50 protein-coding genes and 1 pseudogene are annotated in these 52,488 nt (G+C 40.2%); 40 read left to right on the forward strand and 11 right to left on the reverse strand.

Annotation, left to right across the window (positions count from 1 at the left end; all coding sequences use genetic code 11):
- The first annotated feature begins 102 nt into the window (after nucleotides 1-102).
- The 4 genes from G6554_RS17645 to G6554_RS17660 all read left to right on the forward strand — a co-directional run bounded on the left by G6554_RS17645 (nucleotide 103) and on the right by G6554_RS17660 (nucleotide 3,093).
- Nucleotides 103-903, forward strand: a complete 801-nt coding sequence (locus G6554_RS17645; protein ID WP_166244242.1) for a basic amino acid ABC transporter substrate-binding protein — start codon at nucleotides 103-105, stop codon at nucleotides 901-903.
- A gap of 110 nt (nucleotides 904-1,013) precedes the next feature.
- A complete protein-coding gene (locus G6554_RS17650; RefSeq protein ID WP_166244244.1) occupies nucleotides 1,014-1,670 on the forward strand; it encodes an amino acid ABC transporter permease in 657 nt (218 codons plus the stop codon).
- Nucleotides 1,667-2,389 (forward strand): amino acid ABC transporter ATP-binding protein, encoded by a 723-nt coding sequence (locus G6554_RS17655; RefSeq protein WP_166244246.1) that lies wholly within the window; start codon nucleotides 1,667-1,669, stop codon nucleotides 2,387-2,389. The genes G6554_RS17650 and G6554_RS17655 overlap by 4 nt, the downstream gene beginning before the upstream one ends.
- Nucleotides 2,390-2,436: 47 nt before the next feature.
- Complete coding sequence (locus tag G6554_RS17660; RefSeq protein WP_166244248.1) at nucleotides 2,437-3,093, forward strand: DUF3267 domain-containing protein; 657 nt, start codon at nucleotides 2,437-2,439, stop codon at nucleotides 3,091-3,093.
- Between the two features lie 31 nt (nucleotides 3,094-3,124).
- On the opposite strand, the gene G6554_RS17665 is transcribed toward G6554_RS17660, so the two are convergent.
- Both G6554_RS17665 and G6554_RS17670 read right to left on the reverse strand, forming a co-directional pair.
- Nucleotides 3,125-3,880, reverse strand: coding sequence for a LysM peptidoglycan-binding domain-containing protein (locus tag G6554_RS17665; protein ID WP_166244250.1), 756 nt, complete (start codon nucleotides 3,878-3,880; stop codon nucleotides 3,125-3,127).
- 134 nt (nucleotides 3,881-4,014) lie between these two features.
- Complete coding sequence (locus tag G6554_RS17670) at nucleotides 4,015-4,524, reverse strand: hypothetical protein (RefSeq protein ID WP_166244252.1); 510 nt, start codon at nucleotides 4,522-4,524, stop codon at nucleotides 4,015-4,017.
- A 293-nt stretch (nucleotides 4,525-4,817) separates the two neighbouring features.
- Here G6554_RS17670 and G6554_RS17675 point away from each other — a divergent pair, with 293 nt between their 5' ends.
- The 4 genes from G6554_RS17675 to G6554_RS17690 all read left to right on the forward strand — a co-directional run bounded on the left by G6554_RS17675 (nucleotide 4,818) and on the right by G6554_RS17690 (nucleotide 9,450).
- Complete coding sequence (locus G6554_RS17675; protein WP_166244254.1) at nucleotides 4,818-7,571, forward strand: dynamin family protein; 2,754 nt, start codon at nucleotides 4,818-4,820, stop codon at nucleotides 7,569-7,571.
- A 311-nt stretch (nucleotides 7,572-7,882) separates the two neighbouring features.
- Nucleotides 7,883-8,401, forward strand: a complete 519-nt coding sequence (locus tag G6554_RS17680) for an RNA polymerase sigma factor (RefSeq protein ID WP_207342976.1) — start codon at nucleotides 7,883-7,885, stop codon at nucleotides 8,399-8,401.
- Nucleotides 8,402-8,628: 227 nt separating this feature from the next.
- On the forward strand, nucleotides 8,629-8,994 hold the full coding sequence (locus G6554_RS17685; protein ID WP_166244256.1) for a VOC family protein: 366 nt from the start codon (nucleotides 8,629-8,631) through the stop codon (nucleotides 8,992-8,994).
- 18 nt (nucleotides 8,995-9,012) lie between these two features.
- Nucleotides 9,013-9,450 (forward strand): SRPBCC family protein, encoded by a 438-nt coding sequence (locus G6554_RS17690; protein ID WP_166244258.1) that lies wholly within the window; start codon nucleotides 9,013-9,015, stop codon nucleotides 9,448-9,450.
- A gap of 38 nt (nucleotides 9,451-9,488) precedes the next feature.
- Here the strand turns inward: G6554_RS17690 and G6554_RS17695 are convergent, their stop codons facing one another.
- Nucleotides 9,489-9,890, reverse strand: a complete 402-nt coding sequence (locus tag G6554_RS17695) for a hypothetical protein (protein WP_166244260.1) — start codon at nucleotides 9,888-9,890, stop codon at nucleotides 9,489-9,491.
- A 515-nt stretch (nucleotides 9,891-10,405) separates the two neighbouring features.
- Here G6554_RS17695 and G6554_RS17700 point away from each other — a divergent pair.
- The 8 genes from G6554_RS17700 (at nucleotide 10,406) to G6554_RS17735 (ending at nucleotide 15,484) form a co-directional block, all read left to right on the forward strand.
- Entirely contained in the window at nucleotides 10,406-10,912 is a 507-nt protein-coding gene (locus G6554_RS17700; protein WP_166244262.1) for a DUF456 domain-containing protein, read from the forward strand.
- 16 nt (nucleotides 10,913-10,928) lie between these two features.
- Entirely contained in the window at nucleotides 10,929-11,228 is a 300-nt protein-coding gene (locus G6554_RS17705; RefSeq protein ID WP_166244264.1) for an antibiotic biosynthesis monooxygenase family protein, read from the forward strand.
- Between the two features lie 179 nt (nucleotides 11,229-11,407).
- Complete coding sequence (locus G6554_RS17710) at nucleotides 11,408-11,695, forward strand: hypothetical protein (protein ID WP_166244266.1); 288 nt, start codon at nucleotides 11,408-11,410, stop codon at nucleotides 11,693-11,695.
- 107 nt (nucleotides 11,696-11,802) lie between these two features.
- Complete coding sequence (locus G6554_RS17715; protein WP_166244268.1) at nucleotides 11,803-12,501, forward strand: response regulator transcription factor; 699 nt, start codon at nucleotides 11,803-11,805, stop codon at nucleotides 12,499-12,501.
- 3 nt (nucleotides 12,502-12,504) lie between these two features.
- Nucleotides 12,505-13,440: a sensor histidine kinase gene (locus G6554_RS17720; RefSeq protein WP_166244269.1), complete on the forward strand. Its 936-nt coding sequence runs from the start codon at nucleotides 12,505-12,507 to the stop codon at nucleotides 13,438-13,440.
- 132 nt (nucleotides 13,441-13,572) lie between these two features.
- Nucleotides 13,573-14,496: an ABC transporter ATP-binding protein gene (locus tag G6554_RS17725; protein WP_166244271.1), complete on the forward strand. Its 924-nt coding sequence runs from the start codon at nucleotides 13,573-13,575 to the stop codon at nucleotides 14,494-14,496.
- Complete coding sequence (locus tag G6554_RS17730; RefSeq protein ID WP_166244273.1) at nucleotides 14,489-15,181, forward strand: ABC transporter permease; 693 nt, start codon at nucleotides 14,489-14,491, stop codon at nucleotides 15,179-15,181. The genes G6554_RS17725 and G6554_RS17730 overlap by 8 nt, the downstream gene beginning before the upstream one ends.
- A gap of 84 nt (nucleotides 15,182-15,265) precedes the next feature.
- A complete protein-coding gene (locus tag G6554_RS17735; protein ID WP_166244276.1) occupies nucleotides 15,266-15,484 on the forward strand; it encodes a hypothetical protein in 219 nt (72 codons plus the stop codon).
- 43 nt (nucleotides 15,485-15,527) lie between these two features.
- Here G6554_RS17735 and G6554_RS17740 read toward each other — a convergent pair whose 3' ends face one another.
- Together G6554_RS17740 and G6554_RS17745 are read right to left on the reverse strand one after the other, a co-directional pair.
- Entirely contained in the window at nucleotides 15,528-16,484 is a 957-nt protein-coding gene (locus tag G6554_RS17740; RefSeq protein WP_166244278.1) for a D-2-hydroxyacid dehydrogenase, read from the reverse strand.
- Between the two features lie 148 nt (nucleotides 16,485-16,632).
- Nucleotides 16,633-17,934: an SGNH/GDSL hydrolase family protein gene (locus tag G6554_RS17745; protein WP_166244280.1), complete on the reverse strand. Its 1,302-nt coding sequence runs from the start codon at nucleotides 17,932-17,934 to the stop codon at nucleotides 16,633-16,635.
- A gap of 383 nt (nucleotides 17,935-18,317) precedes the next feature.
- Here G6554_RS17745 and G6554_RS17750 point away from each other — a divergent pair, with 383 nt between their 5' ends.
- From G6554_RS17750 to melA, 6 genes are all read left to right on the forward strand, one after another.
- Complete coding sequence (locus G6554_RS17750; RefSeq protein WP_166244282.1) at nucleotides 18,318-19,085, forward strand: 3-hydroxyacyl-CoA dehydrogenase; 768 nt, start codon at nucleotides 18,318-18,320, stop codon at nucleotides 19,083-19,085.
- A gap of 338 nt (nucleotides 19,086-19,423) precedes the next feature.
- Nucleotides 19,424-20,443 (forward strand): LacI family DNA-binding transcriptional regulator, encoded by a 1,020-nt coding sequence (locus G6554_RS17755; protein ID WP_166244284.1) that lies wholly within the window; start codon nucleotides 19,424-19,426, stop codon nucleotides 20,441-20,443.
- Nucleotides 20,444-20,721: 278 nt separating this feature from the next.
- On the forward strand, nucleotides 20,722-21,987 hold the full coding sequence (locus tag G6554_RS17760; RefSeq protein ID WP_166244286.1) for an ABC transporter substrate-binding protein: 1,266 nt from the start codon (nucleotides 20,722-20,724) through the stop codon (nucleotides 21,985-21,987).
- A 188-nt stretch (nucleotides 21,988-22,175) separates the two neighbouring features.
- The gene (locus G6554_RS17765; protein ID WP_242637765.1) at nucleotides 22,176-23,015 is read left to right on the forward strand and encodes a carbohydrate ABC transporter permease; all 840 of its coding nucleotides are present in this window, start codon (nucleotides 22,176-22,178) and stop codon (nucleotides 23,013-23,015) included.
- The gene (locus G6554_RS17770) at nucleotides 23,015-23,845 is read left to right on the forward strand and encodes a carbohydrate ABC transporter permease (protein ID WP_166244290.1); all 831 of its coding nucleotides are present in this window, start codon (nucleotides 23,015-23,017) and stop codon (nucleotides 23,843-23,845) included. The genes G6554_RS17765 and G6554_RS17770 overlap by 1 nt, the downstream gene beginning before the upstream one ends.
- Nucleotides 23,846-23,887: 42 nt before the next feature.
- Nucleotides 23,888-25,216: an alpha-glucosidase/alpha-galactosidase gene (gene melA / locus G6554_RS17775; protein WP_166244292.1), complete on the forward strand. Its 1,329-nt coding sequence runs from the start codon at nucleotides 23,888-23,890 to the stop codon at nucleotides 25,214-25,216.
- A 73-nt stretch (nucleotides 25,217-25,289) separates the two neighbouring features.
- On the opposite strand, the gene G6554_RS17780 is transcribed toward melA, so the two are convergent.
- Complete coding sequence (locus G6554_RS17780) at nucleotides 25,290-25,496, reverse strand: zinc ribbon domain-containing protein (protein WP_166244294.1); 207 nt, start codon at nucleotides 25,494-25,496, stop codon at nucleotides 25,290-25,292.
- A 147-nt stretch (nucleotides 25,497-25,643) separates the two neighbouring features.
- Between G6554_RS17780 and G6554_RS17785 the strand changes: the two genes are divergently transcribed.
- The 6 genes from G6554_RS17785 (at nucleotide 25,644) to G6554_RS17810 (ending at nucleotide 34,402) form a co-directional block, all read left to right on the forward strand.
- Nucleotides 25,644-27,389: a sigma-54-dependent Fis family transcriptional regulator gene (locus tag G6554_RS17785; RefSeq protein ID WP_166244296.1), complete on the forward strand. Its 1,746-nt coding sequence runs from the start codon at nucleotides 25,644-25,646 to the stop codon at nucleotides 27,387-27,389.
- Nucleotides 27,390-27,559: 170 nt separating this feature from the next.
- Nucleotides 27,560-29,092 carry an acyl-CoA synthetase gene (locus G6554_RS17790; RefSeq protein ID WP_166244298.1) on the forward strand — a complete coding sequence of 511 codons (1,533 nt, stop codon included), beginning with the start codon at nucleotides 27,560-27,562 and terminating at the stop codon, nucleotides 29,090-29,092.
- A 36-nt stretch (nucleotides 29,093-29,128) separates the two neighbouring features.
- Nucleotides 29,129-30,274 (forward strand): acyl-CoA dehydrogenase family protein, encoded by a 1,146-nt coding sequence (locus tag G6554_RS17795; protein ID WP_166244300.1) that lies wholly within the window; start codon nucleotides 29,129-29,131, stop codon nucleotides 30,272-30,274.
- Nucleotides 30,275-30,473: 199 nt separating this feature from the next.
- Nucleotides 30,474-31,631: a thiolase family protein gene (locus G6554_RS17800; RefSeq protein ID WP_166244337.1), complete on the forward strand. Its 1,158-nt coding sequence runs from the start codon at nucleotides 30,474-30,476 to the stop codon at nucleotides 31,629-31,631.
- Nucleotides 31,632-31,723: 92 nt separating this feature from the next.
- Nucleotides 31,724-33,292, forward strand: coding sequence for a fatty acid--CoA ligase (locus tag G6554_RS17805; RefSeq protein ID WP_166244302.1), 1,569 nt, complete (start codon nucleotides 31,724-31,726; stop codon nucleotides 33,290-33,292).
- A gap of 15 nt (nucleotides 33,293-33,307) precedes the next feature.
- Nucleotides 33,308-34,402: a CaiB/BaiF CoA transferase family protein gene (locus G6554_RS17810; RefSeq protein ID WP_166244304.1), complete on the forward strand. Its 1,095-nt coding sequence runs from the start codon at nucleotides 33,308-33,310 to the stop codon at nucleotides 34,400-34,402.
- Between the two features lie 74 nt (nucleotides 34,403-34,476).
- On the opposite strand, the gene G6554_RS17815 is transcribed toward G6554_RS17810, so the two are convergent.
- Nucleotides 34,477-35,121: an HAD family hydrolase gene (locus G6554_RS17815; RefSeq protein WP_166244306.1), complete on the reverse strand. Its 645-nt coding sequence runs from the start codon at nucleotides 35,119-35,121 to the stop codon at nucleotides 34,477-34,479.
- A gap of 179 nt (nucleotides 35,122-35,300) precedes the next feature.
- Between G6554_RS17815 and G6554_RS17820 the strand changes: the two genes are divergently transcribed.
- Nucleotides 35,301-35,702, forward strand: a complete 402-nt coding sequence (locus tag G6554_RS17820) for a MerR family transcriptional regulator (RefSeq protein ID WP_166244308.1) — start codon at nucleotides 35,301-35,303, stop codon at nucleotides 35,700-35,702.
- Nucleotides 35,692-36,615: a DMT family transporter gene (locus G6554_RS17825; RefSeq protein WP_166244310.1), complete on the forward strand. Its 924-nt coding sequence runs from the start codon at nucleotides 35,692-35,694 to the stop codon at nucleotides 36,613-36,615. Before G6554_RS17820 ends, G6554_RS17825 begins: the two co-directional genes overlap by 11 nt.
- A gap of 27 nt (nucleotides 36,616-36,642) precedes the next feature.
- Here G6554_RS17825 and G6554_RS17830 read toward each other — a convergent pair whose 3' ends face one another.
- The gene (locus G6554_RS17830) at nucleotides 36,643-37,533 is read right to left on the reverse strand and encodes a TraB/GumN family protein (protein WP_166244312.1); all 891 of its coding nucleotides are present in this window, start codon (nucleotides 37,531-37,533) and stop codon (nucleotides 36,643-36,645) included.
- A gap of 150 nt (nucleotides 37,534-37,683) precedes the next feature.
- On the opposite strand from G6554_RS17830, the gene recQ reads away from it, so the two are divergent.
- From recQ to G6554_RS17845, 3 genes are all read left to right on the forward strand, one after another.
- Entirely contained in the window at nucleotides 37,684-39,816 is a 2,133-nt protein-coding gene (gene recQ / locus G6554_RS17835; RefSeq protein ID WP_166244315.1) for a DNA helicase RecQ, read from the forward strand.
- A 184-nt stretch (nucleotides 39,817-40,000) separates the two neighbouring features.
- The gene (locus tag G6554_RS17840; protein ID WP_207342977.1) at nucleotides 40,001-40,786 is read left to right on the forward strand and encodes an ABC transporter ATP-binding protein; all 786 of its coding nucleotides are present in this window, start codon (nucleotides 40,001-40,003) and stop codon (nucleotides 40,784-40,786) included.
- A 3-nt stretch (nucleotides 40,787-40,789) separates the two neighbouring features.
- Nucleotides 40,790-42,427 carry a hypothetical protein gene (locus G6554_RS17845; RefSeq protein WP_166244317.1) on the forward strand — a complete coding sequence of 546 codons (1,638 nt, stop codon included), beginning with the start codon at nucleotides 40,790-40,792 and terminating at the stop codon, nucleotides 42,425-42,427.
- A gap of 151 nt (nucleotides 42,428-42,578) precedes the next feature.
- Here G6554_RS17845 and G6554_RS17850 read toward each other — a convergent pair whose 3' ends face one another.
- Complete coding sequence (locus tag G6554_RS17850) at nucleotides 42,579-43,379, reverse strand: formate/nitrite transporter family protein (protein ID WP_166244319.1); 801 nt, start codon at nucleotides 43,377-43,379, stop codon at nucleotides 42,579-42,581.
- Nucleotides 43,380-43,590: 211 nt separating this feature from the next.
- On the opposite strand from G6554_RS17850, the gene yfkAB reads away from it, so the two are divergent.
- Both yfkAB and G6554_RS17860 read left to right on the forward strand, forming a co-directional pair.
- Nucleotides 43,591-44,709, forward strand: a complete 1,119-nt coding sequence (gene yfkAB, locus G6554_RS17855) for a radical SAM/CxCxxxxC motif protein YfkAB (protein ID WP_166244321.1) — start codon at nucleotides 43,591-43,593, stop codon at nucleotides 44,707-44,709.
- Nucleotides 44,710-44,775: 66 nt separating this feature from the next.
- The gene (locus tag G6554_RS17860; protein ID WP_166244323.1) at nucleotides 44,776-45,693 is read left to right on the forward strand and encodes a ketopantoate reductase family protein; all 918 of its coding nucleotides are present in this window, start codon (nucleotides 44,776-44,778) and stop codon (nucleotides 45,691-45,693) included.
- Between the two features lie 32 nt (nucleotides 45,694-45,725).
- On the opposite strand, the gene G6554_RS17865 is transcribed toward G6554_RS17860, so the two are convergent.
- Together G6554_RS17865 and G6554_RS17870 are read right to left on the reverse strand one after the other, a co-directional pair.
- Nucleotides 45,726-46,940 carry an MFS transporter gene (locus G6554_RS17865; protein WP_166244325.1) on the reverse strand — a complete coding sequence of 405 codons (1,215 nt, stop codon included), beginning with the start codon at nucleotides 46,938-46,940 and terminating at the stop codon, nucleotides 45,726-45,728.
- Between the two features lie 284 nt (nucleotides 46,941-47,224).
- Complete coding sequence (locus tag G6554_RS17870) at nucleotides 47,225-48,070, reverse strand: MurR/RpiR family transcriptional regulator (protein ID WP_166244327.1); 846 nt, start codon at nucleotides 48,068-48,070, stop codon at nucleotides 47,225-47,227.
- Between the two features lie 145 nt (nucleotides 48,071-48,215).
- On the opposite strand from G6554_RS17870, the gene gnd reads away from it, so the two are divergent.
- From gnd to G6554_RS17895, 5 genes and pseudogenes are all read left to right on the forward strand, one after another.
- A complete protein-coding gene (gene gnd / locus G6554_RS17875) occupies nucleotides 48,216-49,112 on the forward strand; it encodes a phosphogluconate dehydrogenase (NAD(+)-dependent, decarboxylating) (protein WP_166244329.1) in 897 nt (298 codons plus the stop codon).
- A gap of 176 nt (nucleotides 49,113-49,288) precedes the next feature.
- On the forward strand, nucleotides 49,289-50,053 hold the full coding sequence (locus G6554_RS17880) for a threonine/serine exporter family protein (RefSeq protein ID WP_166244331.1): 765 nt from the start codon (nucleotides 49,289-49,291) through the stop codon (nucleotides 50,051-50,053).
- Between the two features lie 18 nt (nucleotides 50,054-50,071).
- On the forward strand, nucleotides 50,072-50,533 hold the full coding sequence (locus tag G6554_RS17885; protein WP_166244333.1) for a threonine/serine exporter family protein: 462 nt from the start codon (nucleotides 50,072-50,074) through the stop codon (nucleotides 50,531-50,533).
- 166 nt (nucleotides 50,534-50,699) lie between these two features.
- Nucleotides 50,700-51,509: a C39 family peptidase gene (locus G6554_RS17890; RefSeq protein ID WP_242637763.1), complete on the forward strand. Its 810-nt coding sequence runs from the start codon at nucleotides 50,700-50,702 to the stop codon at nucleotides 51,507-51,509.
- Between the two features lie 744 nt (nucleotides 51,510-52,253).
- Nucleotides 52,254-52,488: pseudogene (locus G6554_RS17895) on the forward strand (ATP-binding protein); the annotation flags it as partial.

Here is a 52,488-nt window from a genome sequence, read left to right on the forward strand (position 1 = left end):
TTGATTGAATAACAAAACAAAAGAGGTTATAATTATCTATATTCAAAATATTATCAATTTTTTAATAAATAACTTTTATAAAAAAGTAATAGGAGGTCTATAATGAAAAAATTTAAGTTTGTATCAACAGTATTAATGGTGGCGTTTCTCTTACTTCTATCAGCCTGTGGAACTAGTAAATCAAGCGGAGAGGAAAAGAAGACGTTAAGAGTTGTAACAGATGCCGCTTATGCCCCATTTGAGTACCAAGATAAAGGGGAGGTTGTCGGGTTTGATGTTGATTTCGTTAAAGCCGTCATTAAGGAAGCAGGTTATGGCGTGAAGGTAGAGCATGTTGGCTGGGATCCAATCTTTGTTGAAATCGAAGGAAAGACAGCCGATGTAGCTGTATCAGCGATTACGATCACACCTGAGCGTCAGGAATCCTATGATTTCACAGTCCCATACTTCTTATCTAAAAATGAAATTCTCGTCCCAAAAGGCAGTACTGTTAAAAGTGCAAAAGATTTAGAAGGCAAAAAGATTGCTGTACAAAATGGAACCACAGCCCAAACCATTGTTGAAAATCTGTATGGTAAAAACAACGATAAACTTAAAAAGTTTGAAAATAACAATCTAGCAATCTTAGAGTTGAAAAATGGCGGTGTTGATGCAGTTGTTGCCGACAATACTGTTGTTGAAACATATGTAAAGAATAACCCGAAAGATAATTTCGAATTCATTGAAGATGATACTGCATTTGACAAGGAATTCTATGGTTTATTGCTGCCAAAGGGAAGCAAGCTTAAAGGAGATTTAGACAAGGCCGTTAAAAAGGTCATTGATAATGGTACTTATGCTAAACTTTATAAAAAATGGTTTGATGTCGAGCCGGATGTACAAATTTTAAAAGATCAGCAATAGAGAATTAAAATTGCGTAACTTCTAATCAATAGGCAGTTACGCAATTTTTGATTAAATGAAAAGATTACTACATAGCACAATACCTACATACATAGTCAGGGGGATCGATAATGGATTTTAGGTGGGATCTTATTGCGGAATACGCCCCTTTTTTTCTAAAGGGGACACTGATAACCATTGGGCTTTCGGTCGCAAGTATTATCATTGGTTCAGTACTTGGTTTATTTATTGGTTTAGGAAAAATGATGCGAAAAAAGCTGTGGGCTATGCCCTTTCATTGGTATATTAACGTCTTTCGGGGCACACCGTTAATGGTGCAAATCTTATTAATTCATTTTGCCGTTGTTCCGGCGTTTTTGGGGACAACCAATGCCATTGTTGCCGCCATTTTAGCTCTATCTTTAAACTCAGCAGCGTATGTGGCGGAAATATTCCGTGCCGGAATTCAATCGATTGATAAAGGGCAGATGGAGGCGGCGCGTTCGCTTGGGATGACACATGTACAAGCAATGAAGAATGTTATTTTACCGCAAGCGTTTAAACGAATGATTCCACCGCTGGGCAATGAATTTATTGTCTTAATTAAGGATTCATCACTTGCAGCCCTCATTGCTGCGCCGGAGCTAATGTACTGGGGCCGTGCAATGCAGGGGCAATATATGCGCCCGTGGGAACCGTATTTAACAGCAGCAGTTATTTATCTCGTATTAACGCTTTCCTTAAACTTCCTGCTTAACCGACTTGAAAGGAGGATGGAAACAGAATGATTGAGGTAAAAAATTTAAAGAAGTCGTTTGGATTGAATGAGGTTCTTAAAGATATCAATGTAACCGTTAAGCCGCAAGAGGTCGTTGTCGTGATTGGCCCCTCCGGCTCGGGAAAATCAACGTTTCTTCGCTGCATCAATATGCTAGAAACTATTACCGGCGGTCATGTCCTAATTGAAGGAATTGACCTAACAGATAAACAAACCGATATCAATAAAATTCGGACTGAAGTAGGGATGGTGTTCCAACAGTTCAATTTATTTCCACATAAAAAGGTTATCGAGAATATTATGCTGGCACCCATGAAGGTAAGGAATATTCCAGGTGATGAGGCGCGGGCAAAAGGGTTGGAGCTTTTGAAGAAGGTAGGATTGGCGGACAAGGCGGAGGCCTATCCTGATTCCTTATCCGGCGGCCAAAAGCAGCGGGTAGCGATTGCGAGAGCCTTAGCGATGGAACCTAAAATCATGCTGTTTGACGAGCCAACCTCTGCCCTTGACCCAGAAATGGTCGGCGAGGTTTTGGAAGTCATGAAACAGCTTGCTAAAGAGGGAATGACAATGGTTGTTGTGACGCACGAAATGGGCTTCGCCAAAGAAGTAGGTGACCGGGTTATTTTTATGGATGGCGGTTTAATTGTCGAAGAAAACGTCCCAAGTGAGTTGTTTGACAATCCGAAAGAAGATAGAACGAGGGCGTTTTTGAGTAAGGTGTTATAAGAACTATACAGGGGGCTGACAGCAGCTCCCTGTTTTTGTTATGATAAATGGAAGGACTTACCACTTCTATTCAAGGAGGTAATTTTATTAAATTTAGTACGAAAATACCGAAGTTCAATGAACAATCACATTCTGTATTAATGAAAGAAGGCTGGAAGCCGCTAAAAGAGCCGAAGAGCCTGACGAACGCTGCGTTACTCTCTGTGCCCTTTATGGTGATTAATGCCCTGCTCTCAATCGGAATCATCTATTGCTATTCCTCCTTTTCAATGCAGCGTTTTTCATTTATTAAGGGAAATTCAATCATACTTACGATTGATTTAGGTGTGGTTTTGGCGATTTTGTTAATGGTCATCATTCATGAACTTTTCCATTTAATCTTTATTCCCAACTTTTTGAAATCCAAGGATACTATTATTGGGCTAACCTGTTTTGGAGCGTTTGTGCATACAGAACAAATAATAACAAAAGCAAGGTTCTTGTTTATATCTGTGGCGCCTTTTTTGTTTCTGTCTATTTTGTTCCCTCTTATTCTAGCTATCTTCGGACTCATAACAGGAAATATCCTCGTTTTTATTTTGTTTAATGCACTCGGTGCATCCGTTGATATTCTTGGCTTTTTTTTGGTATTCATTCAGGTTCCGAAAAACGCAATCATAAGGAGTAATGGCATAAGAACGTACTGGAAAATGGTCGATGAATAAACAAAAAAACAGATAGGATCCTATCCGCTTTTTAAAATTGATTTGGGAATTGCTTGGTGATTCCGTCTGAAAAGGTGTCCGCCATTCCTCGTGCTTGTTTTTCAATCTGATCGTACACGGCGACATCGGCCTCAAAGTTTTTAATAATCATACAAATGGCCTCAAGCTTTGTCAGCTGCAAATGGTGGTTCATCATTTCATTGACGGCATCTCGCGGCCAGTTCAGTGGATTAATTCGGTTCATGAAGACGGCGATGTCTGCGGCATTCTGGAACCAACGTTTTTCCGCATCTGCTGCCGTATTATTGTCTCCCGCGACTGCTGCTTTGACGAGCTCAGCGGCAATCACAAGATGATCCTTAATCAAGGAGGCAAATTCGACACCAACGTGTTCTCCATAATAGGTTTTAAAGGCATTGCCCATATCGGTGGCATTTCGCAAGAGCCGTTTAATGACAAAATCAATATCCGGAAGCTTAAAGTTAAGGCTGATGATGGCCATTCGAGTCCAGGCAACATGCTCTTCCCATAAGACCCTCATAAAGATTCTTAACTCCATCTCTTCTTTACTGACGCAGCCAGTCCCGCATTTAGTACTTTGGGAAGCGGGTGCTTGATTAATAGGCATATGACGATAGGCGTAGGTGGGGATGGAAATTCCTTGGCCAACGAATAAGTTATAAGGGGTGACGCCCGGATTTGCAGCAACAATAGCTTCAACGGACGATTGCATCTGCTGGGCAATTGACCACAGATTATCGCCAGGTTGGATTGTATAGGAACGCATAACGAATCATTGTCTCCTTAAGAAGCCTTTTTTACTAAAAATATGCTTGGGCGAAAATAATGTTACGTGTCCTCCCCATTTTAAAAAATAAAAAAGACGACATGTGTAAATGTCATCTTTCCCATCCCAGAAGATCAATCTTCAAAATCAAATACCTCTACTATTTTGTCCGCTCTAACCCGGTTTTGACAAAGTTTAAACAGTTCCGTGAAAAATACCTCCACTTCATTTGGTGAGGGTGGCAATTTGATGTGAACCATAGTAGAGCCGAACATTTGCTTAAAATAGGCCTTTCGGTGATCATTTTTTCCGTCACGTTTAAACGGTTTATATGACCAAACAAGATGTGGCCCATCGTCAAGGTCTTTAATTTGCCGGATTTCCGCGCAGGTTGTCGACCGATCATGTGCATAGATAACCAAGTAATAATTATCGTTCCGATGCCAATCAATAAATAAGAAGTAGTAGCCCGTATCATTTTCCGGCCGTGAGACTTCATATGCGGCTAACGTTTGCTTGCCGTTCGTCCATTGATGAAACTTCGGAAGGGTGCCACCAATTGTTTCTAGCTTCCTAATCTCATAAGAGGCAGGCTTTGAGTCATTAATCTGATTTGCTAAATAAATAGCTTGTTCCTTTTCCAACGTCATTTATCTCCTTAAGTGGTATGATTTTATTATACTTTTCTGAAAGGGAAAAAAGAAAGCTTGCATGGTAAATGAAAGGCCGCTTAATTTCCTTAAAGGGTGCCATACCAACTGCTTCGTATTGTTTGTCTTCAAATTGAAACAAATCTGACATCTTTTTAAAAAATTCATCTGTTAGAATCGATATAATTGGGACTTAAAATCTGTACATACGGCGAATAGTATATGGAATAATTATGACTCTTTTCCATAAGAATGACATAGAGTGGTTGCAATTGGAGGGAAAGAAAATGACGTTAGAAAAGCAATTAATACAAAAGACGTATTATAAAATGTTCATAAATGAGCATGAAGATATGCATCCGATTCGCGTCCTAGGTGAAGTGTTTCAGGAGGAGGCAAAACAGGATCTACCTGATTTATCGACTATTCGCTTTGCACAGGGTGAAGTCTACTTTCATCACAAAGATTTTGAAACCGCCATATTTAAATGGGAAAACATTATTAATGAACTCGAGCCGTGGGCAAAGAAGAACACGGGTGATGCTTATTATGAGCTTGGGCTGTTATCTGCAGCTGAGGATATCTATTGTGCGATCGCTTCCGAGGATCCAACATTAAAGACAGAAGTGGCCTTACAGTTATTTTCTCTATATATTGAGCGCGGGAAGGTAGAGGCAGCCGTTTCAACGATTAAAAAGACTATCGTAGCCAACCCAGATTATCCGAACGTCACCGAAATCGCCCGCAACTTTTTTGAAGAACGACAGGATTGGGAAAATGCGGTTGAATTGGCAGTCACTGAGGCAAAACGGACAGATTCATTGGAATGGTTTGAAATTCTGAACACGTATATAAAAAAGGGTGTAACCAAACACCATGCGCCAAGCTATTTCTCCCAAGCGTTAATCCTATTATTTACTCTTGATAAAAGAAAGTTTGAGGAGCTTGTTTCGTCACTGTGGGATAGTTACAAAAATGAAGAATCCTATTTTACTTGGTTAAGTGAAATCAACCATCTTTTATTAAATCTTGAACTCAGCCGAAATGAAAACTGGTCGGAGCTTTCAAGGCTTCATAAGGAACATTATTTTAGTTTAATTGAAGGAAGGTACTTTATTAAAGTACTGCAGGATTTTATTCCAGACTTATTAACCAATTGGTTTAGGTTGGCGGATGATTCAAATGTGGTATTAGCATCGGCTGCTGTGCTTTCATGGAATGAGCTATTTCCAGCGAGCATCAGTATGTCAATTGTGAGTGAAGCAGAAAAATTGATTAGTTTAACGGAAACGGATATGGATGAACTTAATGAGTGCCTTTTATTGCTTGATTCCATCATGAGTTGGGCAAAGAAGCATGATATGGGGGAGAATAATCACATCAAGTGGTTTGTCCGCCAATTAGTCGATTTTGACACACAGCATCTTTTTATTACCGGATTAAGTGGTACGGGAAAATCCACTTTTGTGAATACCGTTCTTGGAGAGGATCTGCAGGATAGTCCAACCTCTTCCATGGTGATGTTTAAGCATGCGCCTACGTTAGAAATCACAGAAATCACGGATAGAGAGGTTACTAGCTTACCTGAATTTGCTGATTTTCAAGAACGCATGGATCGCCGCCGGAATGCACTGGAATCCATCATTGAATTTAACCAGCCGAATGGTTTTTTACAGGAGAATAAGGTTGCTTTCATTGATACCCCTGGATTGAAGGGAAATCCCCATTATGATCGCTATGAAGTGTTGAAAAACTTGCATGTTGCTGATTCCGTTCTCTTTGTCCTTGATGCAAATGCACCGTTTACGGAAAAAGAGCAGATGGCGCTTAAGCAGATCCAGGAGTTAGCACCAGATATACCGGTTCATTTTCTATTGAGTAAAATGGATACAATTGTTGGTGAGCGTGAAGCTCTTCGCATTTTTGATGAAACTAGGGTCTCGATTCATTCCTATTTACCTGATGCAAGGGTGTTTGCTTTTTCATCGCAATACGAAGGCGGACAGCAACAGGAATTAACCGCGTTTATTCATTCCATTAAGAAGACAAGAAATATTGAGGATAAGCGTCTAGCAAAACTGTTGTATTTTATTCGCACTACGATTGCGAGCCTGCTGCAAAAACGGATTGATGTAGAAAATCAGCTGGTTGAGTCGATTCGGTGGAACGAAGAAATGCTGATGAAGTTAAATGGAGCAGTAAACCAACTGAAGGATACCGAAGTACAAAAAATACAGACAATCGCGAAATCGTTCCGAGCTATAAAGGAAACGATTGAAAAAGATTTATCAGATAGTGTTCGGAAAATGCTTCAAGAGTGTTCCTCATTAATTAAGGAAGATAGTAACTTCAGTAAAATTCACTTAGAACTCAATGATGAAATGAATCGAAAAATCCAAGCCTATTTGGAACAAACAGTTTTGCCGAAATTTTACCGTTCGCTGCAGGAATGGATTGAACATGGCAAAGAGGAGCTTGAGCAAAGTCAGGAATTTTTGAATGAGATGGGTGACGGTTTTAATCATATGTATGGCGAAGAGCGGCTCAAGCTTGAATGTGATTTTAAGGTGCTTGACGATTGGCGGCGTGATACTGATCGAATGACAAGCCGTTTTCAGCTTGAAAGCATTAATATTCTGCTCCGCCGTACACCAGCACAATTTTTATTAAAAAGCGCCGGGAAACTATTTGGCGCCCTATCGCAAAATAAGGCACTGCTTTTTAATAAATACAAAGCCTTTGTGGAGAATGAAGATTATTCTGAAGCAATTGCTGCGGTTAATAAGCAATTTTTTCAGCCGTTTGAGCTGTTTGAAAAATCATTGGAGCGCGACATCACTTTGTTTTTCAGGAGTCCACTGAATGTATTAAATGATTCTGTCGAAGAGGCACGCGAGGGTATTCAGACAAACCAAGAAATGCTAAACAAAATGAACACCAACCCAGAAATGTTCCGCGATCCCCTGACACTGTTTGATGTTAGACTGCGTCAGTTTGAATGGATGACAATCGCCGGAAAAGGAATGCAAACAATCTACTGAACATGGAAGATGTCCAAAGGGCATCTTCTTTTTTTAGTTAAAGAATATAAAAGTTTCGACTTTGAGAATTGTCTAGCTGTTGCGCCTAGGGTCTCGGGGTCATAAGCCAATCAGTCAAGAAGGTTAAAGTGCAACCTTCTCGCCTGCTCGTCTTATGCCTGTCGCCCCTGAGCAAGGCGCTTCCGCTTTTCTAATCTTAAGAAATTTTTAAGATTGTCTTAAATGAATGTTAAGATTTTTCGATTAGTATTAAGATACTATTTAAATTCACTGGACGAGTGTACATTTTTGAAAGGATGGTAGGAGGGATAATGGTGAATAAGATTGATTTTTCAGAGGTATATAGAATGTACTATAAACGTCTTTTTCATATAAGCTATTCTATCACTAGGGATTTGCATCTAGCAGAGGATGTCGTTCAGGAAACGTTTATTAAAGCGATGAAAAAGGTTGAAACAATCGAAGAAGAAAAGAAGATGGGTGCCTGGTTATCCGTCATTGCTACCAGAACGGCGATTGATTATGTCCGAAGCGAACGGAAAAAGCATGCAACCTTGATGGAAGAGGATATGCTTGAATGCTTGGGAACGGAAATGATGCAAAACGTCGAGGAGGAAGTGGAACTAGCGAGTTTTCAGGAGCAAGTGAATGCCGCTATTGCAACGCTCACCACCGAATACCAAGCGGTGCTTAATCTTAAGCTTTTGCATGGTTTAAAGGAGTATGAAATTGCCAGCGTCCTCGATATCAAGCCAAGCACGGTGAAAACGAGAATCTATCGAGCAAGAAAACAACTAAAATTACTGTTTCTCAAACAGCTAACGGCTTAAATATATGCAGTAGAACCGGAAAGTCCTTCATTGCTTGATGAAGGACTAATCTTGATGGAATTCCCCCTGAAAAGTCCATCATCGTCCTTATGAAGGACAAAACCCGTTAATTCCTCCTTAGAATTGTCCTTCATTTAGGTGATAAAGGGGAATCCACAAAGAGTTTTTTTCCAAAACTTTCTATGGTAGAATTGTGGGAAGTATATTTGAAAATTGGAGGAATAAGGATGAAAAGCGCTAGTCCATACATATTTGTAGATAATTGCGAGAAAGTTATGGAATTTTACCAAAATCTATTTGGCGGGGAAATGACGAATATTCAAAAAAGCGATGACGGTAAGTGTTTGCATGCTGAACTTCATCTTGGTAACAGTATCATTCACTTTTCAGATACCTTCGGCAATACCCATGTCGGAGATAACGTGCGAATCAGCCTGGAATGTGAAAGTGATGAAGAAATTAGAAGAGTATATGATTTGCTTAGCCAATCTGGAAAAGTTACTTTCCCATTGCAAGAAACATTTTGGGGAGCTATGCACGCAAATCTAGTTGACCAGTTTGGTATTGGCTGGCTGTTAAATTTTTCAAAGTGAATGAAAGGAAGTACGTGAATGAACAACCTTACAAAAATGAAAATAAATAAACCAGCGAAGGATGTATTTGAAGCTTTTGTTGATCCAGCAAAAATCGGGAACTTTTGGTTCTCGTCCAGTTCGGAAAGATGGGAAAAGGGCAAGACGATTACGTTGAAATATGAGGAATACCAGGCTCAAGTAAGTATAAATATAATTGAAATCGAAGAAAATAAAAAGGTTGTTTTCCGCTGGGGAGCAAATGGCGAAGGGCATATTGTGACAATAGCGATGAAAGAACTTGATCACTCGGCAACCATAATTGAAATTACCGAAGAAGGATTTAATGAAAATGAGGATGAGCTAATCCTGCAATTGATTGATAATAAAGAAGGCTGGGTTTTTATGTTAACCTGCTTAAAGGGATATTTAGAATTTGGAGTGAACCAATTAAGAGGTGGATTAGTAAAGGATTGACATGAAAAGAGCCAGTTGGCTCTTTTTCAGTCCTCCCCTTAATCCATGTCTACTTTGTCTAATGGAAATTCTTTAACGACATTCACACCATCTAAAATAATCAAAGTCGAATCAAAAGCCAATTCTTTCATCTCTTTTAAGTGAGCACCTTTTTTAATTTTATATTCAACGTGGAATGTGCCCTCATGCCCGGAGTCGATGAGTCCGGTACTCCCAGAACCCCACGGAATCATCTTAATAAACTCGCTCCCTTCAACTAACTCCATTTTTGATGCTAACTCTTTGTTCGGTCGTACTACCACTTCAATTCCATAGTTATGTTGGCCGGGGTAATCAAATTCACTTTTAAATGGAGTGTTACCTGTATTTTTGATTTTAATATCGTAACGTAGAATTCTCTCCGCTTTAATGATGGTAGTATCAATATGGGTAATAACCAACTGATTCGCCCTATGAAATCCAGTGAGTGGAAGCAATGAAATAAGTAAGAACACAAATGCTAACTTTCTGATGATAATACAGCCCTTTCTACTTGATATGATTTCCGTGTTTATTATTTATGATTATTGCCAGGATTATACATATACTGGTGTATGGCTTAGCAATGCATTGGGTACTTCTTAGGAAACTATCCTTTTGCATTCAATGATTTCCGAAGTTCGAGGAAAGTGTGTAAAAATGTGCTTAATTGGAAGGAATTCTACAAAATTTATGAGGAATCCTACAATTGAAAAGATTTTTCTACAAAAATGAAACTTATTCTACAAATTAGAGAAACAATTCTACAAAAACTGGAAACGTCCTTCCAAATAGGACCGCTTTTCCTTCATCTCTTGGCACAAAATTCATGGTGACCTCCAAATACACCTTTTAAGCCACAATTGCACAAAACATGTAACAATCACTACCACAACCCGATTGTTATGAAGTTGATAATGTTGGTATGGACGCTATAATGAACTATGAGGTGATTAATATCCTGGACATCCTATTTTGGGTTATTATTATTGCGTGTTTTATCTTTAGTTTTGTCGGGTTGATTTATCCGATTATCCCCTCAGTGTTGTTGATTTGGGTTGGTGTGGTGTTATATCACTTTGGGGTAAATTCACATGAGCTTTCCTGGATTACATGGACTATGTTAGGGTTATTGACTATTCTCTTATTTTTAGCAGATTATTTAGCAAATCTTCACTTTGTCGATAAAGCTGGAGGATCTAAGTGGGGGACGAGGGCTGCAACAATTGGATTAATTGTTGGCAGCTTTGTGATACCACCTTTTGGCGTGATTGTTGTACCATTTGCTTTAGTCCTACTAGCGGAAATGTTGCAAAAGAAAACATTCCAAGATTCGATTAAAGTGGCGTTTGCTACTTTAATCGCCTTTTTTAGCGGCACCTTCGCCAAAGCGATCATTCAGTTAATAATGATTGGTGTTTTTGTATTTGGTGTGATTATTTAGATTTGGGGGGGATACCATGATAGTGGAAGCGGCAATACTTCAGGTTAAACACGGGATGGAAGTTGAATTTGAGGAGGCGTTCCGACAGGCATCGGCAATTATCTCTTCGATGAAGGGGTACGTTTCCCACGAATTACAGCGTTGTATGGAAGTTAACGGGAAATACTTGCTGCTGGTAAAGTGGGAAACCCTAGAAGACCATACGATTGGATTCAGGCAATCTAGTGAGTATCAAGAATGGAAGAAACTATTACATCATTTCTATGATCCATTTCCAACAGTGGAGCACTTTGAGAAAGTTCGGTTAGTGGATTAAGCCAAAAGGATTGAAGTTAAATCAGAAAAGAAAACTGGTGCAACTCTTGAATATGAGGGTTGCCCTTTTTTTGAATAAAATAAATGGCAGGTTATTTTCTATGGATCACCGAATATATAAGGAATAAAATTGGTTGGTCTTTTAAAAAAATATGTCCGTAATCATTCTGGAGGTGCCTTATGCAGTTATTATTTTGGCCGTGTACGATTGCCTCACTAATCCTCTCCATTATTGCCATAAATATTAGGAATCCCAAACTCCTTGTTCTATCTTCATTCCTAATATTACCTATGTTGTTATATCTGGCGGCCACACCACGTTTCCACATATGGGGGCTGATTTTTCCACTCCTTTATCTGGGTGCGGCAAAATTCATAACAAAGAAAGTGATTTGGTTGGCCACTTTGGTGATTATCCCCAATTTTTTATTAGTCGGTTGGCTGGGATTAGCTGTTTTAACTCAGTAGTTTCTTGGTAATCCTTTTTTCTTGCTTTAGAACCTAGCAAGAAAAGAGGATTTTTCAGTGAGAATATGGAAATTAACCATATTGGAATGAAAGAAGTGGAGGATATAATGAAACACAGAATATTATTAGTAGAAGACGATGCGGCCATCAGTGAGATGGTTAGAGGTCAATTTACCAGAGAGGGATTCGAGGTCGTGCCTGCGTTTGATGGGGAAGAGGCGCTAGAGGTTTTTGCAAACGACACATTTGATTTGATTCTCCTTGATTTAATGCTGCCGAAGCTGGATGGAATGGAATTTTTAAAAATCATCCGAGGGAAAAGCATGATACCAGTTCTGATAATGTCAGCAAAGGATGGGGACTTAGATAAAGCGTTGGGTCTCGGCTTTGGTGCGGATGATTATATTGCCAAGCCATTTTCGATGATCGAGCTAACGGCTAGAGTGAAGGCGGCCATCAGAAGGGCGACCCACTATTCACGAACAGAACAAAAGCAGGAAGTAAATGTGCTGACAGTGGGTGAATTGACACTTGATCTTGATAATTTCTCCTTACTTAAAAATGGAAGTGACATCAAGCTAACGGCAAAAGAGTTTCATATCTTAAAACTATTTATCTCACATCCGAGCAGGGTCTACACCAAGGCACAAATTTATAGTTTGGTATGGGAAGATGAGTATTATGGTGATGAAAATGTGATAAACGTACATATGAGAAGATTACGGGAAAAGATCGAAGATGACCCATCCAAACCAAAGTACATTAAAACATTATGGGGTATCGGCTATAAGCTTGGGGAGTTTTAAACGATGGTTATTTTTTTCCTCATGGTCATAACAGGATTGGCAGCCCTTAATTTCTATCAATATAAAGTGAGAAAAAATGAAAAGGGAAATTTCACGTACATACACAAAAAACTAAAGCAGATAATCGATAATCAAACGGATGAAAAGCTGTTGGTGCATACGGGGGATGAGGAATTAAAGCAGATATTAATCGAAATCAACCGTCTCCTAGAACATAATCAAAAAATGATGGCCAGCTACAATAAAATGGAGGCATCGATGCGGAAAATGCTCTCTAACATTTCCCATGATTTAAAAACACCATTGACTGTTGTGCTCGGATATATCGAGATTATGTTGAATAATCCCAACAGAACAAACGAAGAAACCAAGGAACTTTTGCAAAAGGTCAACGTCAAAACCGTTGAAGTTTTAGACCTAATTAAGAAGTTCTTTGATTTAGCAAAGCTTGAATCCGGAGATAAAGATTTACCACTTACAAGGGTGAACATGAACGAAGTTTGCCAGAAAAATATTTTACAGTTTTATGAGGTTTTATCCGCAAAAGGCTTTGACGTCGTGATTGAACTGCCAGAAACAATTCAATATGCACTTGGAAATGGAGAAGCACTTGACCGAGTTTTGAACAATTTGCTCTCCAATGCCATTCAATATGGTGGAGAAGGGAAAGTCTTAGGTCTGACACTCAGAAGTGATCAACAGTATGTGTTCATTGACATCTGGGACAAAGGAAAAGGAATTAGTGAGCTCCACAAGGATTTAGTATTTGAAAGAATGTACACACTAGAGGATTCGCGAAATAAATCTTATCAGGGAAGCGGCCTTGGCCTTACCATAACTAAACGCCTCGTGGAAAAGATGGATGGCCACATTTTTCTAAACAGCAAACCCTATGAGAAAACAACCTTTACCGTGCAAGTAAAGCGAATTACATATTAAAACAGCTAAGGGTGCCTCAGGATAATGAGTTGCCCTTTTTCAACTTAAGAATTTCGTAAGATTTGATTAATAAAAAAGAAAACTCTGCTGACTAGAATAGGAATTAGATAAGACGAAGGGGAGCTGAACTATATGAGCTACATGATTAAAACAAACCAACTGACCAAAGCCTATAAGGGCAAGGAAGTGGTTTCAAATGTCAATATGAGGGTGAAAAAAGGCGAAATATACGGGTTTCTTGGTCCGAACGGAGCGGGGAAAACAACGATCATGAAGATGCTGACAAATCTAGTAAAGCCAACGAGCGGTGAAATTGAAATCTTTGGTGAAAAGCTAACCAACACCTCTTATGAAGTGTTAAAGCGAATGGGCAGCATTATCGAATATCCTGTTTTCTATGATCGGTTAACGGCCCGCGAAAATCTCGAGCTACACTGCGAATATATGGGGTATTACGACAAAAAGGCGATTGATACGGCCCTTGATTTAGTTAAATTAAAGGATATTGAAAATAAATCAGTGAAAGATTTCTCACTTGGAATGAAACAGCGGCTCGGAATTGCACGCGCCATTATTACTAAGCCGGAGCTATTAATCCTAGATGAACCCATTAATGGTCTCGATCCGGTGGGGATTAAAGAACTGCGTGATTTATTCCATATGCTCTGCCGTGAATATGGGATTACGATGCTAATCTCGTCACATATCCTTGGTGAAATGGAGCAAATTGCCGATACCATTGGCGTGATCAGTGACGGCCAATTAATTAAAGAAGTTTCGATAAACGAAATCCACGAACAAAATACCGAATATATTGAACTCGTGGTTAACGATGTGAAAAAAGCGTTTTATGTCCTTGACGGAATTCTACACCTGACAAACTTTAAAGTGGTCGGCGAATCGCGTTTTAGAATCTACGATAAGGGAGCTTCACAATCAGAAATATCGAAAGCATTAATTTTAAACGGCGTTATGATCGAGGAAATTAATAAAAAGAATCATTCACTTGAGGATTATTTCCTAACTTTAATCAATGGGGGCGGGATCAGTGCGTAAATTAATCAGTCTTGAAATAAAGAAGTTTAAACTATATTCCTATCTAAAAGCAGTTGGTATTGCAAATTTAGTTATCATGGGGTTACTCTGCTTGATCTATTTTATGGAAAAAAGTGAAGGGACGCTGGCTTTTGGCAGCTATGAAATGGCTTTTGCCGCGTTTAACAGTATTATCCGGCCCACATTTATCATCTTTGCTGCGGTGCTTATTTCTAGAATCATCATTGATGAGTATAAGAGCAATTCGATTACGCTCATGTTTATGTATCCCATTAGTCGAAAAAAAATCATGATTGCCAAGTTAGTGATTGTTGCTTGCTTTACCTTTTTTACGATTGTGTTATCCAATTTAATTATTGGCAGTTTATTTTATTTAGTCGATTCCTATTTACATTTTGTGCCGAAGGAATTGACCGCCGAGGTCTTAAAAAATGGCTTGATTCAAATGATTCTTGAAGCCATTGCGTCGGCCGGTATGGCATTAATCCCGCTTTATTTTGGAATGAGAAAAAAATCTGTTCCTACCACCATCGTCACCGCCATCATTATGGTGTCGCTAACATCGTCTTCAGCGGACGGCGTCAATCTCTTTGCCTTTATTGCGATCCCAATAGCCTTAGCTCTAATTGGCTGTCTTATTGCCTACCTCTCCATTAGGAATGTAGAAAAAGTCGATATCAATTAACAGGATCATGGTCTAAATTTATCAAAACTCCTATATTTTATATGGAAGGATGCACACATTCCATTTGAAATAGGTGAGAACAATATGTATGCAGTTCATTTTTTTGAAAAAAAGAATCTGTTATTAAGTCAGTTTCTAAACAGTGTTCCAACCGAGGGAGAAGACGTAAAAATTAAAGGCCGCAAAGCAAAAGTCACCAGTATTACAAACGTGGATGAAAAAGTTGTTCATGTGCAAGTGGTGGTAGAAGTCGTTAAGAAAAGTAAATTTGTGGTCGATAATGCCAAAAAGAAAAAGCGATAAATAAAGCAGTGGATTTCATGTTGAAGTCCACTGCTTTCTGCGTTTAATATCCTTTTGAAATATCAACAAGATTGATAGATGGAGTTTTACCTGAAATATACTCCTTTAAATTAGGGATTAAGATGTTTTCGACCACACGCTCCGTGTAAAACTCAGTAGAGCCTGATGTGTGTGGGGTTATAATGACGTTTTCCATTTCCCAGAACGGACTATCCGTATGTAATGGCTCTGTTTCAAATACATCCAGACCGGCACCAGCAATGGTTCCCCCCTGTAATGCCTCGACAAGCTCCTCTTCCACAACGATTTCTCCACGGCCGATATTAATAAAAAAGGCGCTTGATTTCATTTGCTTAAACTGCCCAGCCCCAAATAAATGATGAGTTTTCTTTGTATGTGGCAGTGTTATAACGACATAATCACACTTTGGCAGCAGCAAATTTAATTGGTCTGGGGTATACATTTCGTCCACATTGTCAGCCTGCTTCCCGGAGTGCCTGACACCAAGAACCTTCATCCCAAAGGCTTTGGCTATTTTCGCTGTCTCTTTTCCAATTTCCCCCACACCAATAATTCCAATCGTTTTCTCGTGCATTTCTAATCCCATATGGGCGTGGTGCCACGTATGCGCTTGTTGGTTTTTTACGTAGGTATGGATTTTTCGGGTTAAGCCAAGCATTAAGGCAAAAATGGTTTCGGAAATGGGATAGGCGTGAACACCATTCGCGCTTGTTAAGGTAATATTTTTCGATTGTATGGTTTCAAGTGGCAAGGAATCGACCCCGGCACTCCAGGTTTGCAGCCATTTTAGGTTGGAATGAGGTGTGAGGCAATGTTCCTCCAGGCCATTCTTCCAGCCGGCAATGATTTCAGCATCCTTGGCATGCTTTTGATAGATTTCTTTATCTTTGCTAACAATTAGTTCCCAATCGGGGATAACTGATTCTATTTGTTCGATATACTTTTGATCAAGATTGTGAGTGATGAGCATCTTTTTCATAATCTATCATTCCTCCAGTCCGTATAGTTAACTTTATTTTAATAATAATAGGGAGTTAAGGAAAGGCATAAAAATGGTTAGCTTCCAGAAAAAAAGGTTAAGTCCTCCTTGAGGGGACCTAACCTTATTGCTTAAGGCGACCATAATGTTAAATCATTCTTCTTCTTCGAGCCTGCTGAAATATCGTAGCTGCGAATCCAGCAAGAAGGAATCCAAGACCTAGGATCATATAGTTGTACATAGGAGATGCGGTATTTGGCAGCTTGTTTCCAGTAGTTACAACAGAAGTTTTTACGGTTGTTGGTGCTGGAGTATTCGTTGTTGGTGCCGGCTTGCTGGTATCCGCAGGTTTTGGATTGCTCGTATCCGTTTGAGTCGGGTCTGGAGTATTCCCAGGATTAGGAACAACATCATCTGTTTTAATATTTTCAATCTTGATGGTCTTAACAGACTTGGCACCTTTACTATCTCTGACATAAACAGTGTAGGTTCCATTTTTTGTTACTTGGAACTTGTTTTCAATAATAGTAGTACCCGTCCCAACTTCTGCAAAATCAGCAACCGTCTTTTCGCCTTCTAGCCATTGCATCGCAAGAGCTTTCTTAGTAGTGGTGGTAACAGTGATAGTCACGGGATCCTTAGTAGTTTCTGTCGTAGATGGGGTTAAGTCAACAGTGATTTCTCCAGGAACTTGTGCAGCGAGTACTCCGGTAGCTAAGCTGGCCAAAACCTTTTGTCCTTCTTCATTGGGATGGACGTCACCATTTGGGAAAATATAATTTGCTTGTTTACCTTTAAAAGCAGAATAGGCATCGGCATATAGCGATTTTGTTTGAGCAGCTATACCTTGGAATCCTGGGTTCACCAAAGGAAGAAATTGTTCCCCAACGGGATAAAGCGCTGCTAAGGTACTCGAAAACGGATTGTAAATATTGTAAATGATGATTTGAGCATCGGTATTTTGTGATTTAATAGTACCGATAATTAATCCTAAGTTTGAAAATAGGTTAGTTGAAATATCATTAATAGTTTTACTGAAAGCTACTGGGTCAATTGGCGTTGTAGGATTACCAATTATAGCTTTTATGTCTTTATTTTGTAAGAAGTCATTGCTTCCAATATCCAATGTAATAACATCAGCATGATGAATTGCTGCTAGATTTTCAGGTTTTTGTATTTCTGTTAACAATTGTCCTGAAGTCCAGCCCCCACCGCTAATGTTTTTTCCAACAACATAATTCCCATCCCCAATTAAATATGGAAAGGCCTTTTGGGATTGATGTGCGTTAGTAGGATCGGTTGCCTTTTCAAGGTTCCATCCATATGTAATCGAATCCCCCAGTGAAACTAGATTTGGCCTGACATCAGTTTCAGCAGAAGCCAATGATGAGAAGCATGTACTTATAATCAACATAAATGCAAATAAAATAGATAGTCGTTTGAATTTCAAATTAATTACCCTCCTACTATGTAATTTTTCCTACAAATTCTATTATAATATCCTAGATTTTGAATATTCAATAAATATCATTCTACAAAATATGCAAAAGGACCTGAGAGAAAAGACTTAGTTAGTTTGGTAAAGGCTAACATTGATAATGGCCAAGATTTAGGGGATAAAGTAGTTTCTAAGAAAAAGGTCGGCATCTTATTTTAATTGAGGGGAGTCAGCCTTTTTTACTGTCCAATTTTTGAGCATTTTTATTAAAGACTGTCCAACCCGTATACATGGGAAAAAGGAAACTATAAGAATATCTGAGATCATTGCTATGATATCAATTGGCATAATTCTTGCAATTTAGTATTAGAAAATAATATGAGGGGGACGAATTTATGAAATTACAAGAATGTCTTGCTGTTGTGACAGGTGGTGCATCAGGACTTGGTGAGGCTACAGTCCGCACTATTGTCCAAAATGGGGGCAAAGCCGTCATCTTTGACCAATCAGAAGAAAACGGTATGCGGCTTCAAAACGAATTAGGGAAGGATACATTATTTTTAAAAGCTGATGTAACAAAGGAAGAGGATATTCAAGAAGCGGTTAATAAAGCTGCTGAATTTATGGGGGGAGTCAATACGGTTGTGAATTGCGCTGGGATTGGTATTGCTGAGAAGGTACTTGGTCGCAATGGCGCACATAACTTAGCACTTTTTTCAAAGGTGATCAATGTGAATTTAATCGGCACCTTCAACGTGATTCGTTTGGCAGCTGAGAAAATGGTGGGTAATGAAGTAAATGATCAAAACGAGCGAGGTGTTATTATCAATACAGCTTCGGTTGCAGCCTATGATGGACAAATCGGCCAGGCTGCATACAGTGCATCCAAAGGGGGGATTGTCGGAATGACCCTGCCGATTGCAAGAGAGCTGGCTCGTTATGGAATTCGTGTGATGACCATCGCCCCAGGACTTTTCCATACACCAATGTTTGATACCCTTCCGCAGGAAGCAAGAGATTCACTTGGAAAAATGGTGCCGTTCCCTTCAAGGCTTGGTTATCCAAACGAGTATGCGCAGCTCGCCCAAAGTATTATTGAAAATCCGATGTTGAACGGAGAAACCATCAGACTCGATGGTGCAATCCGCATGCAGCCAAAATAAAAGTCAAAAAAGGGAGAGCGATGGCTTTCCCTTTTTCTTTTTATATGGATAGGTGTTGATACAAGCCTAATTCTCCCTTCAAACGGAGGATCATATCTAGAAGTAAATATATTACTAAAAATTAATAAATAAAAAAATACGAATATATACAATTGAGGTATTTTAAAAGTTTATTATGCCAAGGAATAGTTTAGTGATTAATTATCAGAAAAAATAAAATATTACTTGAAAGCCCTTTCTATGGATGCTATTATTTTATTGTATCTAGTAAATAATTTAGTGAATTATGGGCAATTTTTTATTGGGGTTACCATTTGAAAGATAAAGAGGGTTAATAGATGGCTACAATTAGGGATATCGCGGACAAGTCTAAAGTATCTGCATCTACTGTTTCAAGGGTCTTGAATAATGATGATACGATTACTGTCCAGCCTGGAACCAGAGAACGTATTCTCCAGGTTGCGAAAGAGCTTGGATACGAGACGATTGTTGAACGACGAATGAAGCAAAAGCAACAGGCAATAGGAAAAGAATTAAGTGTAGGAATTGTACTATGCCAATCTCTGGATGAAGAGATTAGTGACCCATATTTTTTATCCATCCGCCAAGGCATTGAAATGGAGCTGGCAAGGTTTGGAATTAATACGGCGACGTTTCGGTTAAATGAAACAGAAGCTAATCAAATGATTGATGGGCTAGATGGCTTGATTGTCGTTGGGAGAATTAAAGAGACGGCGTTGAAATCTATCAGTAAAGTAGAGGATGTTGTTTATATTAATCATTCACCAAACGAGGACCTATATGACGCGGTTGTGATTGATTTTGAAAAAGCTACAGAAAAGGTTTTGAAATATCTACTAGATACCGGCTACAAACGAATTGGCTATATTGGGGGGAAAGAAGTAGATCATATCAGAAATAAGAAATTCAATTCGGAGGATAAACGTCACACCACTTTTGAGCGGTTCATGAAAGACAAAGAGTTGTTTGATCCTGAGGTCGTATTTATTGGTGAGTATACGATGGTCCAGGGCTATGAATTAATGAAGCAGGCGATTGGTGCGGGCAAACTTCCCGAGGCATTTTTTATTGCTAGTGATCCAATGGCAATTGGTGCCTTACGGGCTTTACAGGAAGCTAATCTTAAGGTTCCCGAAGATATAGCTGTCATCGGATTTGATGATATTGAAGCAGCAAAATTCACCAGTACACCTTTGACGACAATCAGAGTGCATACCAGGGAGATGGGGAGAATAGGGGTAAAACTTTTACTAGACCGTCTTAACGGCAGAGATATTCCATTAACTGTAAAGGTATCAACGGAATTGGTGGTCAGGGAAAGCTGCAGGAGAAAGTAGTTAAAATAGAATTGTAGTCTTTTAGGAGGTGGTTTTTGGAAAAGCGAATGATAGATTTCTCATTGGTAATAGCCCTCCCGGCACAGCAATAATGCTAGTACCAGGATTGAAAAGTGACTGCCATCACTTCAATAAGGGCTACAAACAGTTAACTCCACCATCGACAGGGAGCTACCTTTTATTATATAGATGCTCCCGAATACCATCAAGAGGACTAACTCATTTATTGGGTAAAAGTACCCAGTGTTATTCTGAAAATATATTGAGGGGGCGTTTTGATGAAAAAACTGTTAAAAACGGTGGCCATTGCGGCTGCATTAACAACGATTGTAACAGGATGTAATAAAGCTGCAGGCAGTAAGGAAGCAAAAGATGATAAGACGGTTGTAACCTTGTATTCGACTGTGACCAATGAAGCAGATAAAGTAACACTGCAGAAAGTGGTTGAAAAGTTTGAGAAGGAAAATCCTGATATTGATATAAAAGAAAATTATCCAGCTGATGGCTATGAAGGAATGTTACGGGTAAAAATGGCTGCCAATGATATGCCAGACTTATTTGATACCCATGGTTGGGCCATCAACCGATATGGGGAGTACGTAGAAGATCTAAAGAATATGGACTGGGTAAAGGATCTAGACCCAGCACTTGACCAAATCTTAAAAGACGAAACCGGCAAAGTCTACGCCTATCCTCTCAACCAAGCAAAAGACGGACTCACATATAATGCTAGTCTATTAAAGGAATATGGAATTGAGCCGCCAACGACATTCGATGAATTCATGGCAGCATTAGAAACTATTAAGAAGATAGGCAAAGGAGAAGTGACTCCACTCTGGTTCGCTGGCTCAGATAAATCAGCGTTTGGGCAGTATTTTGATCAATTTGCAACACCATTATTAATTACAGCTAATAAAAATTTCCAAATGGAACTACTTGATGGAACCTTTGATTGGTCTAATTATACGTATCTACCAGAAAAACTAAAGGAAATGCATGATAAGAAACTTCTAAATGAAGATGTCTTGACTGCCCAGAACCATCAGATGGTTGACTTAATGGCCCAAAATAAAATTGGCTTTATCGTTGGTGGAGGCTTGCTCGGTCCTTCCGTAGAGGAACTGAATCCGAAAGTGAAGCTTGGTGTAGTCCCGATGCCTGTTATCCACGAAGGAGATAAGCCAAGCTGGATTGGCGGCGAGCGTCATACATTAGCGGTATGGAAGGATTCAAAAGTGAAAAAAGAGGCGAAAAAGTTTATCGAGTTTATCTCTCAGCCTAAAATGGTAAAGGAAATTGCGGAAGGAACTTCATTGCCGGCAGGTTTAACGAATACAGAATCGAAAAACTATTACTCTGAATACTACGAAAAGTATAAAGACGTTAAGGTAGAGCCTTACTTTGACCGTGTCTATTTACCGAGCGGAATGTGGGATCCAATGGGAGGAACAGGGCAGGAGTTGCTTTCTGGAAAGATGTCACCAGAACAGGTTTCGGAAAAAATGGCTGAAGAATATAAGAGACTGCTAGAACAGAAGAAGTGATCCATAGAGTGATGAAGTGAGATGGATGGAGGGGAATGTGATTATCCCCTCCTATTCTACAACTTATTAGCCATAACTAGGAGGCGATGACCTTGATCGGAGTGGAAACAAGAAAGGAAACGATTGCCGACCCATCCGTAAAGGTAGAAAAAAGGCTTAGAAAGCGGCAAGGGTCCTCGCTTTGGTGGATGTATCTTCCAGCTCTCGCTGCTGTCTGCTTTTTTATCCTTTACCCATTTATCAACGGCATAAAAATTTCCTTTACAAACTGGAATGGTTTTTCTCAGACTTATGACTATATTGGGCTGGATCAATATACCAGGATGTTTAAAGACCCTGACACCTGGCTTGTTGTGAAAAACACCCTACTATATGGAATTGGCAGTACAGTTCTCCAAAACATAATGGGGCTCGGATATGCTCTATTGTTGAACCAAAGCATTCGAATGAAGTCTTTTACCAGGACGGTTGTTTACCTGCCTGTCATTATCAGTCCGCTCATCATGGGGTACATATTTTATTTCTTCTTTGCGTTTCAAGGCGGAGCACTCAACGATCTACTGGTCTCGTTGGGACTTACGAAAATCAATGCATTAGGAGATCCTTCAATTAATACTTGGCTGATTGTTTTCGTCAACACCTACCAGTTTGTTGGGATCGCAATGATCATTTATCTCGCAGGTTTGCAAAGTATTTCAAAAGACTTCTATGAAGCAGCGCAAATTGACGGGGCTTCTTCCTTTCAGCAATTTAAAAGGATTACGCTCCCAATGTTAATGCCGTCTATCACCATTAACATGGTTATTAATATCATCGGCGGCTTGAAGTTATTCGATGTGATAATTTCGCTTACAGGCGGAGGACCTGGAAATGCCTCACAATCCATGTCCACCTTTATGTATGACCTGTATTTTAACCGCCAGGATGCCGGATATGCCGCGACACAGGGAGTGTTTATGGCGGTAATCATTTTAATTCTAAGCCTGTCCGCGCTTGTGTACTTCAAACGGAAGGAGATAGAAGCATAATGGACTATATGAATAACAGGAAAAAGTGGGTTCTATCCACAATCGCTCTTTTGGTTGCAGCCTTTCATTTAATTCCTTTCTATATCCTGATTACTACGGCGTTTAAAGCAAGAGGTGACTTTAGCTCCAAATGGGTTTTTCCAGAGAAGTTGGCATTTGAAAACTTTTCAGAGGCCTGGGAAACGGCGAATCTGGGAAGTGCGCTTACTAATACAACAATTATTACGTTTTTTTCAGCCCTGCTGTTAGTCATCTTTGGATCAATGGCTGCCTATCCGCTTGCAAGAAGGCAAACCAGGCTGAATAAGTTTGTGTTCATGTTATTTGTTGCCGTCATGGTGATTCCGCCATTAACGGCATTAGTACCATTGTATAAGCTTGTGGTCGATATCGGGATGATGAATACGCATGAAATTGCCATTCTTAATAATGTTGCGTCATTCCTGCCGTTAACGATTTTCCTGTATTCGGGATTTATTCGTTCCACGATCCCAAAGGAATTGGAAGAAGCAGCAGAAATCGACGGCGCCAGTACACTCGGAATCTTCTTTAGGATCGTATTTCCGCTTTTGAAGCCTGTTACAGCATCGATACTGATTATTGCTTGTGTTTTCATTTGGAACGACTATCAATTTGCAATTTTCTTCCTTCAGGCAGAGGAAGTCAAAACGATCACTGTTGCTTTAGCTGGATTTTTTGGAGAAAATGCCAACCGAATGAATCTGGTTGCGGCTGCAGCTATCATGGCTGTCCTACCAATGGCTGTCCTCTTCCTATTGTTGCAAAAGCACTTTGTTAAAGGGTTATCTTCTGGCTCGGTTAAAGGATAAGTTTTTTCAAAAATAATTTCTTATATTGGAGGATCATTCATTATGGCTAAAATTACATTTCTTGGAGCAGGAAGCACCGTTTTTGCAAAAAATGTACTAGGTGATTGCATGTTCGTTGATGCTTTAGATGGATTTGAGTTTGCGTTATTTGATATTGATGAACAGAGGTTACGAGATTCTGAGCAGATGCTGAAAAATTTAAAGGAAAGCCTAGGCAAAAACATTAAGATCAAAGCGTATCTGGAACGAAAAGAAGCGCTAAGAGGTGCAAAATATGTAATCAACGCAATTCAGGTGGGAGGCTATAAGCCGAGTACTGTAATCGACTTTGAAATTCCAAAAAAGTATGGTTTAAGACAAACTATTGCCGATACGGTAGGAATCGGAGGAATATTCCGTAACCTGCGTACAATCCCTGTCATGCTTGAGTTTGCAAAGGATATGGAAGAAGTGTGTCCTGATGCACTATTCATGAATTATACAAATCCAATGGCCGTTTTGACAGGTGTGATGAACCGCTATACCAATATTAAAACAATTGGCTTATGCCACAGTGTCCAAGTTTGTACTAAAGAATTATTTGAGGCAATAGGAATGGACCCGACAGGTGTGAAGGAAAAAATCGCAGGCATCAATCATATGGCCTGGCTGCTTGAGGTAAGTAAAGATGGAGTAGATTTGTATCCTGAGATTAAGAGGAGAGCAAGGGAAAAACAAAAGACGAAGCATGGGGATATGGTCCGGTTCGAGCTTATGGATAAGTTCGGCTATTATATAACGGAATCATCTGAACATAACGCCGAATATCATCCATATTTTATTAAATCCAGATACCCTGAACTCATTGATAAATTTAATATACCGCTTGATGAATACCCGCGCCGTTGTGAGAAGCAAATCAACGATTGGACGGCGATGAGGGAGGATCTGGTTCATAATAAATCATTGGATCATATGCGTTCTAGAGAATATGGTTCACGTATTATTGAAGCAATCGAGACGAATGTTCCATTTAAATTTGGCGGTAATGTCCTAAATACGGGCAGACTCATTAGCAATCTTCCGGAGAAAGCGTGTGTAGAGGTGCCTTGTATAGCGGATCGCAGTGGAATCGTACCAACATATGTAGGTGACCTTCCTGAACAACTTGCTGCGTTAAACCGCACCAATATCAATACCCAATTGCTGACAATAGAAGCAGCGATGACTTTGAATAAGGAATATATTTACCAGGCAGCCATGCTTGACCCGCATACGGCTGCGGAGTTATCAATGGATGATATCATCTCCTTATGTGATGACTTAATTGAAGCACATGGAGATTATCTGCCGAAGTTTACTAGTGAAAGAGTTACAACTGTCAGATCCTAAATAGAAATACAAATAAGTACTAGTCTGGATAAACAAAGAAGGGTTTAATTGCCCTTCTTTGTCCCTTTTAAATTCATCCTCCTAAAAACAAATCAATGATATTCGAGGCCGTTGAGGATTTCTTGTTATAAAACTCCGAATAGCCACATTTCTTGCAAAAAACTACCGTAAATTTGTTGTGTTGAATATCCAACATTTTTGTAAGCCCCGTTCCAGTCATCGCCACATCTTTCGTACCAGTTTCACTGCTGCCACATTTTATACAGCCTTTTTCGCTCATCAAATCACCCCTCAATAAATTCTCTCTTCATACCTATTAGTAAAGTGTTTAAAAGTTTCTCATTTTAATTTTTATATTGTTAAAATATTCAAAAAGATTCTAGATTTTTGCTACAATAGAGATATGTGAAAAGTAGGGAGTGAAGACATGCTCCAATTTAAGGATATTATTACACCAGTTGATTTTATCGTTACTGAAGAAACGACACTTAGAGAAGCCATTACCTTAATGCATAAAAAGAAGTGGAACCTTCTTCCTGTTACAGATGCAAGCGGCCATCCAGTTGGTGTTTTTACTCGCAGCAGCCTCCAGCAAATGGTAATAGAAGAAACACCACTAACCACATCAATTAAAAAATACATAAAGAGACAGGTTGAAAAGATAAGTGTTGATACACCGTATGACAAAATTGAAGAGATAGTCAAAGAAAGTAAGGTTGGAACCGGGGTGGTCACCGATAAACAGAATCGTGTTGTTGGGATCCTGACGAAAACGGATATGGTGATGTCATTGCTGCAAACTTCACAAGAACTGCAAACGATCAAAAAATTAAAGAGGACATTAGAAACAGCGATTGACCATGCCTTCGATGGAATCGTCATGACTGATGAAAAGAGAGTCATCACGATGGTCAGTCCACCGCTCTTGGAATTATTTAACCTTCCTGAAGATCAGGTGCTGTTCAAGCAGGCGGCCCGTGTATTGCCACAACTTAAGCTAGAAAACGTTTATGAATCAGAAACAGCCGAGGTTAGCGGCTTTTTAGAAATCAATGGGATTAAATATATCGTTCACCGCATCCCCATCCTTGGAGATGGAAAAGTCATCGGGGCAATTGGAAAGGTAGTTTTCCGCCAATTAAATGAGGTAAGCGAGTTATTCAATAAGCTGCAAAAGGCAGAAAATAAAGCGAACTTTTACCACCAGCAATACCAGAAATCAGAAACAGCCCGGTACACCTGGGAGCATATTTTTAGCACAGATCCAATCATGGAAAAGTTGAAGAAGAGCGGAGCGAAGGCGGCGAAAGGAAGGTCAACCGTGCTGATCCGCGGCGAAAGCGGTACAGGGAAAGAGCTGTTTGCTCACGCCATACATAACAGCAGTGCGAGAAGCTCGGGGAAGTTTGTCGTCGTAAATTGTGCCGCTATTCCTGAAGATTTGCTAGAATCAGAGTTTTTTGGCTATGAAGAAGGGGCGTTTACCGGTGCTAAACAAAAAGGTAAACTTGGGAAATTTGATCTGGCCAACGGTGGGACACTTTTTCTCGATGAGATTGGTGACATGTCCCTAACCTTGCAAGCCAAGCTGCTTCGGGTACTTCAAGAACGAGAATTCTACCGGGTTGGCGGTACAACAAAGATAAAAGTAGATGTCCGAATTATTGCGGCAACGAACAGACATTTAGAAGAAATGGTCAAGGAAAGCCTTTTTAGGGAGGACTTATATTATCGTCTTAACGTCATATCGCTTCATATTCCGCCGCTGCGCGATCGTCCATATGATGTCGACCATTTAATTGGTCAGTTTATGATTGAATTTAATCAAATTTTAGGTACAAGTATTACAGGGATCGAGGAGCAAGCAAGAGAAGTACTGCTGAGCTATGAATGGCCGGGAAACATCCGTGAATTACGAAATGTAATGGAACGGGCGATGACATTTTCCGAAACTGGAAAAATTAGATACGAGGATTTGCCGGATTATTTACTTAAGCAGGTTCCGCTTAGAGAACCAGCCGTTCATGTATCAATGGTCGAAAATGCTGAACTCGAGGCAATCAAAAAAGCGCTTGCACAGGTACAGGGAAATAAAGTCCAAGCCGCTAGATTACTAGGAATCAGCCGTTCGGGTTTATATGAAAAAATTAAGAAATACAATCTACCAACATAGTTGTTTACCTGTCCAGTAATCGGACACCTAAATACCTACAGTGTGTAGACAATAATCATCTAATGTCCTATACGGCTGCAGTTAAGCTATGTTTTCTCCTTTCGCAATATTGGCATAATAATTGCATGATTCATAGAGAATCTTTTTTTAAAAAAAGGGAGGATCTAAATATGAATATTGGAAGTCTCTTATCTCAGAGTGCCCGAAAGTTTCCAGAGCTACTAGCAATCGAGTGTGAAGGCAGAAGCTACACATATCGCGGGTTTAATGAAGAAGTAAACAAGCTTGCTCACGGACTTCTGCAGCGAGGCGTGAACAAAGGTGACAAGCTTGCGATCATGATGAAGAATTCGGATCACTTTGTCTTTACCTTTTTTGCTGCTGCTAAAATCGGTGCTGTGGCAGTCCCAGTGAACTTCCGATTAACTGCTACAGAGGTTCAATACATTTTAGACCAGTCAGATGCAGCCATTGTGGTGTGCGATAAGGAATTTGAACAAATTATTGTCGAAGCGAAAAAGGATACTGCTGTCCGTATGGTCATTACAGTTGGTGAGCCGGAAACAGTAGGTTTCGATTCCTATGAAAAAGTTCTAGCGGATTGTACTGAAGAGCCCGATATTGACGTTTCTGAAAAAGATGATGTCGAGATTTTGTACACTTCGGGGACAACAGGACGTCCAAAGGGAGCCCTTTTTGATCATAGTCAAATTTTTAAAGTTGGCATTTCCGTTGTTATTAATATGGAGATATGCCAGCACGAGCGCATCCTTCATTTAGCGCCACTGTTCCACTCGGCACAATTAAACCTGTTCCTTATTTCTGGAGTTGCCCTTGGCGCGACCCATATTATCCATCGTGATTTCCACCCGGTTAAAACACTGCAAGCGATCCAAGAACATAAAATTACCCATCTATTTGCCGTACCAGCTATGTATAACTTCTTGCTTCAAGTCCCGAATGCCGATGATTACGATCTAACTTCTATTAAGAGGGTTGGGTACGGAGCTGCACCAATGGCTCCGGAACTTGTGAAAAAAAGCATGCGGCTGTTTAAAACCGATCAATTTTATAATCTTTGTGGCTTGACCGAAGCGGGGCCAGGTGGAATTCTCCTGGATCCAGAGGGACATAAGCTACATCTTGGCAAGGGCGGAAAACCAATCTTCATGACTGAAACACGGGTTGTGAATGAAGAGGGTAAGGATGTATTACCTGGGGTGATTGGTGAATTTATTGTCCGCAGTCCGATGGTGATGAAGGAATATTATAAAAAGCCGGAGGAAACGAAGAGCACGTTGAAGGGTGGCTGGCTTTATACAGGTGACTTGGCAACGATTGACGACGAAGGCTATATCACGTTAGTTGACCGGAAAAAAGACATGATAATCTCGGGTGGGGAAAATGTTTACTCTGTTGAGGTAGAGGGGGTTCTTTTTGAACATCCAGCTATCCTTGATGCGGCTATTATCGGGTTACCGGATGAGGTATGGGGCGAGGCAGTCTGTGCGATCATTGTACCAAAGGAGGGCGCTGTGATTGATGAACAGGAATTACGAAGCTTCTGCCGTGAGAAATTAGCAGGTTATAAGGTTCCTAGAAGGATTTTTATTGAGGAACAGCTGCCACGGAATGCCTCCGGGAAAATTCTAAAATATCAATTACGACAAAAAATGAATCAGATGAGTAATGATAGGACTTAATGTAAGCACTTTTAATAGAAAGTGGGGAAATGATATATGAAACATCCATATTTAAACGAAGATCATGAAATTTTTCGGCAATCGTTAAGAAAGTTTTTGGAAAAAGAAGCATATCCCTTTTATGAACAATGGGAAGAAGACCGGATGATTCCTCGGTCATTTTGGACGAAGATGGGGGAGCAAGGTTTCTTATGCCCTGATATTGATGAAAAGTATGGTGGCAGTGAGGTTGATTGGGGATTTGCTGTTGTTATTAATGAGGAGCTTGAACGCGTAGGTTCTGGACTAATTGGTATCGGGCTTCACAATGATATCGTTGTTCCTTACATTACCGCCTATGGGACGGAAGAACAAAAACAGCGTTGGCTGCCAAAGTGTGTCACCGGCGAAATCATTACGGCGATTGCGATGACGGAGCCTGGAACAGGCTCCGACCTTGCCAACATCAAAACAACTGCCCGGCTTGAGGGTGATCACTATATCGTCAATGGTCAAAAGACGTTCATCACAAACGGGATCCAATCCGACCTTGTGGTGGTTGCAGTTAAGACCGACACGCAAGCAGTGCCAAAGCATAAAGGGGTCAGCCTGCTAGTGATTGAAAGGGGCACTCCTGGTTTCTCCAGAGGCAGAAAGTTGAATAAAGTGGGGCTTCACTGTCAGGATACGGCGGAATTGATTTTTGAAGACTGCCGGGTCCCAAAGGAAAATTTACTTGGCCAGGAAGGAAAGGGCTTCCTTTATTTAATGGAAAAACTCCAACAGGAACGGCTTCTTGTCGCGATTGGGGCGCAAACGGCATCGGAAGTGATGTTGAAAATGACTCTTGACTACGTAAAAAGTCGTGAAGCATTTGGCAAGCCTATTGGTCAGTTCCAAAATACCCAGTTTAAAATTGTCGAAATGGCTACCGACATTGAAATGAGCAGAGCCTTCCTCGATCAATTAATTGCCGAACATATTGAAGGAAAAAATGTTGTGACAAAAGTGTCAATGGCCAAATGGAAATTAACTGACATCGCAAAGAAGATTGCGGCTGAATGCATGCAGCTCCATGGCGGCTATGGATATATGGAAGAATACGAGATTGCGAGACGATTCCGTGATATTCCAGTCTCCAGTGTATACGCCGGTACAAATGAAATTATGAAAACGATTATTGCTAAAAATATGGGATTATAGGAAAAGCGAAAAGCGACTGTTTATCGGCGTATGGCCTGGAGCGCTCCAACTGAGATAAAGGAAACACGGTGAACATAGTGAACCGATGTTGACTTATCGTAGGGCGGAGTGCGAAGGACACTAGCCGATGGCGCTTGGAGCTGGACAATTCTCAAAGCCGAAACATAAAATTTCTGTTTTTATAGAAAGGAAGATGAATATGCGTGAAGTGGTGATTGTTGAGGGTGTTCGTACCCCGGTGGGAAGAAGGAATGGTGTTTTAAAAGATATCCGTCCGGATGATTTGGCAGGATTAACGTTAAAAGAGCTGGTGAACCGTGCCGGTATTGATCCTGCTATCGTTGATGATGTCATCTTAGGTTGTGTGACCCAAGCAGGGGAACAAGCGGGTGATATTGCCAGAGTTGCCGCTTTAATCGCCGGTTTCCCCATTGAGGTGCCAGGTACCACAATTGACCGTCAATGTGGTTCAAGTCAGCAAGCTGTTCATTTTGCTGCACAGGCAATCCTTGCTGGTGACATGGACGTGGTTATTGCTGGCGGTGTGGAAAGTATGTCCCGTGTTCCGATGGGTTCTAACTACAAAGGTGCTGAAGAGCCCTTTAGCCCAGAATTAAAAGCAAAATACGAAATGATCCATCAGGGTTTGTCAGCTGAGCGCATAGCCGAAAACTATGGCTTTACGCGTGAACAACTGGATCAATTTTCGCTTGAGAGTCATCAAAAAGCATTAATGGCACAGGAGGAAGGCTATTTTACTAGAGAGATTTTTCCGCTTGAAGTAACACTTCCAGATGGAACAACAGCTGTCATCAAAGATGATTCAGGCCCAAGAAAGGGATCCACGCTTGAGACGTTGGCTGGTTTGAAGCCCCCTTTCAAGGAAGATGGTGTCATTCATGCCGGAAACTCCAGCCAAATTAGTGATGGAGCAGCCGCCCTATTACTTATGTCCCGTGAAAAGGCCGTAGAACTTGGACTGAAACCTCGCTTCCGTGTTCATACACGCGTGGTTGTTGGCTCAGACCCGACCCTGATGCTGACTGGACCGATTCCTGCGACACAAAAGGCTTTGGAAAAATCGGGGCTTTCGATTGACGATATTGATGTATTTGAAGTAAACGAAGCCTTTGCACCAGTGCCGCTTGCCTGGTTGAAGGATACAGGTGCTGACCCGGCGAAGCTTAATCCGAATGGCGGTGCAATTGCCCTTGGTCACCCATTAGGGGGCAGCGGCGCGCGGTTAATGGTGACGATGATGCATGAACTTGAGCGAACCGGCGGCCGCTACGGATTGCAAACAATGTGCGAAGGCCACGGCATGGCAAACGCGACGATTATTGAACGGTTAGATTAATCAACACGAATAAATTGAATTCGCGAGTAAGATGCAGGCAATCGGTCTCCCCCCGATTGCCCTCCAAAACCTAAAAATGGAGGCTGTACAAAATGACCACGACAATCGGAAAAATCTTTGAATTAACAGTAAAAAGGTTTCCCAATAAAGATGCTCTGTATGATGTTCGGAAAAATGTCCGATACACCTACAAGGAGTGGAACGAGCAGGCCAATCGTCTTGCACATGCTCTAGTAAGTGAAGGCGTGAAAAAGGGCGACCGTGTTTCTACGTTCATGTTTAATACCGAGGAATTAGGAACTGCTTTTTTTGCCTGTGCTAAAATCGGTGCTATTTTTAATCCAATTAATTTCCGACTCACACCCGAGGAAGTGGCTTATATTTTAGCGGATGCAACCCCAAAGGTTGTTCTTTTTGAAAAAAGCTTAGAGCCAGTTGTGTCAGCAGTTGCTAATCGCTTCGATCAGGTCGCCTTTTGGTTCATCGATGAGGAAAAACCGGAGTATGCCTCAAGTTATCAGGAAAAACTCAGCTCCGCATCGACAGAAGAGCTTCAAGTGGAAGTTAATGAAAATGATATTTATGCCTTTATTTATACTAGCGGGACAACAGGAAGACCTAAAGGGGTCATGCACACCCATCGCAACATGGTGGACCAAAGCCTGCTCTGCATTGCCGCCCAAAAGGTGGAGGCAGAGGATGTTGGCCTCGTAACTGCTCCGATGTTCCATTGCGCCGAACTGCATTGTGCCTTTCTGCCAAGGGTCCAAATAGGGGCGAAAAATGTTATTCTGCACCAATTCAATCCAAAAGCAATTCTATCCTTAATTGAAAAGGAAAAAATTTCAAGGTTCTTTGCCGCACCGACGATGTGGAATATGCTCCTCCAGGAAGATTTAAGTCAATATGATTTATCAAGCCTCAAGCAAGGCTTATACGGTGCCGCTCCAATGGCTCCATCTCTTGTCCACGCTCTACATGACAGCTTAGGAATTTCGCTAATTCAAGCCTACGGGATGACAGAAATGGGGCCGGCCATTACCTTCTTATCAGCGTATGATCAATTGAGGAAAGCGGGTTCTGCTGGTCAAGCGGCACTTAATCACGATATCCGGATTGTCCGCACAAGGGAAGATGGACCATCAGAGCCCGATGATTTGATGCCGACAGGGGAAACCGGCGAAATCATTGTGAAGGGTCCTTGTATGATGATCGGTTATTTCAATCGCGAGGAAGCGACGGAAAACGCGTTGTATAAAGGTTGGTACCATTCGGGCGACATTGGCTATCTCGATGAAGATGGATTCCTTTTTGTAAATGACCGTGTTGATGACATGATTATTAGCGGAGGGGAAAATATTTATCCACGTGAAGTGGAAGATGTATTGCACGCACATCCCGGGGTATTAGATGTCGCAATCGTCGGCCAGCCTGATGATCGCTGGGGTGAAACGGTTTCAGCATTTGTTGTGAAAAAAGATCCGACTGTAACGGAGCAAGAATTAGATGAATTCTGCAAAAATAGTGATAGTCTTGCAAACTATAAGCGGCCGCGGAAATATGTGTTCTGTGAAGCATTGCCGCGGAATGCCAGCGGGAAAATCCAAAAATTTGTTCTCCGTAAACAGCTGGAGGAACTATTTACCCCAAAGAGTTCATAGGAAAGGATTCTGAATATGTTACAAGGAATAAAGGTCATTGATTTTACGAACTATCTACCGGGACCTTTTGCAACATTACGGTTAGCGGAATTAGGGGCAGAAATTATCAAGGTGGAACCACCTGGGGGAGACCCCGCTCGGAATACTGGCATTTCCAAACAGGGAAATGGGATTGTTTTTCTCGCAAACAACCGACAGAAAAAAAGTATTACCCTAAATTTGAAGGATAAAGAAGGCATAGAAACAGCTTTAAAATTAATTGCCATTGCCGATGTCGTGATTGAAAGCTTCAGACCTGGAGTAATGGAGAAGCTGGGCCTTGGATATGAGGCTGCCAAGAAAGTGAAGCCTGATATTGTCTACTGTTCTATTTCCGGATATGGACAGAACGGAACCCTTAGTAAGCTAGGCAACCATGACATCAATTATATGGCATTAAGCGGAGTACTGGCACAGCTTAAAGATAAAACGGGGAAACCGGTTCATCCCTCGATTACAATCGCAGATTATCTGGGCGGGTTTGCGGCAAATGAGCGAATTCTGGCAGGGCTGGTTTCAAGGTCATTAACTGGAAAAGGAAGCTATCATTCTATTTCAATTACAGATCAACTGGTGTCATTGCTCGGTAACCATGTCATGGTTGAAAAAGAAACAGGTCAGGGGACAGGCATTAATGTCCTTAGCGGAAGTACCATTTCCTACGCCATCTATGAAACAATGGATGGAAGGTATATGAGCTTGGGAGCACTAGAGCCCAAATTTTGGCTGAACTTTTGCCTAGCACATGGTCGTGAGGACTGGGTTGCAGCCCATTTTTCAAGCACAGTGGAGACAAACCCAGTGTTCCAGGAAGTGTCTGCCCTTTTTAAAAGTAAAACCTTCTATGAGTGGATTGAGTTTGCCCAAAAGGTAGATTGCTGTATGGCGCCCGTGCTTGAGGTGGGAGAGCTTTGCGCGCACCCATATTTTATAGAGAAGGAGCTAGTATTTGCTTCTTCTTGGGGAGATTGCCAAGTTAAAATGCACAGCGACGTTGAACAGGGAACGATTGCTCCACCGCCTAAAAAAGGCGAGCATCAAGAGGAAATATTGAATAACATCCTGATTTGATAGGGGAAGTTTAGACTGCCCGTGGAAATCGAGGCAGTCTAGTTATTTGAGCAGTCATTTCGGTAGTGAAATGATCATTTTATTTGCTCGAAGCTAAAGTCAGCAAATGTTTCAGAGCGAATGGCTTTTTCATGAAAGGTTAAAAAGGCAGTAACCTGATTTGGAATAACAATGCATGTCATCCCGGCCTCAATGGCAGCTAAGGCTCCGTTAACCGAGTCCTCAATCGCCAAGGCCTCTTGCGGTTCAACTTGTAATTCTTCTAAAGCTTTTAGATAAAGTTCTGGGTCAGGTTTAACCTTTTCTACATCCTCACTTGTCTTTATGACGGAGAAATATTCCCAAAGTTCAAATTGTCTAAGGAATCCTTCTACCCACTCCCTAGATGAACTAGAAGCAAGTCCAATCTTATAGCCAAGCCCTTTGGCTTCATCCAATTTTTCCTTTACACCCTCACGAACCTCTAAAATACCCTTTTTTTCTAAAAATCGTTCTTTTGCTAATGTATTTATTTCATTAAGATTCATTTTCATTCCAGTTTGGTTTTCAATGTATTGAAAGAACTCATCATCCGTTGTGCCGATGCTTTTTGCAAACTCCTCAAGCGGCAAATCCAGTTTGAACTTCTCTTCCAGCAATTCCTGAAATACGTGAAACCAAATCGTTTCCGTATCAATAATCGTTCCATCAAAATCAAATATCACTGCTTTAATCTTCATATTTTCCTCCATTCTATATCTCTTAGACAGTTATTATTATATAAATTCCATCCCGGCGGTACAAATGAATATATAAATGAAACAATTGGTGCACTAACTACATATCTTCGATCCCCAAATTTTCTTCTTGACTTAAAGTTAACTCTAAGTTGTAGCATGTAAATAGGAGGTGGAATTAAATGTTTACTATTTCAGAGGTTGCCAAGGAAACAGGGTTTACTGCACATACTTTACGATACTATGAAAAAATTGGTTTATTGTCGTCACCCATTAGATATGGTGGAAAACGGCTATATACAGCGGGCGATATTCGCTTGCTGCAGTTTATGAAGGTGCTTAAAAATACGGGAATGTCCTTAGAAGAGATCCAAGAGTTTTTGCTGGATGGGTGTTTGTTGGAAGATGAGGATTCCGAGCAAGAAAGAACTCCGAAGGTACAAAAACGGATGAATATTTTACAAAAGCATTTACTCACTTTGGAGCAGCAAAAGAAAGAAATTGAGATGGTCATCCAGCTAACGGAAGAAAAGCTGGAAACTTATCAAGAAATGTTAGATAGAGGGCGAAAAAATGAACCGTAAAGTGTTTGCGATGTTACTGGGTTTTGCTATTGTTACTGGTGCCACATTTAACCTTGCAAAATACGCTGTTCATTATTTTTCAGCCGCTAGTGCTGCAGGCTGGCGATTTGGTATTGCTGCTATTGTGATGGTCTCTATCCTTGTGATACAAAAGAAAGTAAAATGGGCGGTGATTCGGAAAAACGGTCCCATTTACATTTTGTTAGGGCTAATTGGGATTTTCGGCTTTAATGCCTTTTTCTTTTTTGGAATGAAACATACCTCTCCATTAAATGGGGCATTAATAATGGCTACAAATCCTTTGGTTACAAGCGTTTTGGCTTATTTTATTCTAAAAACACCGATAACCAAAAGGCAAACTGCCGGAATTATTTTTGCCCTTTTTGGAGTAATATTGGTTTTAACTCATGGATCATGGGAGGTTATCCGTACGCTCTCCTTTTCTAAGGGGGATGTACTGATTTTAATAGGGAATGTCTGCTGGGCGTTATATGGGGTACTGGGGCGAAAGTATGTAAAAGCCAGTTCTTCTTTGGAGACCACCACTTATACAATGATGATCGGTGCCGTCTGCCTTGCTCTATTAGCAATCAATTCACCAAGTCCACCGCTATCAAACGTTACAATGTCTGCCTGGGGAGCCATTTTATTTATGGCCATTTTTACAAGCGTGTTAGGGTATCTTTGGTGGAACAAAGCAATGGAGATTATTGGGGTGACAAGGACCTCCATCTTCTTTAACCTTGTTCCAGTAGTAACCATGATCCTCTCCATTTTGACAGGAATGCAGGTGTCAATTTTTCAAATGCTTGGAACAATTATGGTTATTTCGGGCGTGCTAACATCGTCTGGATTTCTTAAATTTGCGAAGAAACCTGAATATCTTCGAAAATCCACAAGTAAAAACGCTTGAGGCAATTTTGCCTCAAGCGTTTGAAGTTTATTCGATGACTTTCTTAACGTCGTAGCCATTTTTCTTAAAAGTGGCTAGAATGCCACTTTCCCCTTCTAAATGCCCGACCCCGACAGCCGCAAAATAAATATCTCCACTGTGAATATACGATTCGAATTTTTCTACCCAGATTTTATTTCGATCTTCAACCATAATTTTATTCTGCTTTTTATCAAAATGATCTTCAGTCTGCTCTATTTCATCATTTGATTTGCCTTCAATATAGTTCGAATACAATTGTAATAGTTGCCTTTTAGATTCTTTTAATGAAGGAATTTGTTTAATTACTTGATCAGCTTCATTTTCGGTATAAACTTTTCGCATGGCTTCAATTTGATATTTTGGCGTCTCCAGGTATTTAGTTGGTACATAGTGGATATCGGCCAATTCCGTTATTTTTTGATCAACACCATAATCGGTAGATAACTCCTCAACACCTGCATTTAAAAATAAAATCATCACAAACCAAAATTGGTATTTTTGAAGCTCTTGAAAATCAAGGTTATACTCTTCTGCCCGCTGTTTTAAAATGACCTCCGCATCCTTAGATAAAAAATCATTTAGGCTTTCATCTTCCTTTAAAAAATACATCTCTTTATTAACAGATTGTTGATAATCACCATCGGTTAGACCGGTAGCATCTGTTTCAGTAACGAGGTATTTTGACTCCTTCAGTGCATGTTCAATTTTCTTAGGAAAAGGATACATTTCTTCTTTCCCGATATGGATGGTGCCAAGAAGATACATGTATTTATTGCCTTTCTCAATTTTATAAATTGGCCATTTTACATCAATCGGTGCTTCTTTTCTGGGTTGATTCGCCGTGATGGAACATCCGCTCAGAACTGTACAAATTAGGAAGGTAAATAAACGGTTCAACGATAGACCCCTGCCTTTAACATCTACTTTTAGGAAGAACATTGTTAGTTTACCACAAATATACATTATTAAAGACAAAATCGGCAGGGGAAAAGCTGTATAATAAGATTAGGTAAATAGAATTTCTGGAAAATGAAAGGAGAAACTATTTTGTTTGAAAAAGCACTCCCCTTACTAGAATCCCATTTTGGCTATAGCTCCTTCCGGAAAGGGCAAGAGCAGGCTATCCACTCCGTTTTAGACGGCAGTAATACCATTTGTGTCATGCCGACTGGCGGTGGTAAATCAATCTGTTATCAAATTCCTGCACTAGTTCTTCCGGGAACCACGATTGTTATTTCCCCATTGATTTCTTTAATGAAGGATCAGGTAGATGCCCTCATTCAAGTTGGAATCCCAGCCACCTTTATTAATAGTTCATTAAGTTATAGTGAAGCAAACAAACGAATCAATGAGGCGAAGCAAGGGAAATACAAGCTTTTATATATAGCACCTGAAAGATTAGAATCCTATGAATTTGTTGAAGACTTAAGAAGTATGGAGATTCCCTTAGTTGCCGTTGATGAAGCACACTGTATCTCGCAGTGGGGTCATGATTTCCGCCCAAGCTACCGTCATATCCAGCAAATGGTCAATAATCTTCCGCAACGGCCGAATGTGCTTGCACTAACAGCCACAGCAACTCCAAGAGTACGCGAAGATATTTGCCAACTATTAAATATTGATGAAAGAAATACGATCATCACCGGATTTGAGCGGGAAAATCTATCTTTCTCGGTTATTAAGGGGCAAGATAGGCAAAAGTTTCTCAAGGCTTATCTTAAGAAGAATGAACAAGAGGCGGGTATCATTTATGCGGCAACACGTAAAAATGTCGACCAGCTCTATGAAAAGCTTCGGAAGGAAAATATCAATGTTGCCCGTTACCATGCCGGGATGGGCGATGCAGAACGCGCGCGCGAGCAAGAACGATTTTTAGAGGATAAAGCGTCCGTCATGGTTGCCACTTCAGCCTTTGGGATGGGGATTGATAAGAGTAACATCCGGTATGTAGTTCATTATCAAATGCCGAAAAATATGGAGAGCTATTATCAGGAAGCGGGCCGTGCCGGTCGGGACGGGCTAGACAGTGAATGTATCATGTTGTATTCTCCGCAGGATGTGCAGGTGCAGCGTTTTTTGATTGACCAATCCAGCGACCGCAGCAGGATTACACAGGAATTAGAAAAGCTGCAGCAAATGGCCGACTATTGTCATACCGAAAACTGCCTGCAAGAGTTCATTTTAAAATACTTTGGCGAAACCGAAACGGATACTTGCGGCAGATGTGGCAATTGCTTGGATTCTAGGACAAGCATCGATGTGACGAAGGAAGCACAAATGGTGATGTCTTGTGTGATCCGCATGGGCCAGCGCTTTGGTAAAAACCTTACGGCCCAAGTGTTAACTGGTTCAAAAAATAAAAAGGTCATCGAAATGGGCTTTGACCAGCTCACGACCTATGGAATTATGAAGGATCAAGGGGCGAAAGAGGTTAGTGATTTTATTGAATTTTTAATTTCACAGGAGCTAATTGCGATTGAACAGGGGCAATTTCCTACCATCTATGTTGCTCCGAAGGGGAAAGATGTGCTTTTGGGTCATGAGCCTGTTTATCGCAGAGAAGCGGTGAAAGTGAAACAGGTTTCAAAAAATGATCCACTATTTGAGGAGTTAAGGGATGTACGCAGAAGGATTGCTGAAACGGAGAAAGTGCCGCCATTTGTCATTTTTTCTGATGCTGCGATCAAAGATATGTGTGCGAAGCTGCCAAAAACAAATGAGGGATTTTTACAGGTCAGCGGGGTCGGCGAGCATAAGCTAAAGAAATACGGACTTGAATTTATTCAAGCAATCCGTACTTTTTTAGAAGTGAATCCGGAGTATCAGAGCGAAATTCAAGCGGAACCGGCAGCAGCGCCGAAAAAGGCTGCTAAAAAGGCTGTGGGCGATTCTCATTTGGAGACATTGGAGTTAAATCAAAAGCATTTAACGATAGAGGAAATGGCCGAAAAGCGCGAGCTTGCTGTCAGCACGGTTGAAAGCCATTTGCTGCAATGCGCCCAGCAAGGATTGGAAGTCGACTTTTCGAAGCATGTCCCTAGCGAATATATTCCCCTTTTAGAAAAAGCCGTGGCCGAAGCCGGGCGTGAACGCTTAAAACCAATAAAGGAACTCCTTCCAGAGGAAGTAAGCTATTTTATGATAAAAGTGTATGTGTATTATTTAAGTAGAAAGAGATGACATTATGTCCGTGAGAGCGGAAAAATAGTGGGAACGGAAACGATAAGTAATTTATTGTGCCCAACGAAGCGAAGAAACGAATTGAACAGTACCAATATATGCGGCTGGCCATAACCAGCCGAATTTTTTTGAAAATCAGCAGGTAAAATATGTTAATATTAAACTATCAATAGGTAAGAAGGTGATGATCATCAACGAAGTAGTATTGTCAATCAAAGATCTAGAAAAACACTATGGCGTGAAAAATGTCCTTAAAGGGATTAATTTAACTGTTTATCGCGGGCAAATTATCGGTTATATCGGGCCAAATGGCGCCGGGAAAAGCACAACGATTAAGATTTTGCTAGGACTTGAAGGGGACTATTACGGCAAGGTTGAGATTTTTGGAGAGCAAGTCACAGAGGGAAATATCGACTATAAAAGGAAAATTGGCTATGTACCGGAGATGGCCGAACTCTATGATAATCTTACCGCGTATGAATACCTTACCTTTGTCGGGGAATTGTACGGAATGGATTTACAAGCGGTAAACGAAAAGGCCCAAAAGCTGATGAAGGTCTTCGGCTTAGAGGAGGTGTACCATTCAAGAATTGCCTCCTACTCCAAAGGAATGCGACAAAAGGTGTTGATTATCTCCAGTTTATTACATAACCCGGATCTTCTATTTCTAGATGAGCCATTAAGCGGTCTTGATGCGAATAGTGTCATGGTGTTTAAAGAGATTTTAGCCATTTTAGCAGCACAGGGGAAAACCATTTTCTATTCCTCCCATATCATGGATGTCGTTGAGAAAATTAGCAACCGGATAATCCTTATTAATGATGGAAAAATTGTTGCCGATGGAAGCTTTAATGAGCTGAAGGAGCAAAACAAAGAAGGAACACTGGAGCAAATTTTTAACCAGCTGACCGGTTTTAATGAATATAGGGTTTTAGCTGAGGAATTCGTATCCATTGTTCAAAAGGGGTAGCAGATGAAAAACTATCGAACGCTCCGATTCCTAGATTTATTCCGCAGTCTTTTTGAACGCTTTGGTATCAACTACACTGTCATGCGAAAAATATTAACGGTTAAATTGACGATGGATGGTCGAAGAACCCCGACTATATTTAACCAACAGGCAAAAAAGAAGAAGAAACCGGAAGAAAACGGTTTTATCAAATCGTTATGGATGTATGTGTTGTTAAGCCTGATGCTCATTCCTATCATTATCTTTGGCGAAAACTACCTCTATCAAATGAGCCTTTTTTATGGCATCGTCATGTTCTTGGTCATGACATCGATGATTTCGGATTTCTCTAATGTCCTTCTGGATGTTCGAGATAAAGCGATTCTGCTGACTAGACCGGTTGATAAAAGGACACTAAATGTAGCAAAAACGATTCATATTTGTATCTATTTGGCCTTTCTTACCGCAGCACTCACGATGATTCCATTGGCAGTTGGGACATATAGACACGGGATATTATTTCTGTTCTTAGCAATATGTGGTCTGATTCTAGTCAATTTATTCATTGTCGTGGTAACGGCGATTATTTATTACTTCATATTGCGGTTTTTTGATGGTGAAAAATTGAAGGATATCATCAATTACGTGCAAATTGGCTTATCTATTTCGATAGCGGTTGGATATCAAGTATTGGCAAGAGCCTTTAGCATTGTTGATATGAAAATTACCTTTACACCAAGCTGGTGGCAATTCTTCATCCCGCCGATTTGGTTTGGGGCGCCCTTTGAGTTAATTCTCAAGCATCATGTAGACGTCTTTCTTCTGTTTCTTTCGCTAGTAGCGTTGGTTGTACCAATCTTCGCCATCATCATTTATAGCCGGATGATGCCATCATTTGAAAGAAATCTACAAAAACTTTCAACTAACAGCGGTGGCAGCAAAAGGAAGGAACGTCGATGGAAAAATAGCCTCGTGAGGGTAATTTGTCAAAATAACGAGGAAAGAACTTTTTTCCGATTTGCCGATCATATGATGCGAAATGAACGGGAATTTCGCCTAAAGGTTTATCCAGCATTAGGACTATCACTCGTTTTTCCATTTGTCTTTCTATTTAATGAGATCCAAATGAATTCCTATGCCCATATGGTTACCACTAAATGGTACTTATCGATTTATTTTAGCTGCATCATGATCCCCAATGCCATTGCCATGCTGAAATACTCAGGGAAATATAAGGGGGCCTGGATCTACCAAATAGCACCAATCCAGAACTTAGCTCCATTATATAGCTCAATCCTAAAGGTATTTATTGTTAATCTCTTTTTGCCAGTATATATAATCCTAAGCGCCATTTTTATGGTTATCTTCGGGGGAAAAGTAATCGATGATTTATTAGTTGTTCTTGTAACGGCAATATTATTCACGGTTATTTGTTCAAACTATCTAAAAGGATCATTACCATTTTCTGAGTCATTTGAGGATGCCCTGCAAAACGGGGGACTTAAAGTATTTCTTGCAACCCTATGTATTGTCGCCTTTACAGGTATCCATTTGGCGGTTACATTTTTTCCTTATGGTGTGCCGATCTATTTGATTGTGCTTATTGCAGTAACCATTCTTTCATGGAAGCTGGCTTACAGGACGGTATGGGTCATTAAATGAATGATGGCTGTCAGTGGGAGATTGGCTCTTGCTGGCAGCCTTTTTTGAGGGATATCAAATAATTTATATTTTCTAAATCTTCATAATAGTTGTCGATATCCCTCTTTTCTTGTTGATATTTCCCCGGTAATTTGTCGATAAAAGAATAGGTCTAGTTTCCCTGTTCTTTTTCGAAGTCGTCCAAATATGGCTTATTTGCATAATAGTACATCATCGCCATAAATACGGAGCCGCCAATTAGATTTCCAATTGTAACGGGGACTAAATTATGGATGACACCGCCCCATGAAATAGTTCCAGGGTGGTTTAGGACTAAGGCAATTGCGAATGTGCACATATTAGCAATACTGTGCTCATAGCCGGAAATAAAGAAACAAAATACAAATAGCATCATTGCAAACATTTTTGGCCCATCCCCTTTTAAACCCATTGGAAGAAAGAAGGCCATGCAGACAAGCCAATTACAAAGAATGGCTCTAAAAAATAACTCTGTGGTGGGTACCTGCATTTTCATTTCCACTACGTGAAGTAAGAAACCATTGACAGAGGTTTCAGTATAAAGGCCCGTAGTAAAAATAATAAAGGCAAATACGGCTGCCCCTAAGATGTTACCTGTGTAACTACACACCCATAGCTTCCAAACGTCTGTCCATGTCATTTTCTTACGAAGAGCAGCATACGTGTAATAGAACGTATTTCCGGTAAAAAGATCACCGCCTCCGTAAGCAATTAAAATGATCGCCGCCCCGAAGGTGAAAGCGTCCATCGGATAGGCGAATGGAGAGTGATCAAGGTAAAAGAAATTTCCTGTTTTAAATGCAACAATAACACCAAATCCAATAAACATACTGGCAAGCATTGCCCGTAAGATATAACGCAGGATACTTTGTCGAAATATTTTCATCTTTTTTAAAGCAAGTTTTTCCACTTCCCCTAAAGGCTGCATTTCCAATTGACATAACCACCATTTCAACCAGCATTCGTGTATCCATTTATTTTTTTACAAAAAGTGGTGAGATATGTATGGATGGGGGATTTTCCTTATTAGCAATAAAGGATATTTAGTAAACATTAACTATTGTAATGGTTGAAATTAGCACATTTGTCCAGGAATCAGCTATAATAAAAAGGTTTTGTTAAGACTGATTTTTAAGGAGTTCAAAATGTTGAAAATGAGAAGTATTACACCACAATATGACCCGTGGGAAGCCTATTTAGATATCGAGGAATATGGAAAGCCTATGCTAACCAACATTGAATTCACGACGACAACGCTTTGTAATATGCGGTGTGAACATTGTGCGGTAGGGTATACGCTGCAGACAAAGGATCCAGAAGCACTTCCATTAGAATTATTACTTCAAAGACTTGAAGAAATCCCTGCTCTCCGTTCGTTAAGTATTACAGGCGGGGAGCCAATGTTATCATTATCCTCTGTGAAAAATTATGTCGTTCCGATTTTAAAATATGCCCATGACCGTGGGGTTCGGACGCAAATAAACTCCAATTTAACCCTTGATTTAGCTAGGTATGAGGAGATCGTTCCATACTTGGATGTATTACATATCTCTCATAACTGGGGAACGGTCGATGATTTTGTTGAGGGTGGATTTGCACGAATGGAGCGTCAGCCGGACTACAGCCAGCGAGAAAAATATTTTACAAGAATGATAGAAAATAGCCGCGAACTGGTTAAAGCTGGTGTAATGGTATCTGCCGAAACCATGTTAAATAAACGGACTCTACCTCATTTGGGAAAAATCCATAGGCAAATCGTGGATGAAATGCTTTGTCAGCGGCATGAGATTCATCCAATGTACCCTAGCGATTTCGCAAGTAATCTAGAAACCTTGTCGTTGGAGGAAATAAGGGGGGCAATCCACCACTTGCTAGATATACGGGATAAAAAGGTGTGGATGCTGTTTGGGACATTGCCGTTCTATGCTTGCAGTAGTAAACAAGAGGATTTAGACCTTTTAAAGAGACTTTATGAAAGCAAGAATGTCACCCTTCGAAATGATCCTGATGGCCGATCCCGGTTAAACATAAATATTTTTAACGGTGACATCATCGTTACCGATTTTGGTGACACACCACCGTTAGGCAATATCCAAACGACAAATCTTCTGGATGCCTACGATATTTGGCAATCCTCTTCCATAGCAAAAGAATTAAGCTGCCATTGTCCTGAGGTTTCCTGTCTAGGTCCCAATATTTTAGTGAAAAATAGTTATTACCAGGAATGTGATTTTAGCAAAAGACAAAACCAAATTCGAAAATAAAAAGGCAGGATATTCCTGCTTTTTTATTTTTATCCTTTATAATAGATTTATAAAGGGGGTAATGAATTGAGAATATTAGTTGTTGGAGCAGGTGCAGTTGGGGGTTATTTTGGCGGACGTTTACTAGAAAAGGGTGTTGATGTAACTTTTTTAGTAAGAGAGGGAAGAAGGAACCAGCTTGAGGATACCGGCCTTGTTATTGAAAGTATCCATGGGAATATAGCACTTAAGCCAAAAACAATTTTAGCTGGGGATGAGGCAGCCCCTTTTGATTTGATCATTCTTTCTACAAAAGCATATCATTTTGATGGGGCGGTAGAAAGTTTCCGACAGTATGTGAGCAAGGAAACGGTGATCCTGCCTTTGTTAAATGGGATGGTGCATTTTGATAAGTTGGCTGAGGAATTTGGGGAAGAGCGGGTCATAGGCGGTCTTTGCTTTATCGAAACAACTCTTGATCAGGGTGGAAAGGTCATCCAAACGAGCCCTAAACATGATTTAGTCTTTGGAGAACGTAATGGTGAGCGGACAGAACGAATCGTAAAGATTGAAGAGGCATTTAGCGGAACAAAAGTAGGTTATCGTTTAAGCGAAGCAATTAATCAGGATCTATGGAATAAATATCTGTTTATAGCTACTATGTCCGGAATTACCACATTAATGAGATCACCCATTGGGCCAATTCGTGAGGATGAAAGTGGTTATCTGGTAATAGAGAAGCTTTTAGCGGAAATTATTTCTGTGATGAAACGTGTAGGAGCACCGTTTCCCGAAAACATCCAAACGCTCCAAATGAAGCAAATTGATAGTTTGGCCTATCCGATGAAATCCTCGATGCAGCGGGATATGGAAAAGTTAGCTTTTGTAGAGGCTGACCATTTACACGGCTATTTGCTAAAAATTGCCCATAAAGAACAGATTTCTGTCCCTGTATTAGAAGCGGTTTATGCAAATTTAAAAGTTTATGAGAGACAATTGATATAAGAAAAAAACAGCATCGGAACTTTCCGATGCTGTTATGCTGTGTGCTTTATTAACTTTGGATGCCGGTGCATGGAAACAAAAAGGATAATCCCACTAATGATTAAAAGCGCACTTGTGCTGATAAAGACAGCGGAAAATCCAAACGAACCGGAGATAAATCCCCCCAACATGGGTCCGAAAATATTCCCAAGAAATCGTAGACTCGTATTGTAGCCAAGCACCTCGCCTTGCATGGCAATCGGTGCTTCCTGGCGGATATAGGCAATCCGCACGGGGATTATCCCGCCAATCGTGACACCAAGAGTAAACCGAATGAGCACTAGCTGCCAAAAATTTGTGACCGCAGCACCCGGCAGATAAAAAATGCCCGCCAAGAAAAGTAGAATGACTAATATCTTTACATAGCCGACCTTATCAGCAATTTTCCCCCATCTCCGTGACATCATGAGGTTGCCTAGACCTGCCGCAGAAAAAGCAATTCCAGAATAAAAGGCGACATTTACTGGTCCGTGCAAATCGCTAACAAATAAGGACAAAATTGGTTGAATACTAAAGTGGGCAATTTGCACAAGTGCTGAAATAAGCAGCACGGTTAACAAAACTGGATTGCGAGTAATATGTTTCAATACTTCCTTGCTTGAATAATGGGTTTTGGCACCCGTTTTGGCTTCAAGCAGAAATTCTTTAGTGGCGATGACGAGCAGGGCAGAGATGAATATGGAAATGGAGGTCCACTTAAAGGTAGTGGAGTAGCCAAGGGAATCTGCCAAAATTCCGCCTAACATCGGCCCTAACAACGATCCAGTGATACTGCCGGTTTGCAATGTACCAAGAACACGTCCGGCAATCTGTTTCGGTGTTTGCGTTGAAATGAAAGCTTGTGACATTGGGATAAATCCCGAAAAGAATCCCATGAAAAATCGCAGTAAAAATAGTTGCCAAACAGAATGGACATAGCCCATTAGAAAAATCGATAACGCCATCCCTAAACCGCAAAAGATCAGAATCCTTTTCCTCCCATAACGGTCACCAATTCTCCCCCATATTGGTGAGAAAAGAAAGGCGGAAACAAATGTAATCGCAAACGTTAATCCTGACCAATGCTGGACATATTTTTCCGAAAAGTCTCCAAAAGATTCAATGTACAACGAAATGAACGGCATAACCATCGTCATACTTCCTGCAACAAAGAAGTTTGCAAACCACATAATCAGTAAGTTTCGTTTTGCGCTTTCCTGCTGATTCATCTTTTTAACACTCCTTTCTAAAATATATTTCGGAATGCTAAATATTATCATAACGAAATTTCAACCAATAATAAAGCAAAATCCTTTTCTTTAAGACGGTGTTTCATTAATCACGTGAATAGTGAGGGAGTTTTAAAAGCTAATGCAGCGGTTGATATTTCAGGGAAGGCTCCTGTCCGCCAATTAGAAGGGGTAAGTTAAAGTAAAAAACCGTCTGCGTGTTAAACGTAGACGGTTTAATTATGGACCCTAAACGTGCACTTCCTATTTCCATCCAGAATAGGCTACATTCTCGTATCTGATATAGCTTCTCTTACTTTTTCGAGTGAATGTTTAGCTTTTTCTTTATTGAGCACCATAATATTGACATACAATGCGTCGATGAGGCTTAACTGGGCGATCCTGGAAGAGAGTGCTTCAGAACGGTATTCTGTTTCTTCGGAACTTGTAAAGAGTGCAACATCCGAATACTGGCAAATAGGCGATTTTGGAAACCCTGTAATCCCAATCGTCTTTGCCCCATTTTTCTTTGCCATTTTTATTATATTTAGGGTATCTTTATTTGTCCCGGAATGGGAAATGACTACGGCTACATCTTGGGCGCATAGCTGAGAAGCTGACATGAGTTGAAAATGGGAGTCAATAAACGCAAATGCTTTAATTCCTGTCCGTACAAACTTATGAAATGCGTCTATTGCAACAGCATTTGATCCACCAGTTCCATAAAATTCGACCCGGTTCGCTTGCATCAGCAACGAAACAGCATTTTTTATGGAGGCTTCATCGAGAATGTGTAAGGTATTTTCTAATGTCCGGATATTTGATTGAAAAATCTTATCAGCGACCGTTTTTTCCGTATCGTTTTCACCAATTTCTTCATAGATCTGCTGAATGGGCTTCATAATCTCGGAGGCTAGCGCAATTTTCATAGCCTGATATCCCTTGAAGCCGATCCGCTTACAAAAGCGAAAAACGGTAGCATCGGCGACGTTCAAGTCCTCTGCTACTTCATTAATAGTATTGTGAATCATTCTTTCAGGATTCTCCAAAATATAGTCGGCAACTTTTTTTTCCTTTTCACTTAGCCGAGCATAATTGGATCGTATTTTTCCCAAACAGTTCTGCGCCATAATGATATCCTCTCACTTTAGTCTTATTACTAGTATAGCATGAATGGAGAATAAAAAAATATTTTTTCTTAATTATATTTGATTTGTGAAATATTTTTTCTTATAATAAGTGAATGAAGTAAAATATTTTTCAGGGGTGTTATAAATGAACATTGGTTTAATCGGGTTAGGAAAAATGGGCTATAATTTGGCCCTTAATTTAATGGATCATGATCATCATGTGTTAGCATTCGATGTAAATAAGGAAGCCGTTAAAAAAATTTGTGAGGAAGGCGTTGTAGGTACCGCGTCGATTACCGAACTTGTTGGAAAGCTTTCAAGTCCGAAAATCATCTGGATGATGGTTCCATCCGGTGTTATAACAGAACAAGTAACCGAAGAACTTAAGGGTTTGCTCGTTGCGGGTGATATAGTCATTGATGGAGGTAATTCCCATTATAAAGACTCTATTCGGAGAGGAAAGGAGCTTTCTGAAAAGGGAATACATTTCTTTGACGCGGGTACTAGCGGTGGAATGGCAGGTGCTAGAGAAGGAGCCTGTATGATGATCGGGGGAGATAAGTCCGTTTTCGATTATATCGAGCCAATTTTCCGCGATATTAGTGTCGATAATGGCTACTTATATGCCGGCCAAAGCGGCAGTGGCCACTTTTTAAAAATGGTTCATAATGGAGTAGAATACGGAATGATGCAGGCCATTGCCGAAGGATTTGAATTATTGGAGAAAAGTGACTTTGACTATGATTATGAAAAAGTGGCAAAAGTCTGGAATAATGGCTCCGTCATTCGCTCTTGGCTGATGGAATTGACGGAAAACGCCTTTTCGAAAGATCCGAAGCTCGAGTCAATTAAAGGGATTATGCATTCGTCCGGTGAAGGGAAATGGACAATTGAAACAGCGCTCGACCTGCAAACCGCGATGCCGGTAACAGCCCTTGCCTTAATGATGAGATATCGCTCACTTGAGGAAGATACTTTCACGGGAAAAGTAGTCGCTGCATTAAGAAATGAATTTGGCGGCCATTCCGTAGAAAATAAATAAACGCATGAAAGACAAGCATCCGGTCTTATGGTCGGATGTTTTTTTGAGTTAACACAATCCCCGAAAATGGTTGATGTACCTTATTCATCTTGAATGTGAGTACATTAATAATTGCTTCACGGGCTTGTTTTGATTTAAACTAAGTAACAAATGTAAAAACATGTGGAGAAAAATAGATGACAAAACAAGTTGAAACAACAACATCCGAAGTGATTGAGGTTTGCTTACTTGCGGGTAAAATTATGCTTCAAAGCGGCGGGGAAACATACCGTGTGGAAGATACGATGATGCGGATTGCGGCTGCCTTCGGTATTGAAAATACCCATAGCTATGTCACTCCAACAGGGATCATCTTTTCGGCAGAAAGTACAGGGCCAACCAGGACCAAGCTTATTCGAATTTCAGAACGTTCCACAGACCTGAAAAAGGTGGCTATGGTAAATAGTATCTCTAGGAGTATAAGTGGTGGCGAAGTTACTCTGAAAGAGGCATGGCAACAGTTAAAGGAAATTGATTCATTAGTTGTTACTTTTCCCTTAAAAATTCAAGTGGCCGCTGCCTCATTAGCAAGCGGCTGTTTCATGATTATGTTTAAGGGTGGCTGGAATGATTTTATTCCGGCAATGATTGCGGGTGGAGCGGGATTTTATAGCTTTGTCCATTTCCATCGCTTTGTCCCGATTAAGTTTTTCTCGGAATTTTTAGCATCCTTTGTCATTGGCTTAGTTTCCTTTTTATTTGTATGGACGGGGATCGGTCAGCAGTTGGATAAAATAATTATCGGTTCTGTTATGACCCTTGTACCGGGACTTTTGGTGACAAATGCGATCAGAGATTTAATGGCGGGGCATTTGGTTTCAGGTTTATCTAAGGGTGCGGAGGCATTTTTGACGGCCTTCGCTATTGGGACGGGAATTGCAGTCGTATTATCATTTTTATAAAGGCAGGGTGGATGTAAGGTGGCGATATTGGGCCAGTTACTAACAAGCTTTATTGCAACAGGTGCTTTCGGAATTATTTTTAATGCCCCGAAAGAAACATTGGTGAAATGTGGTTTAATCGGCATGGGCGGTTGGCTGGTTTATTTTCTTCTTGAAGGCTATTTAGACGATGCCATTTTAGCAACGCTGGCAGCTACCATCTTTATCGCGGTCATTAGTCAAGAATTAGCTAAGTTTTATAAAACACCCGTCATTATTTTTAGCGTTTCAGGAATCATTCCTTTAGTGCCAGGCGGGTTAGCCTATAATGCAATGCGAAGCTTTGTTGAAAATGATTATAATACTGCCATCGGTTTAGCGGCAAAAGTTTTTATGATTGCCGGTGCAATTGCTTTTGGACTAGTCTTTTCAGAGGTTATCAATCAAGTAATTCGAAAAATGAATCAAAATAAAGCAAGAACTAAAAATCCTTCTAGATAACGCTAGAAGGGTTTTTTAAATTAAAGTTAAGAAACGAAAGGTACGATACATTTGGAAATGTTTTTTCCTTTATCGTGTTCGTTCTATTTGTTATGGTTATATTATAGTATATATAAATCTATCGAATTGTCCTGGAAAAATTCAACAAGGAACGGTAAGCTAATTTATGAGAAAAATGTTATTTAGTATTATTTTAATAGTCATCCTATGGATTGGTGTAAAAATGATACAAACGGAAGAATTTAATTGGCAGGATGTCAATCAAATAAAGAATACCCTTCAATCAGAGTCAACAAAAGTGGTGTCAAAACTACAAGCCGCAAGTAATGGTTTCATTGAGGATGTAGCTGAACCTATTAGAAAAATGGAAAATGCACCGGAACCAGTTATTCCGGATCAACTAGTGCTGGATGTACCCCTTTTGAATCAAATGGATTCCCCAAAGCTATACAATGGCTGTGAGGTAACAAGCTTAGCGATGATTCTAAATTATCATGGGGTAACGGTAACAAAAAATGAGTTGGCGCAAAAAATTAACACAGTCCCCTTTACATATGGTAACGGGAAAAAGGGAAATCCTCATGCCGGATTTGTGGGGGATATGGCTAATGGCCCTGGACTTGGAGTTTACAATGAACCGGTATTAAAACTGGCAAAAAAATATGTTGGTGACAAAGCTGTTAATTTAACGAATCATTCCTTTGAAGAGATAGTAAAAAAAGTGGGGCAAGGACTGCCAGTGTGGATTATTACAACCACTAGCTTTGCACCGGTTTCAGTATTCCAAACATGGGATACACCGCAGGGGAAAATTGATATTACCTTTAGTGAGCATAGTGTAGCCATTACCGGATACGATGAAAACTATATTTATGTAAATGATCCATATGGGGAGAAGAACAAAAAGGTAAACCGTGAGAATTTTATTAAAGCCTGGGAGCAAATGGGGAAGCAAGCGATTGTTATTGAAAAATAAATTGGACGAAGGCAGAGGGATTTCCCTCTGCCTTCTTAGCTTTTTGATTCAGTAGAATCCATATCGTAACTTGTGAATGGTTGTGTCTATCCTTCATCCCATCGCAAGGTAAAAATTTACTTTATTGTAATTGTTCATAAAAACAAGTTTGCCGCGGTTATTCTTCCACCTGATGGTTTTATACCTAAACGACGTAAGCCCTACCTCTCTTACATCCTAACGGCTCCGAAGCCGATCCAGTGTGAATAAGTTTTTATTTTAAAACATAAGCAGAATGCCAGAAAAGAATTCCTACATTGCGTTATCTTATCTATTACAAGTTACTATAATGTGAAGCATAAATACCAATATTACAGGACTTTTTGCGTTTTGTCAATAGTTCACTACAACTTTTATAATCCCACTGGAATATCAGGTTAAGGAAGAAGAAGCTCCTGTAGACGGCAATAAAAAAATTTATGGATGGAAGAGGATCTGTTACTTACACCAGCAGACATGCTTGAACAAACTGAATCTTGGATTCCGACATATAACAATCCATTTTTTAAATAAAAATTAGTTAGAGACTTCCAACAATAGGAAATTCTTGTTTTGTAGATTAATAGCGAAATGCGTCGAAATTCGTAGTTTTTTTGTTTTTTATGTCACTTTTCACAAGAAAGATGGTAATATAGTAGTAGAGAATACAACTTTTATGATTTTTCAGAATATTTTTTTGCAAACCAGGCCAAGGGAGATTTTAACATGAAGGAAGGTACCACAAGTCCTAAATTAATCTATGAAGAAACAAAGGCTATTAAATTATTTTTAAGCTTATATTATATTTTGTTAATAGGATATGATGTCTTTTGGTATTACATTTTGCCTATTTATACAAAATTTGGGAGAGACAGATTTCCTAGTGATGGTTTAGGTATATGGCTATATATTTTTAATGGTTGTTTATTGCCTATTTCAATTTATTTTATAAAAAAGGGAA

Source organism: Bacillus sp. MM2020_4 (genome assembly GCF_011250555.1).
GTDB lineage: Bacteria > Bacillota > Bacilli > Bacillales > Cytobacillaceae > Neobacillus.

Coding starts and splice junctions, on each gene's coding strand:
- G6554_RS17740 (WP_166244278.1), bottom strand. CDS start 16,484: ATGAAAAAGATGCTCATCACTCACAATCTTGATCAAAAGTATATCGAA.
- G6554_RS17770 (WP_166244290.1), top strand. CDS start 23,015: ATGGACTATATGAATAACAGGAAAAAGTGGGTTCTATCCACAATCGCT.
- G6554_RS17820 (WP_166244308.1), top strand. CDS start 35,301: ATGTTTACTATTTCAGAGGTTGCCAAGGAAACAGGGTTTACTGCACAT.
- G6554_RS17725 (WP_166244271.1), top strand. CDS start 13,573: ATGAGCTACATGATTAAAACAAACCAACTGACCAAAGCCTATAAGGGC.
- G6554_RS17865 (WP_166244325.1), bottom strand. CDS start 46,940: ATGAATCAGCAGGAAAGCGCAAAACGAAACTTACTGATTATGTGGTTT.
- G6554_RS17760 (WP_166244286.1), top strand. CDS start 20,722: ATGAAAAAACTGTTAAAAACGGTGGCCATTGCGGCTGCATTAACAACG.
- G6554_RS17780 (WP_166244294.1), bottom strand. CDS start 25,496: ATGAGCGAAAAAGGCTGTATAAAATGTGGCAGCAGTGAAACTGGTACG.
- G6554_RS17720 (WP_166244269.1), top strand. CDS start 12,505: ATGGTTATTTTTTTCCTCATGGTCATAACAGGATTGGCAGCCCTTAAT.
- G6554_RS17645 (WP_166244242.1), top strand. CDS start 103: ATGAAAAAATTTAAGTTTGTATCAACAGTATTAATGGTGGCGTTTCTC.
- G6554_RS17655 (WP_166244246.1), top strand. CDS start 1,667: ATGATTGAGGTAAAAAATTTAAAGAAGTCGTTTGGATTGAATGAGGTT.
- G6554_RS17870 (WP_166244327.1), bottom strand. CDS start 48,070: ATGGCGCAGAACTGTTTGGGAAAAATACGATCCAATTATGCTCGGCTA.
- G6554_RS17755 (WP_166244284.1), top strand. CDS start 19,424: ATGGCTACAATTAGGGATATCGCGGACAAGTCTAAAGTATCTGCATCT.
- G6554_RS17840 (WP_207342977.1), top strand. CDS start 40,001: ATGATCATCAACGAAGTAGTATTGTCAATCAAAGATCTAGAAAAACAC.
- G6554_RS17715 (WP_166244268.1), top strand. CDS start 11,803: ATGAAACACAGAATATTATTAGTAGAAGACGATGCGGCCATCAGTGAG.
- G6554_RS17675 (WP_166244254.1), top strand. CDS start 4,818: ATGACGTTAGAAAAGCAATTAATACAAAAGACGTATTATAAAATGTTC.
- G6554_RS17815 (WP_166244306.1), bottom strand. CDS start 35,121: ATGAAGATTAAAGCAGTGATATTTGATTTTGATGGAACGATTATTGAT.
- G6554_RS17810 (WP_166244304.1), top strand. CDS start 33,308: ATGTTACAAGGAATAAAGGTCATTGATTTTACGAACTATCTACCGGGA.
- G6554_RS17665 (WP_166244250.1), bottom strand. CDS start 3,880: ATGCGTTCCTATACAATCCAACCTGGCGATAATCTGTGGTCAATTGCC.
- G6554_RS17805 (WP_166244302.1), top strand. CDS start 31,724: ATGACCACGACAATCGGAAAAATCTTTGAATTAACAGTAAAAAGGTTT.
- G6554_RS17795 (WP_166244300.1), top strand. CDS start 29,129: ATGAAACATCCATATTTAAACGAAGATCATGAAATTTTTCGGCAATCG.
- G6554_RS17825 (WP_166244310.1), top strand. CDS start 35,692: ATGAACCGTAAAGTGTTTGCGATGTTACTGGGTTTTGCTATTGTTACT.
- gnd (WP_166244329.1), top strand. CDS start 48,216: ATGAACATTGGTTTAATCGGGTTAGGAAAAATGGGCTATAATTTGGCC.
- G6554_RS17680 (WP_207342976.1), top strand. CDS start 7,883: ATGGTGAATAAGATTGATTTTTCAGAGGTATATAGAATGTACTATAAA.
- G6554_RS17880 (WP_166244331.1), top strand. CDS start 49,289: ATGACAAAACAAGTTGAAACAACAACATCCGAAGTGATTGAGGTTTGC.
- G6554_RS17765 (WP_242637765.1), top strand. CDS start 22,176: ATGTATCTTCCAGCTCTCGCTGCTGTCTGCTTTTTTATCCTTTACCCA.
- G6554_RS17790 (WP_166244298.1), top strand. CDS start 27,560: ATGAATATTGGAAGTCTCTTATCTCAGAGTGCCCGAAAGTTTCCAGAG.
- G6554_RS17700 (WP_166244262.1), top strand. CDS start 10,406: ATGAACTATGAGGTGATTAATATCCTGGACATCCTATTTTGGGTTATT.
- G6554_RS17685 (WP_166244256.1), top strand. CDS start 8,629: ATGAAAAGCGCTAGTCCATACATATTTGTAGATAATTGCGAGAAAGTT.
- G6554_RS17690 (WP_166244258.1), top strand. CDS start 9,013: ATGAACAACCTTACAAAAATGAAAATAAATAAACCAGCGAAGGATGTA.
- G6554_RS17650 (WP_166244244.1), top strand. CDS start 1,014: ATGGATTTTAGGTGGGATCTTATTGCGGAATACGCCCCTTTTTTTCTA.
- G6554_RS17735 (WP_166244276.1), top strand. CDS start 15,266: ATGTATGCAGTTCATTTTTTTGAAAAAAAGAATCTGTTATTAAGTCAG.
- G6554_RS17845 (WP_166244317.1), top strand. CDS start 40,790: ATGAAAAACTATCGAACGCTCCGATTCCTAGATTTATTCCGCAGTCTT.
- G6554_RS17705 (WP_166244264.1), top strand. CDS start 10,929: ATGATAGTGGAAGCGGCAATACTTCAGGTTAAACACGGGATGGAAGTT.
- yfkAB (WP_166244321.1), top strand. CDS start 43,591: ATGTTGAAAATGAGAAGTATTACACCACAATATGACCCGTGGGAAGCC.
- G6554_RS17660 (WP_166244248.1), top strand. CDS start 2,437: ATGGAAGGACTTACCACTTCTATTCAAGGAGGTAATTTTATTAAATTT.
- G6554_RS17750 (WP_166244282.1), top strand. CDS start 18,318: ATGAAATTACAAGAATGTCTTGCTGTTGTGACAGGTGGTGCATCAGGA.
- melA (WP_166244292.1), top strand. CDS start 23,888: ATGGCTAAAATTACATTTCTTGGAGCAGGAAGCACCGTTTTTGCAAAA.
- G6554_RS17800 (WP_166244337.1), top strand. CDS start 30,474: ATGCGTGAAGTGGTGATTGTTGAGGGTGTTCGTACCCCGGTGGGAAGA.
- G6554_RS17710 (WP_166244266.1), top strand. CDS start 11,408: ATGCAGTTATTATTTTGGCCGTGTACGATTGCCTCACTAATCCTCTCC.
- G6554_RS17890 (WP_242637763.1), top strand. CDS start 50,700: ATGAGAAAAATGTTATTTAGTATTATTTTAATAGTCATCCTATGGATT.
- G6554_RS17785 (WP_166244296.1), top strand. CDS start 25,644: ATGCTCCAATTTAAGGATATTATTACACCAGTTGATTTTATCGTTACT.